Annotated in this window: 52 protein-coding genes (1 of these 52 running past the window's edge); 21 read left to right on the forward strand and 31 right to left on the reverse strand. The window is 71.5% G+C overall.

Features of this window, described 5'->3' with window-relative positions:
• Nucleotides 1-91: 91 nt before the first annotated feature.
• Nucleotides 92-874: a GNAT family N-acetyltransferase gene (locus tag ACFU97_RS33465; RefSeq protein WP_384264215.1), complete on the reverse strand. Its 783-nt coding sequence runs from the start codon at nt 872-874 to the stop codon at nt 92-94.
• Between the two features lie 576 nt (nt 875-1,450).
• Nucleotides 1,451-2,119 carry a chaplin gene (locus ACFU97_RS33470; RefSeq protein ID WP_384264216.1) on the reverse strand — a complete coding sequence of 223 codons (669 nt, stop codon included), beginning with the start codon at nt 2,117-2,119 and terminating at the stop codon, nt 1,451-1,453.
• Nucleotides 2,120-2,417: 298 nt separating this feature from the next.
• On the opposite strand from ACFU97_RS33470, the gene ACFU97_RS33475 reads away from it, so the two are divergent.
• Nucleotides 2,418-3,995, forward strand: a complete 1,578-nt coding sequence (locus ACFU97_RS33475) for an alpha/beta hydrolase (RefSeq protein ID WP_384264217.1) — start codon at nt 2,418-2,420, stop codon at nt 3,993-3,995.
• Between the two features lie 56 nt (nt 3,996-4,051).
• On the opposite strand, the gene ACFU97_RS33480 is transcribed toward ACFU97_RS33475, so the two are convergent.
• Nucleotides 4,052-4,477 carry a MarR family winged helix-turn-helix transcriptional regulator gene (locus tag ACFU97_RS33480; RefSeq protein ID WP_384264218.1) on the reverse strand — a complete coding sequence of 142 codons (426 nt, stop codon included), beginning with the start codon at nt 4,475-4,477 and terminating at the stop codon, nt 4,052-4,054.
• Between the two features lie 89 nt (nt 4,478-4,566).
• Between ACFU97_RS33480 and ACFU97_RS33485 the strand changes: the two genes are divergently transcribed.
• Nucleotides 4,567-4,989, forward strand: coding sequence for a PaaI family thioesterase (locus tag ACFU97_RS33485; RefSeq protein WP_384264357.1), 423 nt, complete (start codon nt 4,567-4,569; stop codon nt 4,987-4,989).
• Nucleotides 4,990-5,016: 27 nt separating this feature from the next.
• Here ACFU97_RS33485 and ACFU97_RS33490 read toward each other — a convergent pair whose 3' ends face one another.
• Entirely contained in the window at nt 5,017-5,403 is a 387-nt protein-coding gene (locus ACFU97_RS33490; protein ID WP_384264219.1) for a hypothetical protein, read from the reverse strand.
• Nucleotides 5,404-5,498: 95 nt separating this feature from the next.
• Here ACFU97_RS33490 and ACFU97_RS33495 point away from each other — a divergent pair, with 95 nt between their 5' ends.
• Nucleotides 5,499-6,596 (forward strand): chemotaxis protein, encoded by a 1,098-nt coding sequence (locus tag ACFU97_RS33495; protein ID WP_384264220.1) that lies wholly within the window; start codon nt 5,499-5,501, stop codon nt 6,594-6,596.
• Between the two features lies 1 nt (nt 6,597).
• Here the strand turns inward: ACFU97_RS33495 and ACFU97_RS33500 are convergent, their stop codons facing one another.
• Complete coding sequence (locus ACFU97_RS33500) at nt 6,598-7,011, reverse strand: SsgA family sporulation/cell division regulator (protein WP_384264221.1); 414 nt, start codon at nt 7,009-7,011, stop codon at nt 6,598-6,600.
• A 445-nt stretch (nt 7,012-7,456) separates the two neighbouring features.
• Between ACFU97_RS33500 and ACFU97_RS33505 the strand changes: the two genes are divergently transcribed.
• Nucleotides 7,457-8,872: a PP2C family protein-serine/threonine phosphatase gene (locus ACFU97_RS33505; protein WP_384264222.1), complete on the forward strand. Its 1,416-nt coding sequence runs from the start codon at nt 7,457-7,459 to the stop codon at nt 8,870-8,872.
• Between the two features lie 62 nt (nt 8,873-8,934).
• Here ACFU97_RS33505 and ACFU97_RS33510 read toward each other — a convergent pair whose 3' ends face one another.
• Nucleotides 8,935-10,428: a hypothetical protein gene (locus ACFU97_RS33510; RefSeq protein ID WP_384264224.1), complete on the reverse strand. Its 1,494-nt coding sequence runs from the start codon at nt 10,426-10,428 to the stop codon at nt 8,935-8,937.
• A 233-nt stretch (nt 10,429-10,661) separates the two neighbouring features.
• On the opposite strand from ACFU97_RS33510, the gene ACFU97_RS33515 reads away from it, so the two are divergent.
• A complete protein-coding gene (locus ACFU97_RS33515; RefSeq protein ID WP_384264226.1) occupies nt 10,662-11,804 on the forward strand; it encodes an aminoglycoside phosphotransferase family protein in 1,143 nt (380 codons plus the stop codon).
• A gap of 288 nt (nt 11,805-12,092) precedes the next feature.
• Nucleotides 12,093-14,060, forward strand: coding sequence for an N-acetylmuramoyl-L-alanine amidase (locus ACFU97_RS33520; protein WP_384264228.1), 1,968 nt, complete (start codon nt 12,093-12,095; stop codon nt 14,058-14,060).
• A 20-nt stretch (nt 14,061-14,080) separates the two neighbouring features.
• On the opposite strand, the gene ACFU97_RS33525 is transcribed toward ACFU97_RS33520, so the two are convergent.
• Entirely contained in the window at nt 14,081-15,091 is a 1,011-nt protein-coding gene (locus ACFU97_RS33525; protein ID WP_384264229.1) for an XdhC family protein, read from the reverse strand.
• 174 nt (nt 15,092-15,265) lie between these two features.
• Nucleotides 15,266-15,925, reverse strand: a complete 660-nt coding sequence (locus ACFU97_RS33530; RefSeq protein WP_384264231.1) for a UbiX family flavin prenyltransferase — start codon at nt 15,923-15,925, stop codon at nt 15,266-15,268.
• Between the two features lie 42 nt (nt 15,926-15,967).
• On the opposite strand from ACFU97_RS33530, the gene ACFU97_RS33535 reads away from it, so the two are divergent.
• Nucleotides 15,968-16,714, forward strand: a complete 747-nt coding sequence (locus tag ACFU97_RS33535) for a GntR family transcriptional regulator (RefSeq protein ID WP_384264232.1) — start codon at nt 15,968-15,970, stop codon at nt 16,712-16,714.
• Here the strand turns inward: ACFU97_RS33535 and ACFU97_RS33540 are convergent.
• From ACFU97_RS33540 to ACFU97_RS33585, 10 genes are all read right to left on the reverse strand, one after another.
• Nucleotides 16,644-17,720: an amidohydrolase family protein gene (locus ACFU97_RS33540; protein WP_384264234.1), complete on the reverse strand. Its 1,077-nt coding sequence runs from the start codon at nt 17,718-17,720 to the stop codon at nt 16,644-16,646. The genes ACFU97_RS33535 and ACFU97_RS33540 overlap by 71 nt on opposite strands.
• A complete protein-coding gene (locus tag ACFU97_RS33545) occupies nt 17,717-18,562 on the reverse strand; it encodes an alpha/beta fold hydrolase (protein ID WP_384264236.1) in 846 nt (281 codons plus the stop codon). Before ACFU97_RS33545 ends, ACFU97_RS33540 begins: the two co-directional genes overlap by 4 nt.
• Nucleotides 18,559-19,458 (reverse strand): FAD binding domain-containing protein, encoded by a 900-nt coding sequence (locus tag ACFU97_RS33550; protein ID WP_384264238.1) that lies wholly within the window; start codon nt 19,456-19,458, stop codon nt 18,559-18,561. The genes ACFU97_RS33545 and ACFU97_RS33550 overlap by 4 nt, the downstream gene beginning before the upstream one ends.
• Complete coding sequence (locus ACFU97_RS33555) at nt 19,455-21,824, reverse strand: xanthine dehydrogenase family protein molybdopterin-binding subunit (RefSeq protein WP_384264239.1); 2,370 nt, start codon at nt 21,822-21,824, stop codon at nt 19,455-19,457. The genes ACFU97_RS33550 and ACFU97_RS33555 overlap by 4 nt, the downstream gene beginning before the upstream one ends.
• Nucleotides 21,824-22,378, reverse strand: a complete 555-nt coding sequence (locus ACFU97_RS33560) for a (2Fe-2S)-binding protein (RefSeq protein WP_384264241.1) — start codon at nt 22,376-22,378, stop codon at nt 21,824-21,826. Before ACFU97_RS33560 ends, ACFU97_RS33555 begins: the two co-directional genes overlap by 1 nt.
• Nucleotides 22,375-23,136 (reverse strand): GntR family transcriptional regulator, encoded by a 762-nt coding sequence (locus ACFU97_RS33565; RefSeq protein WP_384264243.1) that lies wholly within the window; start codon nt 23,134-23,136, stop codon nt 22,375-22,377. The genes ACFU97_RS33560 and ACFU97_RS33565 overlap by 4 nt, the downstream gene beginning before the upstream one ends.
• A complete protein-coding gene (locus ACFU97_RS33570) occupies nt 23,130-24,587 on the reverse strand; it encodes a UbiD family decarboxylase (protein ID WP_384264244.1) in 1,458 nt (485 codons plus the stop codon). Before ACFU97_RS33570 ends, ACFU97_RS33565 begins: the two co-directional genes overlap by 7 nt.
• Nucleotides 24,588-24,650: 63 nt before the next feature.
• The gene (locus tag ACFU97_RS33575) at nt 24,651-25,661 is read right to left on the reverse strand and encodes an ABC transporter substrate-binding protein (protein WP_384264245.1); all 1,011 of its coding nucleotides are present in this window, start codon (nt 25,659-25,661) and stop codon (nt 24,651-24,653) included.
• A gap of 15 nt (nt 25,662-25,676) precedes the next feature.
• A complete protein-coding gene (locus ACFU97_RS33580; RefSeq protein ID WP_384264247.1) occupies nt 25,677-26,510 on the reverse strand; it encodes an ABC transporter permease in 834 nt (277 codons plus the stop codon).
• Nucleotides 26,482-27,321 carry an ABC transporter ATP-binding protein gene (locus ACFU97_RS33585; protein ID WP_384264248.1) on the reverse strand — a complete coding sequence of 280 codons (840 nt, stop codon included), beginning with the start codon at nt 27,319-27,321 and terminating at the stop codon, nt 26,482-26,484. Before ACFU97_RS33585 ends, ACFU97_RS33580 begins: the two co-directional genes overlap by 29 nt.
• A gap of 440 nt (nt 27,322-27,761) precedes the next feature.
• Here ACFU97_RS33585 and ACFU97_RS33590 point away from each other — a divergent pair, with 440 nt between their 5' ends.
• Nucleotides 27,762-29,030: an NAD(P)/FAD-dependent oxidoreductase gene (locus tag ACFU97_RS33590; protein WP_384264250.1), complete on the forward strand. Its 1,269-nt coding sequence runs from the start codon at nt 27,762-27,764 to the stop codon at nt 29,028-29,030.
• Nucleotides 29,031-29,043: 13 nt separating this feature from the next.
• Here ACFU97_RS33590 and ACFU97_RS33595 read toward each other — a convergent pair whose 3' ends face one another.
• Both ACFU97_RS33595 and ACFU97_RS33600 read right to left on the reverse strand, forming a co-directional pair.
• Nucleotides 29,044-29,940, reverse strand: coding sequence for an SDR family oxidoreductase (locus ACFU97_RS33595; protein WP_384264252.1), 897 nt, complete (start codon nt 29,938-29,940; stop codon nt 29,044-29,046).
• Between the two features lie 33 nt (nt 29,941-29,973).
• Nucleotides 29,974-30,984: an alcohol dehydrogenase catalytic domain-containing protein gene (locus tag ACFU97_RS33600; protein ID WP_384264254.1), complete on the reverse strand. Its 1,011-nt coding sequence runs from the start codon at nt 30,982-30,984 to the stop codon at nt 29,974-29,976.
• 225 nt (nt 30,985-31,209) lie between these two features.
• On the opposite strand from ACFU97_RS33600, the gene ACFU97_RS33605 reads away from it, so the two are divergent.
• Complete coding sequence (locus ACFU97_RS33605; RefSeq protein ID WP_384264256.1) at nt 31,210-32,106, forward strand: LysR family transcriptional regulator; 897 nt, start codon at nt 31,210-31,212, stop codon at nt 32,104-32,106.
• 27 nt (nt 32,107-32,133) lie between these two features.
• Here the strand turns inward: ACFU97_RS33605 and ACFU97_RS33610 are convergent, their stop codons facing one another.
• Genes ACFU97_RS33610 through ACFU97_RS33625 form a run of 4 tightly spaced genes read right to left on the reverse strand, consistent with a single transcriptional unit; the run spans nt 32,134 to nt 35,954 of the window.
• Nucleotides 32,134-33,126: an ABC transporter substrate-binding protein gene (locus tag ACFU97_RS33610; RefSeq protein ID WP_384264258.1), complete on the reverse strand. Its 993-nt coding sequence runs from the start codon at nt 33,124-33,126 to the stop codon at nt 32,134-32,136.
• Nucleotides 33,127-33,134: 8 nt separating this feature from the next.
• Nucleotides 33,135-34,157, reverse strand: a complete 1,023-nt coding sequence (locus ACFU97_RS33615) for an amidohydrolase family protein (protein WP_384264260.1) — start codon at nt 34,155-34,157, stop codon at nt 33,135-33,137.
• The gene (locus tag ACFU97_RS33620) at nt 34,147-34,842 is read right to left on the reverse strand and encodes a 4-carboxy-4-hydroxy-2-oxoadipate aldolase/oxaloacetate decarboxylase (protein ID WP_384264262.1); all 696 of its coding nucleotides are present in this window, start codon (nt 34,840-34,842) and stop codon (nt 34,147-34,149) included. Before ACFU97_RS33620 ends, ACFU97_RS33615 begins: the two co-directional genes overlap by 11 nt.
• Entirely contained in the window at nt 34,839-35,954 is a 1,116-nt protein-coding gene (locus tag ACFU97_RS33625) for a zinc-binding dehydrogenase (protein WP_384264264.1), read from the reverse strand. Before ACFU97_RS33625 ends, ACFU97_RS33620 begins: the two co-directional genes overlap by 4 nt.
• Before the next feature lie 73 nt (nt 35,955-36,027).
• On the opposite strand from ACFU97_RS33625, the gene ACFU97_RS33630 reads away from it, so the two are divergent.
• Together ACFU97_RS33630 and ACFU97_RS33635 are read left to right on the forward strand one after the other, a co-directional pair.
• The gene (locus ACFU97_RS33630; RefSeq protein WP_384264265.1) at nt 36,028-36,975 is read left to right on the forward strand and encodes an ABC transporter substrate-binding protein; all 948 of its coding nucleotides are present in this window, start codon (nt 36,028-36,030) and stop codon (nt 36,973-36,975) included.
• A gap of 34 nt (nt 36,976-37,009) precedes the next feature.
• Nucleotides 37,010-37,462, forward strand: coding sequence for an RpiB/LacA/LacB family sugar-phosphate isomerase (locus ACFU97_RS33635; RefSeq protein ID WP_384264266.1), 453 nt, complete (start codon nt 37,010-37,012; stop codon nt 37,460-37,462).
• 99 nt (nt 37,463-37,561) lie between these two features.
• Here the strand turns inward: ACFU97_RS33635 and ACFU97_RS33640 are convergent, their stop codons facing one another.
• From ACFU97_RS33640 to ACFU97_RS33660, 5 genes are all read right to left on the reverse strand, one after another.
• Nucleotides 37,562-38,410 carry an alpha/beta fold hydrolase gene (locus ACFU97_RS33640; RefSeq protein ID WP_384264267.1) on the reverse strand — a complete coding sequence of 283 codons (849 nt, stop codon included), beginning with the start codon at nt 38,408-38,410 and terminating at the stop codon, nt 37,562-37,564.
• Between the two features lie 28 nt (nt 38,411-38,438).
• Nucleotides 38,439-39,272 (reverse strand): 3-methyl-2-oxobutanoate hydroxymethyltransferase, encoded by an 834-nt coding sequence (locus tag ACFU97_RS33645; protein WP_384264268.1) that lies wholly within the window; start codon nt 39,270-39,272, stop codon nt 38,439-38,441.
• Between the two features lie 12 nt (nt 39,273-39,284).
• Complete coding sequence (locus ACFU97_RS33650) at nt 39,285-39,800, reverse strand: 3-methyl-2-oxobutanoate hydroxymethyltransferase (protein ID WP_384264269.1); 516 nt, start codon at nt 39,798-39,800, stop codon at nt 39,285-39,287.
• Between the two features lies 1 nt (nt 39,801).
• Entirely contained in the window at nt 39,802-41,088 is a 1,287-nt protein-coding gene (locus ACFU97_RS33655) for a Rieske 2Fe-2S domain-containing protein (protein ID WP_384264270.1), read from the reverse strand.
• Between the two features lie 69 nt (nt 41,089-41,157).
• Nucleotides 41,158-41,481, reverse strand: a complete 324-nt coding sequence (locus ACFU97_RS33660) for a 2Fe-2S iron-sulfur cluster-binding protein (RefSeq protein WP_384264271.1) — start codon at nt 41,479-41,481, stop codon at nt 41,158-41,160.
• Between the two features lie 144 nt (nt 41,482-41,625).
• On the opposite strand from ACFU97_RS33660, the gene ACFU97_RS33665 reads away from it, so the two are divergent.
• From ACFU97_RS33665 to ACFU97_RS33710, 10 genes are all read left to right on the forward strand, one after another.
• Entirely contained in the window at nt 41,626-42,387 is a 762-nt protein-coding gene (locus ACFU97_RS33665; RefSeq protein ID WP_384264272.1) for a 2,3-diphosphoglycerate-dependent phosphoglycerate mutase, read from the forward strand.
• A gap of 93 nt (nt 42,388-42,480) precedes the next feature.
• Nucleotides 42,481-43,614, forward strand: a complete 1,134-nt coding sequence (locus tag ACFU97_RS33670; protein ID WP_384264274.1) for an ethanolamine ammonia lyase-activating protein — start codon at nt 42,481-42,483, stop codon at nt 43,612-43,614.
• A gap of 65 nt (nt 43,615-43,679) precedes the next feature.
• Nucleotides 43,680-45,218 carry an ethanolamine ammonia-lyase reactivating factor EutA gene (locus ACFU97_RS33675; RefSeq protein WP_384264275.1) on the forward strand — a complete coding sequence of 513 codons (1,539 nt, stop codon included), beginning with the start codon at nt 43,680-43,682 and terminating at the stop codon, nt 45,216-45,218.
• A gap of 277 nt (nt 45,219-45,495) precedes the next feature.
• Nucleotides 45,496-46,602, forward strand: coding sequence for an ABC transporter substrate-binding protein (locus ACFU97_RS33680; RefSeq protein ID WP_384264276.1), 1,107 nt, complete (start codon nt 45,496-45,498; stop codon nt 46,600-46,602).
• A 40-nt stretch (nt 46,603-46,642) separates the two neighbouring features.
• Nucleotides 46,643-47,752, forward strand: a complete 1,110-nt coding sequence (locus tag ACFU97_RS33685) for an ABC transporter substrate-binding protein (RefSeq protein WP_384264277.1) — start codon at nt 46,643-46,645, stop codon at nt 47,750-47,752.
• A 6-nt stretch (nt 47,753-47,758) separates the two neighbouring features.
• A complete protein-coding gene (locus ACFU97_RS33690) occupies nt 47,759-49,552 on the forward strand; it encodes an ABC transporter permease (protein WP_384264279.1) in 1,794 nt (597 codons plus the stop codon).
• Nucleotides 49,553-49,570: 18 nt separating this feature from the next.
• A complete protein-coding gene (locus tag ACFU97_RS33695) occupies nt 49,571-50,707 on the forward strand; it encodes an ABC transporter ATP-binding protein (protein ID WP_384264280.1) in 1,137 nt (378 codons plus the stop codon).
• A gap of 3 nt (nt 50,708-50,710) precedes the next feature.
• Nucleotides 50,711-51,940, forward strand: a complete 1,230-nt coding sequence (locus ACFU97_RS33700) for an MFS transporter (RefSeq protein ID WP_384264281.1) — start codon at nt 50,711-50,713, stop codon at nt 51,938-51,940.
• A gap of 46 nt (nt 51,941-51,986) precedes the next feature.
• Complete coding sequence (locus tag ACFU97_RS33705) at nt 51,987-53,054, forward strand: cupin domain-containing protein (protein WP_384264282.1); 1,068 nt, start codon at nt 51,987-51,989, stop codon at nt 53,052-53,054.
• Nucleotides 53,055-53,070: 16 nt separating this feature from the next.
• On the forward strand, nt 53,071-53,958 hold the full coding sequence (locus tag ACFU97_RS33710) for an AAA family ATPase (RefSeq protein WP_384264284.1): 888 nt from the start codon (nt 53,071-53,073) through the stop codon (nt 53,956-53,958).
• Nucleotides 53,959-54,023: 65 nt separating this feature from the next.
• Here the strand turns inward: ACFU97_RS33710 and ACFU97_RS33715 are convergent, their stop codons facing one another.
• Both ACFU97_RS33715 and ACFU97_RS33720 read right to left on the reverse strand, forming a co-directional pair.
• Nucleotides 54,024-55,034, reverse strand: coding sequence for a cupin domain-containing protein (locus ACFU97_RS33715; RefSeq protein ID WP_384264285.1), 1,011 nt, complete (start codon nt 55,032-55,034; stop codon nt 54,024-54,026).
• 140 nt (nt 55,035-55,174) lie between these two features.
• A protein-coding gene (locus ACFU97_RS33720) for a FadR/GntR family transcriptional regulator (RefSeq protein ID WP_384264286.1) crosses the window boundary here: on the reverse strand, nt 55,175-55,826 show its 3' portion. 137 nt of this gene lie beyond the right edge of the window; 652 of the gene's 789 nt are visible here — the last part of the coding sequence; its start codon lies off the right edge, out of view; it ends in the stop codon at nt 55,175-55,177.

Below are 55,826 nucleotides of genomic sequence, written 5' to 3' on the forward strand. Positions count from 1 at the left end.
GCAGCAGTGCGGGGTGCTCATGAATGCCACGTCATGAGTCTACGAGCATCGGCGAAGCCCCTCACGCCCCAACGGAGTTGGGAGACACGACCTAGACCCCGTAGACGTACGGCGTCGTCGTGCTCAGGGCCTCGAAGCCCAGGCGTTCCAGGATCGGGCGGCTCTGGTCGGAGGCGTCGACCTGGAGATAGCGATAGCCGAGGTCGAGGGCGGCGCGGGCGCGGTGGGCGACCAGTGCGCGGTAGATGCCGCGGCCGCGCCAGGGCTCGACGGTGCCGCCGCCCCAGAGGCCGGCGAAGCGGGTGCCGGGCACCAGCTCCATGCGGGCCGCGCTCACGGGCAGGTCACCGGCGAGGGCGACCGTGGTGAGGAGGGTGTCCGGCGCCTGGGGGAGCCGCGCGAGCAGCTGCTCGCGCAGCCGGGAGCTGTCGGTGCCGAACGCCTTCTCGTGCGCCTCCGCCACGAGGTCGACGCCCGCCGAGTCGGTGACCGGTGCGAAGCGGATGCCCTCGGGCGGCTCGGCGTCGAGGTCGAGGTCCGCGACCTCGGCGACCATGAGCGTCTCCTCGGGCTCGGACACGAAGCCGGCGGCTCGCAGCCGCTGCCCCAGATCCACCGGGCGGTCGTGCCCGTACAGCTTCCACTCGAACTCACGGCCGGAGCCGGCTGCGGAGAAGTATGCGATCTGCTCGGCTATCGCCGCGTCCGCGCCGGTCTCGTCCAGGCGGGACCAGACGACGCCGTTCCAGCCGTGCGCGGTGGACACCTGACGGACCACGTTCCCGCTCCGCTCGACGCGCGCGCCGGGGCCGTCGGGCTGCGCGCCTTCGCGCATGTCCCGGTCGAAGAGGGCGAGCACCGCGGCATGATCCATACCCTCACTCCAGCATCCGGCGGATGACCGAGGCAAAAGGTTTTACATCCCGGCGCGAGCGGCTCCGCCGAGCGCAGGCGCGGGACGCACGGCTCGGCGGTCACTGACGCGGGACGCCGCCGCACGCCACCACTGCCGGGCGCCCCTCCGCAGGACGCCGCTCCGTCCGACGCCCCACCACCAGGCGCACCACCGCCGGACGGGCCTCCACCGCACGCGCTCCTGCCCGGCGCGCTTCCAAGGGACGCGCTGCCACCGACCGCACCCATCCCAGTCGCGCCGTCACCGACCCCACCGATCCCAGGCGCGCCGTCACCACGCTCACCACCACGGCATACATCTACCGGCGGACACAACCGCGCTGGACGCGTGGGCTCCACACGCACCACCGTCGGGCGCATCTCCGCGGGACGCGCCTCCGCCCAGCGCGACACCACCGGGCCACACCACCACCGGACGCGCCGCCGGCAGACGCACAGCGTCACCGAGGCACCCACCATCGCGACAACAGAAGGTCCCGCCAGATGCCCCGGCAGGACCTTCCGTTCGGTTCGGTGCGCGGCGCGCGATGCGTGGTCAGCGCGTGGTGCGGCGCCTCGCGCCCCGGTGGAGGGCCACCCCGCCGAGGATCAGGGCGGCGCTCGCCGCGGCGGCGGGGAGCGTCCGGTCGCTGCCGGTGTGCGCGAGCGAGGCCTCGGCCTGTGGCGGAGCCGCGTGCTGGGCGGTCACCGGGCGCGGGTGCGCCCTGACCGGGGTGGTCGGCTCCGGCGTCGGCTCGGTGCAGTGGTGGCCCGAGGTGTTGCTGGAGCGGTTGCCCGTGGCCGCGTTGCCCACTCCGACCACGTTCGCGGTGTTCCCGCTGACGTTCACCGGGACATGCAGCGGCAGCTGGACGGTGTTGCCGGAGACCACGCCCGGCGAATCCTTTCCCCCGCCCTGGGCCGTACTGCCGCCCGCCGCGGAATCGTCCGCCGCGTGCTTGCCGCCCGTGCTGCTGTTGGTACAGCTGTTGCCCACGGCCGGGTTGAGGAGCCCCACCACGTTCACGGTGTTCCCGCACACGTTCACCGGGACGTGCACCGGCACCTGCACGGTGTTGCCGGAGATCACGCCGGGCGAGTCGGCGGCGGCACCGTCCGCGGACGCCCCGTCGGCCGCGAACGCGGAGCCCACCGGAACCGCCAGGGCCATCGCGCCGGAGGCGGCGGCGACGGCGATCACACCGTTTCGGGTAACCCTTCTCATTGGTTCCCTGCCTTCCAGACATGGTCGCGGGCACGTACCCCGCGCCGGAGAAGCGGGCAAGGCCCGCACGGGATAAAACGCGGGTGAACCATCCGGGTTATGGCTTATCGGTCTTTCACCCCATCGAGCGGCACGGTTATCGAACTAGCAGCAAAACTGCCGTACGTACACGGACGGGTGCGCAGGGTAAGGCACCGCGTGCACTCCCGCTGGCCCGGAGGCGGCCCCCGCGAGGCCCGCTTATCGTGATCGAGGGCGCTGCTCTCCCGGTCCCCGGCGGGCGTCCCTGGAGGCACTCATGCTGGCCAAGTTGTCCACGCGGCCCGCTGTCGTCCGGCGCTGCGCCGCCACCGGAGCCACGGCTCTGGCCCTGGTGGGCGCGGGCCTGCCCGCGGTGGCCTCGGACGGCACCGGCCCCGACCTGACGCGCTTCTACCGGCAGAAGGTCGCCTGGTCGACGTGCAAGGGCGAGGACATGCCCAAGGACCTTCAGTGCGGCAAGGTCACCGTCCCCCTCGACTACGGCCGGCCCTCCTCCGGCACGCTCGACCTGGCCCTGGCCCGCTACCGGTCGACGGGAGACAGGCGCGGCTCGGTGGTGCTGAACTTCGGCGGTCCCGGCGCACCGGGCGTCAGCGAACTCGCCGCCGGCGGCGACGACTTCATGGGCCTCACCAACAACTACGACGTGGTGTCCTTCGACCCGCGCGGCGTCGGCAGGTCCTCACCGGTCAGCTGCGGGGACGGCACGTCGGACGCGTCGTCCGCGACCGACGAGACCACGGCGACCACCGATCCTCGGGCCCTGCTCACTCAGTTGAAGGCGGCGGCCGACGCGTGCGCCAAGCACTCGGGGCCGGTGCTCCCCCATATCGGCACGGTGAACTCGGCCCGCGACATGGACGTGATCCGCGCGGCGCTGGGCGACAAGAAGCTCAACTACCTGGGCTTCTCCTACGGGACCCGGCTCGGCGCCGTCTACGCGGCCCAATTCCCCAAGAAGGTCGGCCGGTTCGTCCTCGACGGGGTGGACACGCTGACCGAGTCGATGGCCGAGCAGGGGGTCGCGGGCGCGCAGGGGCAGCAGACGGCGCTGGACGACTTCGTCGACTGGTGCACCGAGGACATAGCCTGCCCGTTCGGGCAGGACGCACGGGACGCCCGCGAGCAGGTCGTCCACCTCATCCACTCGCTCGACCGGGACCCGGTACCGACGGACTTCGGCCAGGGCTTCACCGGCCAGGATCTCGTCGGCGCCATCAGCCAGGCGCTCTACAGCAAGCAGTTGTGGCCCTCGCTGGAGCGGGCCATCGCCGAACTCGTCGAGGACGGCGACACCCGCGGGGTCATGGGCTTCGCGACCGGCGGTGCGGGCCTGCCCGTCCGGCACAGGAACGGCGGCCTCGTGGACGAGAACGACGTGCCGCTCGACAATCTTCCGGCGGCGCTGATGGCGATCAATTGCGCGGACGATCCCGATCGTCCCAGCGCCGACCGGATCGTCGGCGAACTCGGCAAGCTGCGCGCCGAGTACGAGCAGGCCTCACCGGTCTTCGGCCGCTACCGCCTCACCCAGCTCCTGATGTGCTACGGCCGTCCCAAGGGCACCGACTACATCCGCAAGGACGTACGGGACGTGCACACCCCGAAGATGCTGCTGGTCGGCACGCGCGGCGACCCGGCGACGCCGTACCGCTGGACCGTGGAGACCGCGCAGCGGCTCGGCTCGTCCGCCGTGGTGCTCGACAACAAGGGTGAGGGGCACACCGGTTACGCCTCCTCCAAGTGCGTGCACGGCAAGGTCGACACCTTCCTGCTCTACGGCACCCTGCCGCCGACCGGCAGTTCGTGCGGTCCGCAGGAGCAGGACCAGTGACAGCCCGCGGCGGCCGGGCGTCAGGGCGCCCCGGGGGGCGGTGACGGCGGGGCGTCTCACGGCTCCCAGTGGGCGAGTCGGTGCAGCGCCCCCGCCGTCCGTACGAACCCGTCGTCCCCGAGCAGCTCCCGCATCTGGGCGTTGAAGCGGTCCACCTCAGGCTGTGCGGCACGCAGGGCGGCGCCGCCCGCCTCGGTCAACTCCAGGACGACGGCCCGGTGTTCACGGGGATGTGCCTGCTTCAGCAGCAGGCCGGCCGTGGTGAGACGGCCGGCCAGGGCGGTCACGGCCGACTCCCGCAGACCGAGCGTGCGGGCCAGCTCCTGCTGGGTGATCCCGGGCCGGTCCCGCACGGCGAAGAGCGCGCCGAGCTGGGCGGTGGTCACCCCGGCGGCGGCCAGGCAGCGCCGGTCGACCGTGGTGCGCAGCCGGTGCGCCGCCCGCTGGAGCAGGAAGAAGAGACGCTGATCAGGCTCGGACATGGGCCGATGTTGACAGACGGCACCGGCGCGCGCCACCCTCACTTCACTGGTGAAGTGAACTGGCCGCCGAGGGGAACGTGAGCGGGACGATGGATCTGGAGCTGGCACGGAAAATCCTCGCGGAGCAGCCCTTCAGCAGGCTGCTGGGCGCCCGGGTGACGGCGTTCGGCGACGGCGAGGCCACCCTCGAGCTGGACATCCGCGAGGAGCTGCTCCAGCAGTACGGCTTCGTCCACGGTGGGGTGCTCTCGTACGCGGCCGACAACACGCTCACGCTGGCGGCGGGGACGGTCGTCGGGGCGGGCTTGATCACGTCCGGTTTCACCATCGACTACCTGCGCCCGGCAACGGGCGCGGTCCTGCGCGCGCACGGCCAGGTGGTGCGGGCGGGCCGCACCCGGGTCGTCACGCGCTGCGACGTGACCACCGTCGGCGCGGACGGTACGCAGACGCTGTGCGCCGTGGCGCAGGGCAACATCGCGGTGATCGAACCCGTGGGCGGGAAGGGTTAGTTCGGCAGGTGACGGCGGCCGCGCAGGTCAGGGCAGCCGCGTTGTTGCCGCTTGCCCACTGCCGGCGCGCGGAGGCGTGGACGTCGCCGCCGTCTCCACGGTCCACAGCCCGAAAGGGCCGAGGACCTTGCTCCCCGGATGATGCGCCGGAAGAAACAGCCACAGCCCGACCGAGGAGATGGCCATGGAGAGCACGGTGGCGCCGTCGCCGAGGGCGGAGACGATCGTGCCGATCGTCGACGTGATGAGGACCCAGTACGCCACATGACCGACGCACACACCGACCCAGTGGCCGAACCCAGGGCAGCGGCCGAGATATTCGCCGCACCCGCTTCGGCGCAGGCGTTCACCTGCGTCGTCCGACGTGCTGCGAGGTTCGGGGATCGCGGCGGCCGGCGGTGCGGTGAGCACCATCCGAAGTCGCGAGCGACGCCGGCAGCGAATTGCCCTTCTTGCCCGGAGCGCCCGCCCCTGATGCCCGAACGGCGAAACGGTCCTATCGTGCTGATATGGAGCACGACCTGAGTCCCGCAACCCTGTCCGAGCTCCGGCGCCCGCGCGCCTATCCGGCCGTGTCCGTGCTGACGCCGACACACCGCCGCGAGCCCGAGAACACCCAGGATCCGGTCCGGCTGCGCAATGTGGTGGCCGAGGCCAAGAAACAGCTGGAGGCCGATCCCGCCGTGAGCCGGGAGCGGCGTCTGGACGTCGTCCGCCAACTCGACCAGGCCCTGACGGAAGTGGACCTGGCGCACGCCGAGGACGGTCTGGTGATCTTCGCCGCCCCGGGTGAGCACCAGGTGTGGTCGCTGGCCCGCACCGTCCCGGAGCGTGTGGTCCTCTCCGACACCTTCCTCACCCGCAACCTCGTCTCCGCGCACGCCGCGGAACGGCCGTTCTGGGTGCTGTCCGTCTCCGCCGACCGGGTCACGCTGTGGAGCGGCGGGCCGGATCGCGTCACGGAGGACCACAGCGGCGGCTTCCCGCGCACCCGGCACCTCGAGAACTTCGACGCGGAGCGCAAGGAGCGGATCGGCAACGTGCCGAGCACCTTCCGCGACGAGGACACCCGCCACTTCCTGCGCGACGCCGACGCCGCGATGGGCCTGATCCTGCGCGAGGCGCCCCGGCCGCTCTACGTCACCGGTGAGCCGGCCGCCCTGTCGCTGCTGGACGAGATCGGCAGCATCACCAAGGAGGCGGTGCACGTGCCGCACGGCGGTCTCGCGCACGGCACGCCCGACGCCGTGTGGCAGGCGCTGCGCCCGATGCTCGCCGAGGAGGCCCGCCGCAGTACCGACGCCGTGGCCCGTGAGCTCGAGTCGGCCCGTGGCCACAAGGCGTTCGCGGCCGGTGTCGACGAGGTCTGGCAGAGCGCGCGGGAAGGCCGCGTACGGCTGCTGGCGGTCGAGGAGAACTACCGGCTGACGGTGCGCGACGCCCTCGGCGACCATCTGATGCCGGCCGCGAGCGGCGATCTCGACGCCCGCGAGGACATCGTGGACGAGATCGTCGAGCAGTGCCTGGAGACGGGCGCCGACGTCCGCTTCGTGCCGGACGGGACGCTCGGGGACGCCGCCGGCATCGCGGGCGTCCTGCGGTACTGACTCACACGTTGCCGAACAGCGCGCTCAGCCCCTCCTCGACGGACGCGCCGACATCCTCCTGCCCGGCCGGCACCACCGCGTACGTGCGCAGGAGGAACCGGCGCAGGGCAGGGGTGTCGAAGCGGAGCAGGGCCAGGCCGTAGGGCGAGTGGAGTTCCATCACCGTGCGCTCCGCGCCGCACGGCCACAGGTGGACGTCGCCGGCGCCCGCCGGGCCGCGCAGCCCCTCGTCCAGCAGGGTGCGGCCGAAGGTCCAGGTGACCTCCGTGCCGTCCAGGGAGACCTCGGGCGGGAAGTCGAGGTGCATGGCGAGCGGGTCCGTGGAGACGTAGCGCAGGGTGACGGGGACGGGAAACTCCTGCTCGTCGGCGGTGATCAGACGACCGCGGGCGGGCTGCTCGAGGGTGATGTCCATGATCAATCTCCACTGCGGTCGTCAGGTCGGCGGGTTTGCCGTGTTCTTGTACGAGCCCGCAGATGCCGTCTGCATTACATGGAAGCGCTTCCACGTTTGTGTGATCTGCATCACTTGACAGTCGCCGCCGGGCCGGTGCTGTGCAGGCGCGCCGCGGGTCGGCGGGACGCTGTAGAACAAGCGGTCGACGAACGCGCGAACGAGCCTGCGCCGAAGCCTCTCGACGGCCCGTCAAACCCCGTACAGGGCCTACGACTTGACCCCTGTCACGGGGTACGGCACGCGTACCGTCCGGCCGGTCCGGGAAGACGCTGGCATATGCCAGGTGCACCACCGTATCGGGTGTTGCCAAATCCCTTACAGCGCGTCGCGGGCTGTGCAAGAGTCGTAACCGGTCCCCAGATCCGTCCGTCCCGGTCGCACCCTCCCCGCCTCGGAGTGCTTCATGCCGTCCCACCTCTCCGCGGATCGCTCAGCCGCCCAGCCGCCAGGACGCGGCTCGGTCGACGCCCTGATATCGCAGGCGCGGCGGCTCAAGGGGGACGTGGACGCCGTACGGCGGGACGCGGGCAGCGACGTTTCGGACCCCCAGGAGCGCTGGCAGCGCGCGCTGTACGACCTGGCGCTGCACCAACTCACCGACCTGGACGCCCACTTGGGGCAGCTGCGGGACGGCCCCGGGCCGCTGCCGCCGGCCGAGCAGGCGAAGGTGACGCCACCGGTCACCCGCACCGGCTCCTTACTCAGCCGCGTCGGCAGCGCCGAGTGGAACCTGCTGACGGACGAGGCGAGTTGGTCCGCCGAGCTGTACCAGATCCTGGGCCGTGATCCCGCCGCTCCCCCGCTCAGCCTCGACGAACTGCCGTCCGTGGTGGTGGACGAGGATCGCGCGATGCTGACGGCGATGGTCACGGACTGCCTCGTCGACGCGCGCCACATCGACGGCGAGTTCCGCATCGTGCGCCCGGACGGCGAGGTGCGCGCCGTGCACATGATGGGCGAGCCCGTGCTCTACACCGACGGCAGCACCTCCTCGATGTGGGCCGTGCTGCGCGACGTCAGTGAACTGCGCCGCAGCCAGAAGGCGGTGAGCGAGACCCGTGACTCGCTCCAGCGCCACCAGCACCGCGCGCAGACCGAGCAGCGTCTCGCGGTCGAGCTGCAGGAGGCCGTGCTGCCGCCGTGGCGCGGCTTGCTGCGGCTCCCGCACCAGGGACCCGAGACACTCGATCTGGCGGCGCACTACCTGCCGTCCTCGACCAGCGCCCTGATCGGCGGCGACTGGTACGACGCACTCGAACTGCCCGACGGGCAGACCCTGTTGAGCGTCGGCGACCTGACCGGACACGGCGTCGCCGTAGCCTCGGGCATGGCGACCCTGCTGGGCGCGGTGCGGGGCATGGCGATGGCGGGCACGGAGCCCGGGCAGCTGATGTCCTGGCTGAACCAGCTGCTCGACGCCACCGTGCAGCCGGCCCTCGGCAGCGCCGTCTGCTGCCGCTACCACTCCGGAACGCGCACCCTGACCTGGGCGCAGGCCGGACACCCCGCCCCGCTGCTGTTCCGCAACGGGACGGGGCGCAGACTGCACACACCGGGCGGCGTCCTGCTCGGCGCCACCTCCGGCGCCTCGTACGAGCAGGCCGAGGAGACCCTCGAGCCGGGCGATCTGCTTCTGCTGCACACCGACGGGCTGGTGCCCGGGCACAACGTCGCACAGACCGTGAACCATCTCCTCGACCTGGCTCCCCGCTTCGGCAGGGTCAGGACCGCGCAGGAATGCGTACGGGCGGTCGTCAAGGAGTTCGGTGAGACCGAACGCGAGGACGACGCGTGCGTACTGGTCGCCAGGGTGGTGTGAACCGCCGCGGACGGCACGCCGGCCGGGCGGCGTGAATCGACGACTGCAGCCGCACGGGCCCCCTATGCCCGTGCGCTGTTGCCGCTCTTCGCCGCCGACCTGGGCAGCGCCAGCTTGATCTCCTCCCGCAGCTCGTGGATCTTCGGGTAGCTGGAGAACTCCGCGGTGAGCCGGTACATCTGGCGCAGCCGGTCCCACGTGCGGTGGGAGGAGTTGGTGCCCATCGACATCAGAGCCAGGCGCGCGTACCGGTCCGCCTGCTCGGGGTCGTCGGCGATGAAGCAGGCGGAGGCCATGGACAGGAAGTCGAAGATCTTCGACCGCTGCCGTCCGTCGACCCGCAGGGCCAGGGCCTTCTCCGCGTAGTGCTGGGCGTGCGCGGCCGCTCCCGGCTCGTGCTCGGCCAGCGTGCGGTAGGCCAGGGCCTGCATGCCGTACAGGTCCTCCTCCTTGAACATCTGCATCCAGCTCGGCGGCGGCACATCACCCTTGTCGGAGACGAAGAGGTCCTCCGCCCGGCCGAGGGTGCGGCGCATGGCCTGGCCCTTGCCCATCGAGGCCTGGGCCCAGGCCTCGATGGTGTAGAGCATCGCCCTGGTGCGCGGCAGCACCTCTTCGCCGGAGCCCGACTGGGCGAGCTTCATCAGGTCGAGTGCGTCGTCGGGCCGGCCGAGGTGCACCATCTGGCGAGCCGCTCTGGAGAGCGCCTCCCCGGCACGCGGCCGGTCGCCGCCCTCCCGGGCCGCGTGGGCGGCGATGACGAAGTACTTCTGGGCCGTGGGCTCAAGGCCGACGTCGTGCGACATCCAGCCCGCGAGGACGGCGAGGTTGGCCGCGACGCCCCACAGGCGCCGCTGGAGATGGTCGGGGTGACGGTAGGCGAGCATGCCGCCCACCTCGTTGAGCTGGCCCACGACCGCCTTGCGCTGGAGCCCGCCGCCGCGGGCCGCGTCCCAGGCACGGAACACCTCGACGGAGCGCTCCAGTTCCTCGATCTCCTGCGACCCGATGGGGGCGGCCTCGAAGCGGTCGAACCCAGCGGGGTCGGCGTGCAGGGGATTGTCGTAGTCGGGAGCGTCGGCGGAGAGGGTCGGATCGGTGTGCAGCCAGTCGTGCATGGCGCTGCTGAGTGCGGATCCTGCGGTGAGTGCGACACCCGCACCCACCAAGCCGCGTCGGTTGAGCATGAGGTCCATTCCCGTGAATTCGGTGAGGACCGCCGCGGTCCGCTCGGGCGCCCACGGCACACCGTCGGGATGTTCTGCGCTCCCGGCGTCCTGCCGTTTCCCCACACGCCCGTGCCGGACCAGACCGAGGTCCTCGATGGTCACGACACGGCCGAGACGCTCGGTGAACAGCGCCGCCAGCACCCTCGGCACCGGATCGCGCGGGATCTCTCCCGTGTCGATCCAACGCCGCACCCGAGAGGTGTCGGTCGACAGCTGGGGGTGGCCCATGGCCGCCGCCTGCCGGTTGACCAGCCTCGCGAGTTCACCCTTGGACCAGCCGGCCAGGCCGAACAGGTCCGCAAGGCGGGTGTTGGGTTGTCCGCTCACGTCAAGCCCCCAGGTTCTCGGCTGAGTTGACAGTAGCCCGGTGCAAGTTGCCGGGCGACTATTCGCCAGGGTTCGCCAGGGTCCGCCAGATGGTGTGCCACTGGTCCACGGGTGTCAGGTAGGAACGCGCCACCCCGACCCGGTTGCCGAGGGGCATTCCCCAGGGTGCACCCACGGGGCCGGGCCGGGTAGCGCACTGTCGTCGCAGGCACACGAAGGGATCTGTTTCGCCCATGTACGCAGCATCGTCCTCCGTGTCCGCACCGCCCCGGTCGCTGCGCCCCCGCCCGGCCGGCGGCGGCCCCTACCTCGACCCCGGAGCCCGTCCCGCGGCCCCCGCGCTCGGCGCCGGCCGGCCGCGGCGCGCGCCGGGGACCGGCACCCAACCGCTCAGCGGGAGACTCGACTTGTCCGGCCCTCAGGGCGCCCAGCTGCGCACGGCCATCGCGTCGGTGCACCGGATCTGCCCGGAGTTCGCCCCGGTCCAGGTGCTGCGCCGCAGTGGCCGGTCCGTGCTCCTGGTCGGTACGACGGGGCGCAGCACGGCCGTCGCCAAGTGTTTACTGGACCAATCCCCCGCGTGGGCCGAGCGGATCCGCCACGAAATAGCGGCGTACCGCTCGTTCGTCCGGCACCGCCCGCCCGTGCGCGTGCCGAGGCTGATCGCGGCGGACCCGGACAACTGCACGCTGGTCATCGAGCGCATGCCGGGACGGGTGGCGGCCCTGCAGCGGCACCCGTCCGAGGCCCCGCCCCGGGCGGACATCAGGGTGGCCCTCGGCGCGATCTGCCGGCTCAACGCCTGGCGGCCGCCGGCCGGCACCTTCGACGCCCCGCTCGACTACGCGGCCCGTATCTCCCGCTACCACGAACTGGGCCTGCTCACCGATCGCGACATGGGTGACCTGCAGAAGCTGGTGCACGGCATCGCGCACTCGGCGGGCCGCCAGGGCATGGGCCAGTTCTGCCACGGCGACGCCCTCCTGTCGAACATCCTGCTCTCACCGGCCGGTCCAGTGCTGGTGGACTGGGAGCACGCGGGCTGGTACCTGCCGGGCTACGACCTGGCCACTCTGTGGTCGGTGCTCGGGGACGCGCCGGTGGCCCGTCGCCAGATCAGCCAGATCGCCCAGTCGGCGGGCCCCGCCTCGCGCGACGCGTTCCTGGTGAACCTGATGCTGGTCCTCACGCGTGAGATCCGTACCTACGAGACCGCCGTACAGCGTTCGATGCACGACACGACCCCGGCGGCACCGGGCACGGCCCACCCGGGTGCTGCGCCGTCCGGCGAGGAACAGCGGCTGCTGCTCAGGCGGCTGCACGACGACTGCCAGCTGGCCCGCCGGGCCGTGCGCGCGGCGGTCGGCACTCGCTGACGGGGACGAAGGTCCGCGGTGCGCCCGGAGGGAGCGCGCCGCGGACCTTTCGTATGCGCCGACCTGCGCGGCCTCTTGCGGAAAGAACTTTCGCGAGGGGCCATTGGCGTATACCACTGACGCCCCGCAGGCCCACAAGTCTCCGCCGCGAAACTCCTCCATCCTCGTGTTGACATGGGAAATCTCCTGCCTCTGGGCATGATTGACGGATCGTCGGCCAGCCGGTACCACTGACCCACCGCCCGGCCCTGCACGCCCCGCCACGCTCGTTCGTCCCAGGAGGCTGCATTGCGAGGAACCGCCACCGACCCCACATCCGCATCCGGCCACAGACACGCCCGCAAGGCCGCCGGCGCCCTCGCGACGGCGGCTCTGCTGCTGCCGCTGCTCGGCGCCGCACCGTCCGATGCCCAGTCCTCCGCCGCGGACCGCCTCCAGTCGGCGTTCGCCTCGGCGTCCGCCAAGTACCACGTGCCGCAGAGCGTGCTGCTGGGCGTCTCGTATCTGCAGTCCCGCTGGGACACGCACGCGGGCGCGCCCAGCGTGAGCGGCGGCTACGGCCCGATGCATCTCACCGACGCCCGCACCGCGCTCGCCGCCACCTCGCACCACAACGAGGGCACGGAGGACGCCCGCGGCGACTCGGCCCGCGCCGCCCTGCACCCGGACACCAAGGTCCCCGCGAACTCCCAGCTCCCGGCCCGGCTCAAGACACTGCCGAAGGCGGCGGGCCTGACCGGGCTGAGCGAGGAGCAGCTGCGCACGGACCCGTCGGCGAACGTGGCGGGCGGCGCCGCCCTGCTGGCAGCCGCGCAGAAAGGTCTCGGCGAGGCGCTGAGCGCGAACCCGGCGGACTGGTACGGCGCGGTGGCCCGCTTCTCGGGCGCCGACGACACGGCCACGGCCGCGGCGTACGCCGACGACGTCTACGACGTGATCCGCACCGGCGAGGAGCGCGTCACGGACTCGGGCCAGCAGGTGGCCCTGGCCGCCCGGCCGGGGCTCTCCCCCGACACCGCCCAGCTGAAGGAGACCGGCCTGCGCACGGTCTCGGACGCGGGCACCGAGTGCCCGAAGTCGGTGTCCTGCGAGTGGATCCCGGCGCCGTACGCGGAGTTCGGGGACAACGACTACGGCAACCACGACCTGGGCGACCGTCCCGCGTCGCAGAGCATCAAGTACATCGTCATCCATGACACCGAGGGCACCTGGGACGGTGTGCTCAACCTGGTCCAGGACCCGACCTATGTGTCGTGGAACTACACCCTGCGCTCCACGGACGGGTTCATCGCCCAGCATGTGAAGGCCAAGGACGTGGCCTGGCACGCCGGCAACTGGTACGTCAACGCCAAGTCCATCGGCCTGGAGCACGAGGGCTTCCTCGTCTCGCCGGACGCCTGGTACACGGAGGCGATGTACCGCTCCTCGGCACGGCTGGTCAGGTACCTCGCCGCGAAGTACCGCATCCCGCTGGACCGGCAGCACATCCTCGGCCACGAGAACGTGCCGGGGCCGACGACCTCGACCATCCCCGGCATGCACACCGACCCCGGCCCGTACTGGGACTGGCGGCACTACTTCGACCTGCTGGGCCACCCCTTCAAGCGCACGGCCGGCCGGAACGGCGGGCTGGTGACGATCCTGCCCGACTACGCGTCCAACCAGCCCGTGTACACCGGCTGCGTCACCAAGGGCCAGCCCTGCGCGGCGCACGGCAGCAGCGAGGTGCGGCTGTACTCGGACCACGACGAGAGCTCGCCGCTGATCAAGGACGTCGGGCTGCACGGCACCGGCGCCTCGACGATCGACGTCAACGACGTGGCCTCGCGGGTCTCCACCGGCCAGCAGTACGCGGTCGCCGATCACTACCGTGACTGGACGGCGATCTGGTACCTCGGCCAGAAGGCGTGGTTCAAGAACCCGAAGAAGGACCGGACCGCGGTCGACGCGTCCGGCTTCGTGGTGACGCCCAAGGAGGGCGTGGACAGCGTCCCCGTGTACGGGCGCGCCTATCCGGAGGCGTCGGCCTACCCGGCCGGGGTGCCCGTGCAGTCGGTGTCCCCGCTGCCGTACACCCTGCCCAAGGGCCAGAAGTACGTGGTCGGTGACGTGGTGCCGGGTGAGTACTACTACGCGGTCACCTTCACCACCGACTCGCACAAGGTGGTGCGGGGCAAGGACCTCTACTACGAGATCCAGTACGGCCACCGTGTGGAGTGGGTGCGTGCGGCGGACGTGCAGCTGATGCGCTCGTAGCACCGGCGAGGTGCCGGTGCTCAGGGAATGAGGCCCGGCGCGGCGGCCCGGTGGATGTCCCCGGTCAGGGCAGCGAGCCGCCGCCCCGTGCCTCCCCAGCGCAGCGAGATGACCTCCGCGGCGATCGACACGGCCGTCTCCTCCGGGGTGCGGGCGCCCAGGTCCAGGCCGATCGGGGAGGCCAGCCGGGCCAGTTCGGCCTGCGTGGCGCCCGCGGCTCGCAGCCGGCCCGTCCGTTCCCGGTGGGTGCGGCGGCTGCCCAGCACGCCGATGTATCCGGCCCTGGTGCGTACGGCGGCGAGCAGCAGCGGCACGTCGAACTTCGGGTCGTGCGTCAGGACGCACACGACGGTCCGTTCGTCGATGTCCGTCTGCCGGGCGAGGTACTCGTGCGGCCAGGCACGCACCACCTCGTCGGCGTCCGGGAAGCGGTCGGGGGTGACGAAGGCGGGCCGGGCGTCGCACACCGTCACCCGGTAGCCGAGGAAGGTCCCCATCCTCGCGGTGGCCGCCGCGTAGTCGATGGCGCCGAAGACCAGCATGCGCGCGGGCGGCCGGAACGCCTGGACGAACAGCGTGACCTCGTCCCGGCGCCGCTGCCCTCGCGCCCCGATGTGCCGTACGGCCGTGGTGCCCTGGGCGAGCAGCCCGCGGGCCTCGTCCGCCGCCGCCCGGTCCAGCTCGGGGTCGCCCAGCGTGCCCCGCGTGCCGCCGGCGGTCGCGGTCAGCTGGGCGCCGAGGGCCGCGGCGCCGCCGACGACCGTGGCGAGGGCGACCGGCTCGCCGCGGTCCACGGCGTCCAGCATCCGGGCCAGTTCCTCGCCTCGCGAGTCGTAGGCCCTGATCAGCACCTGCAGCGAGCCACCGCAGGTCAGACCCACGGCGAACGCGTCGTCGTCCGAGATGCCGTACGTGTGCAGCTGAGCGCGGCCCGTCGCCAGCACCTCGGTGGCGGCCTCGTACACGGCCGACTCGACGCAGCCGCCGGAGACACTGCCGATCACCCGGCCCTCGGGCGTGACCGCCAGCACCGCACCGGGCTGCCGGGGGGGGTGGGCCCACACCCCCCCAACAGCTTCCCAGGGCAAAAAAGTTTTCTCTGCCTCCCATTTCGTTCGACTCCCTCGAGGCCTCCCCCCCCGACGACGGTCGCGAGGGCGAACGGCGTTCCGCTGGCCGCGAGTTCGGTCAGCTGCGGCAGGATCTCACGCACCGAGCGCCTCCGTCCGGGACCGGGCGGCGCCGAGCTCGCCGGTCCACCGGGTGTACAGGGTGTGCGGGACGCCGATCGCGTCGAGGGCCCTGCCCGCCACGAAGTCGACCAGTTGCTGGACGTCGCGGGCGCCCGCGTAGAAGGCGGGGGACGCGGGCAGCACCGTCGCTCCCTCGTCGGCGAGGTCGGCCATCTGCCGGAGCGTGACGCGGCGCAGCGGTGTCTCGCGCAGCACGAGGACCAGCGGCCGGCGTTCCTTGAGGGTGACGTCGGCGGCCCGCTGGATCAGGTCCTTGCTCAGGCCGGCGGCGATACCGGCGACGGAGGCCGTGGTCGCGGGCACGACCAGCATTCCTCTGGCCGGGTAGCTGCCGCTGGACGGTCCCGCGGCGAAGTCGTTCTCCTTCCACACCACCATGTCGCCCTCGTCGCGTCCGATGAACGCCTTGACGTCGCTGCGCCACTGCGCCTCGCGGAAGGTCAGCCCCGTCTCGTCGAGCAGCGTGAGCCGGGCCGCCCTGCTGACCACGAGGTCGACGGCCTCGCCCGCGTCGAGCAGGGCCCGGATGACGGCCGCCGCGTACGGTGTGCCGCTGGCACCGGTGATGCCGACGACCCACGGGGTCCTGGATGTGGTTGGCTGGTGATCCATGGGAGGGCCTTTCACGATGCAGCAGCGAGGTGGTGCGCCGAAGTGGCGGTGAACGGATCGGCCGCGTCGGCGGCACGCGCCCACGGGGAGCTGACGGCGGGCGAGCGGGAGATCCTCCGGGTGCTCGGCCGGACGCAGGACCTGGAGAGCGTCGGGGACGAGATCCTCGTCCAGGTCGGGGCGGCGATCATCGAGGGCCGGCTCAGGCCGGGTGACGACCTGAACTCTGTGGAGCTGGCACGCCGGTTCCACAGCAGCCGGACGCCGGTGCGCGAGGCCCTCGTCATCCTGGAGCGGGAGGGCCTCGTCGAGATCGTCGCCCGCAAGCGGCCGCGGGTGCGACGGCTGGGCATCGAGGAGGTCCGTGACATCTACGAGCTCCGCGGTGAGCTGTACGGCCTGGTGAGCCGGCGCATCGTGGAGCACTGCACGGACGAACAACTCGGTGAACTCGCCGCCGTGCAGACGCGGTTGGAGGACGCGGCGGCCGACGGTGACCTGGACCGGTACTTCTGGCACAACGTCGGGTTCCGCAACACCGAGGCCCGGCTCGCCGCGAACGAGATCGTGCGGGGCGTCCTTGACTCCGTCGGGATCAGGACCCTGCAGCTGCGGCATCTCAGCCTGTCGCTGCCGGGCCGGCTGGACACGTCGGTCGCCGACCACCGGCGGCTGATGCGGGCGTACACCGACCGGGAGGCCGAGCTGGCGGCGGCCCTCACCCGGTCCATCGTGCGCCGGGGGCTGCAGGCGGTGGAGCAGTCGGGGTGGACGGGATTCGCGGACTGAGGCCGCCGGTGGCGAGGAGGCGGGCCGCCCCGAGCACGGTCGCGCGCTCCTCGCCACCGGGCCTGGCCGCGTCGAGTGCCTCGACGGGCCGGTCCGTACGCATCGGGAACGGGTAGTCGCTGCCGAGCACGACGTGCCCGCCGGCGAAGTCCAGCAGGTGGCGCAGCGCGTCGTCGTCGTGCAGCACGGTGTCGTAGAAGAGCTGTCCGAGCAGGTCGCGCGGGCTGCGGCTGCCGCGGGCGCGGAACTGCGGCGGTGCCGCCGTGAAGCCTTGCTGCAGCCTGCCGATCTGGTAGGGGACGAAGCCGCCGCCGTGCACCAGCAACACCCTTAGCCCCGGCCTGCGTTCGAGTACGCCGCCGAGCAGCAGCGCGGCCGCCGCGAAGGTGGTCTCGGACGGGTTGCCGACCAGGATGTGCAGGAACAGACGGCGGCTGCGCTCGGGCACGTCGAGTTCGGCGGGGTGCACGATCACGGGGACGCCGAGTTCTTCGGCGGTGTCCCAGAAGGGGTCCAACGACAGGTCGTCCAGGCCGAGTTCGCCCACCCGGGCGCCGATCTGCACGGCCACATGGCCCAGTTCGGTGACCGCGCGCCGCAGTTCGGCCGCGGCGTACTGCCCGTGCTGCAGCGGTACTGCGGCGGCGGTCAGGAACCGGTTGTGGGTGGCGCGCAGTTCGGCCGCGGAGTCGTTCTGCACGCGGGCCAGCCAGAGGCCGTCGTCGGGGTCGAGCTCGTATCCCGCGAGGTCCATCCACGGGGCGACCAGCTGGAGGTCGACGCCCGCCGCGTCCATCCAGGCCAGCCGGGCCGGCACGTCGCTCAGTTGCGGCAGCAGGGGCAGTCCGCTGGGGCGGCCCGCGACCTCGACCCGGGTGACCGGCTTGCCGGCCGTCTCCCGGGTGACGAGGCGCACATGGTGGTCGGCGCCCTCGTCGCGGATCCGTTCGACGGCGTACGTGCCGACGTGGTGGGCGTGGGTGTCGACGACGACCGTTGCGCTCATGCGTGTTCTCCGACCGTGTCGTCGGCCGCCACCCGGTCGAGCAGCGTCGTGAGCGCCTCGACCACGACGCCGGGGTTCTCCAGTGGTGTCAGGTGCCGGGTGCCCGGCACCACGGTGGCCGGCCCGTCCCCGACGAGCCGGGCCAGGGTGCGGGCCATCTCGGGCGGGGTGGCCCGGTCGTCCTCGCCGACCAGGACGGCCGCCGGGTGCGGGACGGTGGGCGCGCTGTCGCGCAGGTCGGCCCGGCCCAGCATGGCGCAGGTGGCCTCGTAGCAGTCGAGGTCGTTCGCGGTGAACACCCGCGTCAGCCGGTCCATCAGCTCGGGCTCGGCCTTGCGGAAGTCGTCGCCGAACCAGCGGGTCAGCTGGAAGGGGATCAGCGACGCGAGGCCCTTCGTCTGGGCGGCGGCGGCACGGGCGGCCCAGTCCTCCGGCGCCGTGGGCCCGTACCAGGCGGTGGTGTCGACGAACAGCGCGCCGCGGGTGCGTTCGGGGTGCCGGGCCGCGAAGGCCTGGGCCACGCAGCCGCCCATGGAGCAGCCGGCGACGACAGCGTCCGCCCAGCCCAGGTGGTCCAGGAGGTCGGCGAGGTCGTCCGCGAACTGCTCGACGGTGTAGGGCCCGGTGGGGCGGCCCGAGCGGCCGTGGCCGCGGCAGTCGTAGGTCACCGTCTCTGCACGGCCCGCGAGGGCCGCCGTCACCCCGGACCACAGCGAGCGGTCGAGGGCCAGGCTGTGCACGAAGGCGATCCGCGGGGTGCCGTCCGGCCCCGGACGACGGGTGTACGACAGCGCGACACCGTCCCGTGCGCGGGTCTCCCCGTCGATCGCGGTGGCGGTCATCGGTCTCCTCCGGCAGAGGTCTCGGCGCGACGGATCGCGGTGGTCAGGGCACGCCGGGAGAACTCCGCGATCATGCGGGTCTTGTAGGCGGCGGAGCCCTTGACGTCGTCGTAGGGCGCGGTGGTGGCGGCCGCGCGGTCGGCGGCCCGCTCGACGAGGTGCCGGTCGGCGCGGGCGCCGGTCAGTCCGGCGAGGTCGACGGCGACGGGGCCGCCGGCCACCGACCCGACGGCGAGCGAGAGATCGCGTACGGTCCCGTCCTCGGCCAGGGTGACGACCGCGGCGACGTTGACGCAGGCGTACTCCCAGACGCCGCGCACGAGGAACTTCTCGTAGGCGGACCCGGTGCGTGGCTCGGGCAGTGGGAGACGTACGTGCTCGATCAGTTCGCCGGGGCGCAGCCGGGCCAGCTCCGTGATCGTGAGGGTCCTGCTGCCGGTGAGGCTGCGTACGACGACGGTCGCGCCGGCGGCGGTGAGTGCGACGGGCGGGTCGTGGCTGTCGTCGAGTGCGGCGAGGTTGCCGCCGAGGGTGACCATCCGGCGGATGCGGCCGGTGGCGACGGAGCCCGCCGCCTCGGTCACCACGGGCCAGGCCCGGGCGAGCCGTCGGTCGGCCGCACAGTCGTCGAGCCGGGTGCCGGCCCCGACGGTGAGGTGATCGGCGTACACGGTGATGTCGGTGAACCCGGGCAGGTCGGCCACCGCCACGAACGTGGTGGGCGCCGGGGCGCGCCGGGCCCGGCGGGCGAGCGTGTGACCGACGCCGCCGCCGAGGGCCGCCGTGTCGCCGGCGGCGAGCATCCGCAGCGCCTCGTCGGCCGTGCGGGGGGTCAGCAGGGTCGCGGGGGCCGTGAACGTGTCGGCGGGCACCGGCCCGGAGTCGAGGGTGGTCATCGTGCGTCGCCTTCCTCGTCGGCGGGAGTGTCGGACGGGCCGGGCACCACGGGTGCCGACTCGCCGTGCTGCATGCCCCAGAAGATCTTCTCGGCGGTGACGGGCAGTTCGTGGACGCGGACGCCGACCGCGTCGGCGACGGCGCTCGCGATGATCGAGGGCACCGGGTCCAGGGCGATCTCGCCGACGCCCTTGGCGCCGAAGGGTCCTGTCGGCTCGTAGGAGTCGGCGAACTCGACGTGCAGCTTGGGCATGACGTTCGCCGTCGGCAGCTTGTAGTCGGAGAAGTTGGCGTGCGTGGGGGCGCCGTCGCGCCAGTCGAACCGCTCGGTCAGGGCCATGCCGAGGCCCTGCGCGACCGCGCCCTCGACCTGGCCCTCGGCCAGCGGCGGGTTGAGGACGGTGCCGCAGTCGACGACCGCGGCGAGCTCCAGGACGGTGACCGCGCCGGTCGCCGGGTCGACCTCGACCTCGGCGGCCTCGGCGACGAAGTTGTAGGCGCCCGACTCGTTGCCGTATCGGCTCTGGTCGGGGAACTCCGAGGGATTGTCGAAGGAGCCGATGCCCACGATCGGCATGCCGTTCGGGCGGTACAGCTCGGCCCGCACGACCACCCCGACCGGGGCGCTCACCGGGCCCTCGCCGTCGGGGCCGGCCGGGCCGTGGACGATGCCGTCCTCGACCCACAGCTGTTCGGCGGGCCGCTCCAGGCGGCGCGCGGCGGCTTCGAGCAGCCCCTGGCAGGCCTGCTCGGCCGCCCGCTTGACGGCATTGCCCGCGACGTAGGTGACGCGGCTGGCCAGTGCGCCGAGAGCGTGGGTGGCCAGGTCGGTGTCCGGGCGGGTCACGGAGATGTCCGCGACCGGCAGGCCGAGTTCGGCGGCGGCGATCTGGGCGAGGGTGGTGCGGGCTCCGGTGCCGATCTCGCCCTCGCCGACGATGACGGTGGCGCGTCCGTCCTCCGTCAGCCGGACGATGGCGGAGCTGCCGTCGTAGTCGCCGAAGCTGCGGCGGCCGGAGACGTGCACGCTGACGCCCATCGCGAGGCCCCGGTTCGGCGTGCGGGCGGCACGCTTCGCCTCCCAGTCGATGGCCTTGGCGGCCTTGCTGATGCACTGCTTGAGTTCGCAGCTGGTGATCCTGTGGTTGTGCGGGGAGACGCTGCCGGACTCGACGGCGTTGAGCAGGAAGAGGTCCGGGACCTCGATGCCGAGCTTCCCGGCCGCCAGGTCCCAGGCCTGTCCGACGGCCCAGTCCGCCGAGGGGTTGCCGAAGCCGCGGAAGGCGCCGGTCGGTTCGAGGTTGGTGTACACGAGCCGTGAACGGGCGCGTACGGCACGGTAGTTGAACAGAGCGTCGTGCCGGACGGTCGCGGCTCCGAGCACGGCCTGGGCCTTGCCGGTGTAGGCGCCGTTGTCGGCGATCACCTGGATGTCCTTCGCGGTGACCAGTCCGTCCGCGGTGAAGCCGAGCCGGACGGTGTAGCGCATCGGGATGCGCGGGCGGCTGGCGAGGAACTCCTCCTCGCGGGTGTTGACCAGTTGCACCGGCCGCCCGGCCTTGCGGGCGAGGATCGCGCAGATGACGGACGTGTTGTCGTCGCCGGACTTGCCGCCGAAACCGCCGCCGATCTCGGTCTGGACGACCCGGACGGCGCGCAGCGGGAGGCCGAGCGCGGTGGCGTAGCGCTGGCGGGCGAGGAACGGTGTCTGGGTGTTGACCCACAGGCTCACCCGGTCCTGCGACCACTCGGCCGTGCAGCCGATGGTCTCGATGGAGCCGTGCCACTGGCGGGCGGTCTGCCAGGTGCCCTCCACGACGATGTCGCTGCGCCCGAACCAGTCCTCCACGCCGCCCCGGTCGAAGCCGAACTCGTGGGCGATGTTGCCGGGCGCGTCGTCGTGGACGAGGGGTGCGCCGTCGGCGAGGGCCTCGTCCAGACCGAGGACGGCCGGGAGGACCTCGTACTCGACCCGGATCAGTTCGGCCGCCCGGCGCGCGGTCTCGGGGTCGCGCGCGGCGACCGCGGCGACCTCGTCGCCGACGTAGCGGACCCGGTCGGCGGCGAGCGGGTACAGGTCGGGCCGGAAGGCGCCCCACTTGACGCCGGCGGTGTCCGCTCCGGTGATGACGGCGTGCACTCCGGGCAGCCGCTCGGCGCGCGAGGTGTCGACGGACACGATGCGGGCCGAGGCGTGCGGGGAGCGGACGACGGCGCCGTGCAGCATGCGCGGCAGCCAGTTGTCCCCGGCGAACACCGCGCGGCCGGTGACCTTCTCCACGGCGTCGATGCGTTCGACGGGGGTGCCGATGACGGCGGGGAGGATCTCCCGGCCGAGGTCGAGGGGCAGTTCGGCGGTGGACATCAGTGCACCTCCTCCGAGGCCGCGGCCTGGTGCAGGGCGACGGCCTCGCGCGCGGAGTCGAGGATCTTCACATAGCCGGTGCAGCGGCAGTAGTTGCCGTCGACGGTCTCCCTGAGGCGTTCCTCGCCCGGGTCGGGGTCCTCGTCGAGCAGGGCACGCAGGGCCATCACGTGCCCGGGTGTGCAGAAGCCGCACTGCAGGCCGGAGCACTTCACGAAGGCCTGCTGCACGGGGTCGAGTCCGTCGGCTCCGCCGAGGTCCTCGACGGTGCGCACGTCGCGGCCCTCGATCAGGCCGACCATCTGCAGGCAGGACGGCACGGCACGGCCGTCGACGATGACGGTGCAGGCCCCGCAGTACCCGATCGCGCAGCCGGACTTGGTGCCGGTCAGCCCCATTTCGAGCCGAAGGACGTCGAGCAGGGGCGTGGTCGGGTCCTGCACGTGGACCTCGACGTCCTCGTGGTTGAGCCGGAAGCGGACGGGTACGGCCATGTCGTTCTCTGCCTCGGATTCGCTCGCCGTGATGTCGGGTGGGTCGAACAGGTCGGTCATGGTTCTTCTCCGGTCCATCCCGAGCGCTCGATCGCCGTGTATCCGGCCCGCACCAGGGACTGGGTGAGGGCGGAGGCGAGTTCGGCGTCCCGGTCCTCGTACGCCTGGAGCAGGCGCGCGTGGTCGCGCACGGACGGTTCGAGCCGGCCGGGCTGGGACAGGCTGAGGTGGCGCAGCTGCAGGGCGCGCAGCCCCAGCGAGTCGAGCACGCGCCGCAGCGTGGCGTCGCGGGCGATGTCCGCCTCGGTGGTGCGGAACTGGACGTTGATCCAGAAGTAGCGGTCCACGTCGCCGTCGGCCGCGGCTGCCTCCAGCGCGCGCTGGTGGCCGCGCAGGGTCTCCAGGTCGGCCTCGGTCGCCGTCCGTACGACGGCGCGGCTGACCAGGGCGTACAGCTCGGCCCGCAGGTTGTACAGCTCCCTGACCTCGCTCAGCAGCAGCCGGGCGACGCGTGGCCTGCGCCGGGCGGTGATCTCGACGAAGCCCTCCCGCTCCAGCACCAGCAGCGCTTCGCGCACCGGGGTCCTGCTGCTGTTGAACGAGCGGGCCAGATCGACCGAGTTGAGGTCGTCGCCGGGCGAGAGACGTCCTTCGATGATCTCCGCGGCGACGGCCAGTGCGATCTCGTCGGCGATGCTGGGCACGGAGGTGCCGCGGCCCAGCGTCCGGACGAGTTCGAGCTGGCGGGCCGCCTCGCCGACGGGCCTGCGCCCGTTGCGGCCGGAGACCGTGGGGGGTGCCGCTTCCGCCGTCACCATGTGCCGCCCAGTACGTCGGGCCAGCGCCGGGTCACCCGGTCCAGCAGTTCCCGGCTCGCCTCGGCGACCTTCGGGAACTGCTCGAGCCGGGTCCAGGGCCGGCAGGCGTCGATGACGGCGCGGGTGTTGAAGGGCGGGGCTCCCTGTTCGCGCAGCGGGTCGACCCGGCTGCCCCAGGTGCGGCGCATCGTCTCGATGTCCTCGGCGGGGTCGGTGCGCGTGCACATCGCCCACATCACGTCGTTGAGGCTGCGCGGATCGACGTCGGCGTCGACGACGACCACGAACTTGTTCATGTAGGCGGCCGCCGGCAGCTGGGCCGCGAGATATCCGGCCTGGCGTGCGTGGCCCGCGTACTGCTGGTGGACGGCGACCGCCAGCAACTGCCGCCCGCCGCCGGCCTCGTGGGCCCACACCCCTTCGACGCCCGGCAGGCCGGCGCGCACCAGCGCGTCCTGGATCATCGCGGACTTCATCACGCTGCGCATGTAGGAGTAGTCGTGCGGGGGCTTGCCGGGAGGGGCGCCGAGCTGGATGGGGTCGTCGCGGTGGTAGACCCGCTCCACGTCGAGGGTGAGCACCTCTTCGGTGCCTCCGCTGTAGTAGCCGGTCCACTCGCCGAAGGGGCCCTCGGGTTCGCGCCGCCCGGGGCGCAGCCAGCCCTCGACGGCGAGCTCGGCGGTGGCCGGGATCGGCAGTCCGGTGACCTCGCCGCGGATCACGTCGACGGGGCGGCCGAGGACCGCGCCCGCGTACTCCAACTCGGAGGTTCCGGTGGGCACTTCGGTGCCGGCGACGACCAGGAGCAGTGGGTCGTGCCCGAGGGAGGCGGTGACCGGGGCGCGGCCCTCACGGGCGAACCAGGCCCGGACGTGTGCGGCGCCGTGCTTGCCGGCCTCGATGTTGATGCTGGCCGCGCGGCCGTCGTTCTGCACCTGCATCCGGTAGGCGCCCGCGTTGAGGGCGCCGGTCTCGGGGTCGGTGGTGAAGACGGCGCAGCCGGTGCCGATGTAGCGGCCGCCGTCCCCCTCGTGCCACTTGGGTACGGGGAAGTCCAGGAGGTTGATCTCCCCGTCGCGCAGGACGTTCTCGCGGACCGGTCCGGTGGGCACCTCGCGTACGGGGTAGCGGGAGGCGTTCGCCGCCCACTCCCCCGGCTTGGTGCGCAGCGCCTCGACCAGCACGCGGTCGTCCAGGTCGGTGCCGAGCCTGAGGGTCATGCCCAGGCGGCGCGCGTTGCCCATGGAGGCGGTGAGGACGCGCTGGCCCGGACGGTGACCGACGATGTCGTCGAAGAGCAGCGCGGGCGGCGAGGGCCGTTTGTAGTTGACCTCGGAGGCGGCGCCGATCTCCAGGTCCCAGTGGGCGCCCGCGATCGTTCTCACCTCACCGAGCTTGTCGGCGAGTTCCAGCCAGTCTCGCAGGTCGTGGATGTCATCGAGTGACGTCACGTCCCTCGCCTCCCTGTCGTTTCTCGGGGCGCCGGCCCGCCGGGCGGGCGGCGCACGGGGGCCTCATCGGTACAGCGAGGCGATGAAGCCGGACTTCTGCAGCTCGTCGACGTAGGAGTTGTCGATGAAGATCCCGGTGTCCTTCGGCATCGTTCCGACGCCCTTGGCCACGGTGGCGGCGAACGCGTCGTGGACCAGGGCGGGATCGACCCGGGGCGTCCTGGCCCACAGGCGGTCGAAGAAGTCGTACGAGTACTCGGCGAGCGCTTTGTTGTCGACGCCGCTGTGCTTCATGATGCTCGCCACGGCCGCGGCCCTGTCGTTGTGGAGCTTGGCCAGGCACTCGGTCTCGGACTTCACGAACGCGGCCACGGCCTTGCGGTTGACCTTCAGGTAGTCGGACTTGACCGTGTAGGCGTTGGCCGCGGCGGGCAGACCGGTGAAGTCCATGATCTTCTTGAAGCCCTTCTGGCGGGTCTTCGTGCCCGTGGGCGGCTGGGTGACGATCGCGTCGACCGCGCCGTTCTCCAGTGCGGAGACCTCGGCCGGGGTGCTCTTGAGGAAGACCTTGTGGACGTCGCCCTGCTTCCAGCCGTTGTGCCGGACGAGCGAGTCGACCGCCGCGTCACCCAGCGAGCCGGGTGAACTCAGGCCGATCTTCAGTCCCTTGACGCCGTCGCCGGGCCGGACCGACTTCTTGCCCCACATCTCCAGGTAGTAGCGGTTGATGGGCAGGGCGATGTACCGCAGGTCGACGCCCTTGAGGTTCATGGCGCCTGCGGCCGTCGAGGTGGTGGCTCCGACGCCCACCTGCACGCTGTTGCTGACCAGGGCGGCGACCAGCTGCGAGGAGCTGTTGAGCAGGGTGAGCTTGACGTCGAGGCCGTTCTTGCGGAAGACGCCCTTGTCCTGGCAGATGTAGAGGTCGGAGTAGGCGGCGCCGATCGCCGTGTAGCCGATCGTCATCTTCATGCTGGACTTCTGCACGGAGGCCGTCGGCGTCACGGCGCAGCCCGACACGGCCAGGAACAGCGCGGCTCCGAGGGCGGCGGTCAGCGGTGTGGCGATACGCATGGGCGGTTCGTCTCCTCAGTCCGTGCCCGACCAGAAGGTGAAGCGGCGCTCCAGGTAGCCGACACCGCGGGTGAGCACGATGGCCACCACGGCGATCACCGCGATCGAGGCCATGGCGTCGTCCATCTCGAAGTTCGAGGTCTGCAGCTGGACTTGGTAGCCGAGGCCCGCGGAGCCCATGAACAGCTCGGCGACGATGGCACCGATCAGCGCGCGGCCGACCGCCTGCCGTATGCCGGCGAGGATGTACGGCAGGGTCGCGGGGAAGGCGACCGAGCGCAGGGTCGTCAGCCGCGAGGCGCAGAACACCCGGGCGACCTGCATATGGCTGGACTCCAGGTTGCGGGCGCCCGCGATGACGTTGATCAGCAGCGGGAAGAGGGCGCTCCACACGACGATGACGATGCGGGCGTTCGTGTCGATGCCGAACCAGAAGATGAGCATCGGCAGGAAGACGACGTAGGGAACCGAGTACATGATGCTGATCAGGGGGTCGGTCAGGCCGTGGAGCACGTTGTTACGGCCGATCAGCAGACCTGCGGGGATGCCCACGACGATCGAGATGAGCATGCCCCAGGCGACGATCTCCAGGGTGGAGCCCAGCGGGTCCCAGACGCTGCCGGTGCGGATCGAGTCGACGAGCGCGGTGAAGGCGCCCGAGGGCGAGCTGCTGAAGTTCTCGTCGACGATGCCGGTCGCGGCGCAGATCTGCCACGCGGCGAGGACCACGGCCAGACCGACGACGCCGAGGATCAGGTTCTGGTAGCGGCTGCCCAGCGTGCGCCGTCCGCTGCGGGCCGGCACGTCCCGCGTGCGGACGCTATCCGACGACAGTTGCGTTGCTGTCATGGTCCATCGCCCTTCGACCGGATTGGGTCTGGCTCATCACCAGCCCGAGGATGTAGTCGTGGATCTCCTGGAATTCGGGTGTCCGCTTGATGTCCGAGCGCCGCGGGCGCGGCAGGTCGACGTCGACGACCTCGACGAGGTGGGCGGGGCCGCTGGAGAGGACGACGACGCGGTCGGCGAGGAAGACCGCCTCGGGGACGTCGTGGGTCACGAAGATCGCGGTCTTGCCCGTGCCGGCGCCGTCCGCCTGCCAGATGCGGGTCAGCTCGTCCTGCATCAGCTCGCGCGTCTGCGCGTCGAGGGCGGAGAACGGCTCGTCGAGCAGCAGCAGATCGGGGTCGGTGGCGAGCGCACGGGCGAGGTTGACCCGCTGGCTCATGCCGCCGGACAGCTCGCGCGGGTACTTGTCCTCCTTGCCGGTGAGCCCGACCAGTTCGATCAGCTCGGCGACGCGCTTCCTGCCCCGGTCGTCGAGGCGCTTTTGCGCCTTGAGGCCGAACTCGATGTTGGCGGCGACGTCACGCCACGGAAAGAGCGAGGCGTGCTGGAAGACCAGCGAGCGGTCGGGCGCGGGGCCCTGGATCTGCTCGCCGTTCAGCTCCAGCCGACCCGAGGTGACCGGGGTGAGCCCCGCCAGTGCCGTCAGGAACGTGGTCTTGCCGCAGCCGCTGGGCCCCACGATGGCCACGAACTCGTTCTCGGCCACCTCGAAGCTCAGCCCGTCACAGGCGAGCGAGAACGCGCCGGACCGTCGCGACCAGTGACCGAGCCTCAGATCCTCGACGACCAGTTTTCGTCGTGGAAGGTTCACGGATACCTCCTCCGGGACGGGGTCGACGACCGTCGCCGTAGCGAAGTGTCGACACTCGGATTCAAGCAGCAGCACCACTCCATGTCCAGGGGGTTACCGGCACACGTCCGCACCGTTCCGTCGGCGAGTGACGCGACCGGATCGGCGCGACCTCTCTTCCCCGCAGCGGTCCGCCATCACTCGCGAGGACCTTGAGCTGCAATGAAGCGACGGCTCGGGCCAGATCAACCCCGGGGCGCACAGGCGGCGGCGACGTGCGTGCGCCCACCCGCTCGGCCACCGGGTCGCATACCGACCACCCGGCGCACCGATCTCCGCGCAGGACGCTTGGTGTCGACACTTGGTCCCGAGCGCGCCCGCCTGACCCATGGCCGGTTAGCGCCTCTTGAAGGGTTGGTATAATGGTATGACATTAATGCCCGGTTGAGAGGGGTCACGCAATGACAGGCGGAACGCTCATCGTCGGCGCCAGCCAGGCCGGCCTCCAACTGGCCGTCTCCCTAAGGCAGTTGGGAGACGAGGGGCCGATCACGCTGGTGGGCGAGGAGCACCATGCCCCCTATCAGCGGCCGCCGTTGTCCAAGGAGTTTCTGAGCGGTGCGGCGGACGCCGACTCGCTGGCCTTCCGCGCCCCCTCCTACTACGCGGACGCCGGGATCGGACTCGTCAGCGGTGAACGCGTCACCGCGACGTCGCTCTCGGCCTCGGGCCGGCCCGGCTCCGGTGTCGCGACCACGGCGAGCGGACGCTCGCTGCCCTTCGACCGGCTCGCCCTCACCGTGGGCGCCGGGCCCCGCAGGCTCGGCGTCCCCGGCGCCGACCTCACCGGTGTCTGCTATCTGCGCGACCGCGACGACGCGTCCGAGCTGCGGGCCCGGCTGGGCTCCGCCTCCCGTGTCGTGGTCGTGGGCGGCGGCTTCATCGGGCTGGAGGCGGCCGCCGTGGCGCGCGCCCTCGGCAAGGACGTCACCGTGGTCGAGGCGGCCGAGCGGCTGATCGCGCGCGCGGTGGCGCCCGTGGTCTCCGGGTTCTATCTGCACGCCCACCGGCGGCGCGGCACCCGGGTCCTGCTGTCGACCGGTGTCACGGGCTTCGACGGCGTGGGCGGACGCGTGAGCGCGGTACGGCTGAGCGACGGCACCGCTCTGCCCGCCGACCTCGTCCTGGTCGGGGTCGGCGTCGTGCCCCGTACCGAACTCGCCGAGCAGCTGGGGCTCGAGTGCGACGGGGGCATCGTCGTCGACTCCTGTGCCCGGACGAGCAATCCACATATCGCCGCGGCCGGTGACTGCACGGTCCAGCCGCACCCCGTCACCGGCCTGGGGCGGGTACGGCTGGAGTCCGTGCAGAACGCCGTGGCGCAGGCCACGTCCGCCGCCGCCACGCTGCTCGGCAGGCCCGAGCCGGCGCGGGCGGTGCCCTGGTTCTGGTCGTTCCAGGGCGACCTGAAGCTGCAGATCGCGGGGCTGTCGACGGGGTACGACGAGTACGTCGTGCGGGGTGAGCCGTCCGACGAGCGGTTCTCGGTCCTGTACTACCGCGGCGGCGAACTGCTGGCGGTGGACGCCGTCAACAGTCCTGCCGACTACATGGCCGTGCGCAGGGCGCTCGGGCAGGGGGCGACCGTCCCGCCGGACGGGGCGGGCGACCCGGGCACCCCGCTCAAGACCCTGGTGGTCGCCCGTCCGGACGCGGTCGCCGCTCCCTGAGCGGGGGTGCCGGTCAGTCGGTCGTGCGGGTGGTGAGCAGGTCGGTGAAGCCGATCCGCTCGTAGAAGTCGGCACGGATCCGGTCGGCGACGTCGCTGACCGCCTCGGAGCCGTCGTCGGCCGGGTCGATGGTGGTCCGGAAGGGCCTGCTGCCCTTGGGGGTGTCGACGATGGTGACGATGGCCCGGGCCACTTCCCGCACGTCGGCGTCCGGCGGCGCCAGCGCCGCGAGACGCTTGCCCACGTCGTCCATGAGACCGGCGTAGAAGGTCTCGTACGCCTCCGCGGTGGCGGTGTCCTCGGGGTGCATGGCGTGGGCGAAGTGGTTGGTGCCGGAGGTGAAGGAGCCGGGGACGACGATCGCGCTGTCGATGCCGAACCGGGACAGCTCCGCGGCGTAGCTCTTCGCGAGGTGGTCCATGGCGCCCTTGGCGGCGAAGTACGGCCCGAGGTACGGAGGCGTGCCGCCGTAGGTGCTGGAGGAGCCGACCCACACCAGCAGTCCGTCGCGGCGCTTGCGCATCTGCGGCAGTACGGCGCGGTTGACCCGCTGGGTCGAGACCACGTTGGTGTCGTAGACCTGGGCGATCTGCTCCGGGGTGAAGGACTCGGCGGGGCCGAGCACCATGTGGCCGACGTTGTGGACCACGACGTCGGGATCGCCCGCCTCGGAGGTGATGGCGGCGACGGCGGCGTCGACGGAGTCCTGAGCGGAGACGTCGAGCTCGACCGGGCGCAGGCGGACCCCGTGCTCGTCGGCGTAAGCCCGGACGTCGGCGACGGCCGGGGCGTTGCGTCCGGTGGTCCGGCGTATGCCGGCGTAGACCGTGTGCCCGGCGTCGGCGAGGGCGCGTGCGGTCAGCGCGCCGAAGCCGCTGGAGGCACCGGTGACCAGGATGACGTACGGCATCTCGTGCTCCTTGGGACGGTGGGACGGGTGCGGTCAGGCGAAGGCGATGACGCTGCGGCCGTGCGCGGTGCCTGCGCCCATCGCGTCGAGGGTGGCCGGGGCCTCGTCGAGGGTGATCGGCGTGACGTCGGGCAGGATGCCGTGCGCGGCGGAGAAGCCGAGGGTGTCGCGCAGGTCGTGCGGCGAGCCGGACGGGCTGGCCGCCACGTGCAGCCGGTTGAGGACCATGGGCTGGGTGGGCAGGACCAGCGGCTGCGACCCGTAGCCGCACAGCAGCAGCGTGCCGTCGGGGGCCAGGCCGCCGAGGGTGGCCGCGGCCGCGTCGGTCGACGGCGCCGCGTTCAGGATCAGGTCCGCGCCGCCGTCCCAGGCCTTCAGGGCCTCGGCCGGGTCGGTCTCGGACGTGGCGACGTACCGCTCGGCACCGAGTGTCTTCGCCTGCTCCTCGCCGCGTGGCGAGCGTCCGACCACGGCGACGCGGGCGCCCATGGCGACGGCGTACCGGATGGCGAGCGTACCGATGCCACCGGCGCCGATGACGGCGATCCGGGAGCCGGGCCGGGCGCCGCCCTGCCGCAGCCCGTTGAAGGCGGTGATCCCCGCGCACATCAGCGGGGCGGCGGCGACGGGGTCGAGGCCGGCCGGCAGCGGCGTGACGTAGCCCGCCTTCAGCAGCGCGTACTCGGCGTAGCCGCCGTCGGCCACGACACCGGTGATCCGCTTGCGCGGACACAGGATCTGGTCGCCGCGCACGCAGTAGTCGCAGTGGCCGCAGGAGTCGTAGAGGAACTGGGCTCCCACGGCGGTGCCGACCTCGGGGAAGGTCACGCCCTCGCCCACGGCCGTCACCACCCCGGTGATCTCGTGGCCGGGCACGACGGGGAAGCGGGCGAAGGGGTAGTGGCCGCGGAGCAGGTTCAGGTCCGAGTAGCAGACGCCGCACGCCGTCACCTTGACGAGGACCTCGCCGGTACCGGGCTGGGGGACGTCGAGGTCGGTGAGCGTGAGCGGGGCGTCCACCCCGGTGGCTACGGCAGCACGCATAGGGGCTCCAAGGGTGCGGGGCCGGGCAGCGCGCGGCACCTTTCGCCGTACCGGGAGCCCTGAGGACTGGCGGCTCCTAGACTGCTGGGAAGGGCGTGTCGCTGCGGGGCCTGGGCATTCTGCGGTAGGTGTCCGAGTCTCCGCCGTGGTTGCGCACGGGTCCAATGCCTCTCCTGAGGCCTTCGATGAGCACACGGCATCGACGCAGAAAGACGGGCGGATGAGATGCGAGGCGGGCCGGCGGATCTGGATTTGCGCAGGCTCCGCTCTTTCGTGGCGGTGGCCGAACGGCTGCACTTCGGGCAGGCGGCGCTCGCACTGCACGTCACCCAGCCCGCGCTCTCGCGCCAGATCCAGCAGCTGGAGCACGATCTCGGCACCGCTCTGCTCATCCGCAGCAGCCGGGACGTGGTGCTGACGCCCGCGGGCCGGCAGTTGCTGCACGACGCCATGGACCTGCTGGCGGCCGCGGAGGCGGCCCAGGACCGGGTCCGCCGGATCGGGTCCGGCGTGCGCTCCCTGACGGTCGGCTTCATGCTCGGCACGGACGCCGCCACGCCGCTGCACGGGTTCTCGGCACGCCACCCGGACGTGATCGTCGAACTGGTCCGCATGCGCTGGTGGACGCAGACGCGGGCGATCCTCGACGGCGACGTCGACATCGGTTTCGTGCGGCTGCCCCTCGCCTCGGAGCGGCTGAGTGTGCTGCCCCTGTACCGGGAACAGCTCAGCGTGGTCCTGCCGGCCGGTCATCCACTGGCGGTCGAGGACGCGATGGACCTCGCCGCGGTCCTGGACGAACCGTTGCTGCAGTACGCCGACGCGGAGCCGGGCTGGTCGGCCGTCTGGAACGGCGACCCGCGCCCGGACGGCACCAGGGCCCTGCCCGGCCCGTTCTTCCACGACATGGAGGAACTCATGATGTACGTCAGCGCGGGGCGCGGTGTGGCACTGGTGCCGAGTCCGGTCGCGGCCGTCTTCCCCCGGGCGGACATCGCCCATGTCCCGGTCACCGACGTCCCGGGCGGCCAGGTGGCCCTCGCCTGGGACGACGACCGGCGCACCCCCCTTGTCGCGGACTTCGTCGAAGCCGCGAGGAACACGCTGCCGCCCACCGGCTGAGCGGGCGGCACGTGCTCGCACGCCCCGTCAGACGACCGCCGACTCGAGCGACTCGGGCGCGAACAGCTCCTCGGGCTCCCACTGCCGCGCCGACAGGCCCTGCTCGTGGTGGTAGCGCAGGAACGTCGACAGGGTCTCGCGGTTGCCCTCGACGCCGTAGGACCAGTAGTCCCGGCCCATCAGCTCCCGCGCCTCCTCCAGCTGGGGGGTCAGCCAGGGCAGCATGAAGCGCAGGGCCGAGGTGTCGTAGAGGCTCTCGTACGCGGCCTCCTTCGCCGCCAGCAGCGCCTTGTACAGGGACTGCGCGACCCAGCGGTGGCGGTCGTAGACGTCCCGGCGGATCACCACGACGTGCATGACCGGGAAGATGTTCGTCGCCGCGTAGTACTCCTTCTCGGCGGCGACGACGTCGGGGAACACCCGGCGCACCCGCGGGTCGCCTGCGACGAACGGGCTCGGCACGCGGGGCGTGCACAGCGCGTCGATCTCGCCCTCCGCGAGCATGTGCGCCAGGGTGCGGTCCTCGGGGATGCGGCTGATGCGCAGCGAGTCCGGCAGGTCGACGCCCGCCTTCTCGATGCGGCCCGGGGTCTCCTGGCCGCCGGTGAGGTAGCTGACCGAGTCGAAGGGCACGTCGTGCCGGTCGCCGAGGATGCCGCGCATCCACACGCAGGCGGTCAGCTGGTACTCGGGGGTGCCGATCCGCTTGCCGCGCAGGTCCTCGGGGCTGTTGATGCCGGAGTCGGCGTGGCAGTACAGCGCGCCGTGGCGGAACATGCGCGAGGTGAAGACCGGCAGGGCCACGAAGGGCGAGGGGTCGGTGCGCAGGGACACCACGTACGAGGACAGGGACATCTCCGCCACCTCGAACTCCTGGTGGCGCATCATCCGGAAGAAGGTCTCCTCGACGGGCAGCCGCAGATACGTCAGCTCGATGCCGTCGGGACGGACCGTGCCCTCTTCGAGGGCGCGCGTGCGGTCGTAGTCGCCGCAGGCGAAGGTGAGGGGGAGCCGTGCCATGGGTGGGGTTACCTGCCTTCCGCCGTGAGTCGGGCATCCAGGCGCGGGTACACGCGCCGGGCGTTGGCCTCGAAGACCTGGTGCCGTTGCTCGCCGGTGAGACCGGCCCGGTCGAGGTAGTGCTTGGTGTCGTCCCAGGCGATCCCGGTGTCCGGGTCGACCCCGCGCACCGCACCCAGCATCTCCGAGGCGAACAGGATGTTGCCGGTGCCGACGACTTCTCGCAGGAGATCGATACCCGGCTGGTGGTACACGCAGGTGTCGAAGAAGACGTTGTCCATGAGGTGTTCGGCCGGGTCGGGACGGCCCATCCGGACCGCCAGTCCGCGGTAGCGGCCCCAGTGGTACGGCACCGCCCCGCCGCCGTGCGGGATCACGAACCGCAGGGTGGGGAAGCGCGCGAACAGGTCGCCCTCGACGAACTGCATGAACGCGGAGGTGTCCGCGTTGAGGTAATGCGCGCCCAGCGTATGGAAGTTGGGGTTGCAGGAGGTCGAGACATGGATCATGGCGGGGACGTCGAGCTCCACCATGGTCTCGTAGAGCGGGAACCAGTACGGGTCCGTCAGCGGCGGCGAGTTCCAGTGGCCGCCGGACGGGTCCGGGTTGAGGTTGCAGCCGACGAAACCCAGACCCTCCACGCAGCGGCGCAGTTCGGCCACCGCGTCGCCGGGTGAACCGCCCGGGGTCTGGGGCAACTGGCAGACTCCCGCGAAGTGCCGGGGGAAGAGGCCGACGGCCCGGTGCACGAGGTCGTTGCTCGCGCGGGCCCAGTCACGGGCGGTGGCCGCGTCCGGGACATGGTGTTCCATGCCGGAGGCCTTCGGCGAGAAGAGCATCAGGTCGGCGCCGCGCTCCCGCAGCACCTTCAGCTGGTGGTGCTCGACGCTCTCCCGGATCGCGTCGTCGCTGATGTCCGGCGGCCGCGGGACCGGCAGCGAGGGGTCGGCGAGCCGGGCCAACTGGGCCTCCCGGAACGCCTGGTGCTGGGCTGGGGCCGTCGTGTAGTGGCCGTGGATGTCAATGATCACCGGCCGGCTCCTGGTCGACGTAGGTCAGGCCCTTCGCGGCCAGCCGCTCGCGCATGCCGTTGATGTCGAGGCTCAGCTCGCCGCCGGCGTAGCGCTTGCGGACGGCGGCCTCGCGCTCCTCGCGGGCCTGGGAGGCCGCGAGCACGGTGGCCGCCTCGAGCCGGGGTACGACCACCACGCCGTCGTCGTCGGCGACGATCACGTCACCGGGGGCGATCCGCTGTCCGCCGCAGACGATCGGGGTGTTCACCTCGCCGAGGGTCTCCTTGACGGTGCCGAATGCGCTGATGTGCCGGGCCCACACCGGGAAGCCCATCTGCCGCAGTTCGGCGATGTCGCGGCAGCCGGCGTCGATGACCAGGCCACGCACTCCGCGCGCGGCGACGGCCGTGGCGATCAGGTCGCCGAAGTAGCCCGCCTCGGAAGGGGAGGTGGGGGCCACGACGAGGACGTCGCCGTCGCGGCACTGCTCCACCGCGACGTGAAGCATCCAGTTGTCGGCGGGCGGCACGCTGACGGTGACCGCGGTGCCGGCGATGTGCGCGCCGGACCAGACGGGCCGCAGCGCGGGGTCGAGCAGACCGGTGCGGGACTGGGCCTCGTGGACGGTGGCGACGCCGAATCCGGCGAGGGCGTCGACGGTCGCGCGGTCGGCGCGGCGGGGGTTGCGGACGACGATGCTCATGCCGCCGCCCAGGGCAGCAGGGAGACGTGCACGGCGTCCTCGCCGGTCTCGCCTCCGACGGTGCGGATGGCACGGTCGGCCTCGGCGAGCGGGAAGCTGTGGGTGCTCAGCTTCTCCAGCGGGAAGCGGCCCGACGCGAGCTGTTCCAGGGCGAGTTCGCAGGCGCGGTGGCTGTGGCCGCGGGCGCTCCTGAGCGCGATGGACTTCTCCGTCAGCTTCTTCAGGGGGAAGTCGGGGAAGGCGGCCAGTTCGCCCTGGACGACCATGGTGCCCTCGCGCCGCTTGAGGGCGTCGATGCCGAGCAGGACGGGCGCGGTGCCGGCGCCCGCGGTGCAGTCCAGGACGACGTCGACGCCCCGGCCGCCGGTGATCTCCAGGATGCGGGTGAGCGCGTCCTCCTGGGTCACGTCGACGACGTGGTCGGCGCCCAGCTCCCGGGCCAGGGACAGGCGGGCGGCGTCCTTGGTGGTGCCGGTGACGATGATGAGGGAGGCGCCCGCCTGCTTGCAGGCGACGACCTGGGACAGGCCCTGCTGGCCGGGGCCCTGGATCAGGACGGTGGAGGCGTAGCCGACGCCCGCGGTGACCAGGGCCCACTCGATGCCGTTCGACAACGGGGTGACCAGGCCGGCGAGTTCGGCCGAGACGCCGTCCGGCACGCGGTGCGTCACCGAGTTCCAGGGCAGGTAGAGGTACTGCGCGAAGCCGCCCCACAGGTGGTACGGGTTGTCCGCCGAGGTGTAGCCGTAGCGGCGGGCGTCGGGGTTGGTGCGCCAGTCGGTGGCCTCGCAGTGGCGGTACTCGCCCTGGTGGCACCACTCGCAGCGGAAGCAGCCGACGTAGTGCTCGACGAAGACGCGGTCGCCCTCGGCGAGGCCCTTGCGCTCGGTGAAGGTGCGGCCGGCCTTCGCGATGACGCCGACGTTCTCGTGGCCCATGATCACCGGGTCGGTGAAGGGCGGCTTGCCGTACATCTTCACGTCGGTGCCGCAGATCCCGGCGACCTCCACCTTCAGCAGGGCTCCGTCGTCGGGTATGTCCGGCATCGGGAACTCCCGCAGTTCGGTCCGGCCGGGTGCGGTTCGCACGGCCGCCAGCACCTGTTCCGCCATGACGTCGTCTCCTCACGTTCGGGGTCGGCGACAGTCTATGGACGAATGGACTAACCATGCTACCTTTCGACGCATGGTGATACCTCAGCTCAGGACGGTGACCCGCACCCAGGGCGGCAACGAGGCGCTCAAGACCGGTGCGGTGACACCCCGCGGCTTCAGGTTCGAGTTCGAGGAAGTGCCCGTTCTGGTGAAGGCGTTCCGGCGCATGGTGCGCGGGAACGAGTTCGACGTCAGCGAGATGGCGCTCACGACGTATCTGGTGGCGAGGGCGCACGGTGCGCGCTTCACGGCCGTGCCCACGTTCCTGGTGCGGGGCTTCCACCACGGCGCGATCTTCCACGACCCGGCGTCCGACGTGCGCGAGCCCAAGGACCTGGAGGGCCGGAGGGTCGGCGTCAGCCGGGGCTACACGGTCACCACGGGCGTGTGGGCGCGTGCGGTCCTCGGCGAGGAGTACGGCGTCGACCTCGGCAAGGTGACGTGGGTGCTGTCCGGCGACGAGCACGTGGCGGAGTTCCGGCCGCCGTCGAACGTCGTCCCGCTGGAGCCCGGGCGCACCCTGGAGGAGTCGCTGATCGAGGGCGACCTGGCCGCGGTGATCGGGCCGAGGCCCGACTCACCGGCGCTTGCTCCGCTCCTCCCGGATGCCGAGGAGGCCGGGTTCACGGCGCTGCGCGAGCGCGGGCTGTACCCGATCAACCACCTTGTGGTGATCAAGGACGAACTCCTGGCCGAGCGGCCGGAGTTGGGTGCCGACGTCTTCGACGCCTTCGCGCGCGCCAAGGAGCTGTACGTGGACCGGTTGCGGCGGCAGGACGCCCGGGACGACTCCCCCGCCGACCGCATGTACCGGCGCGTCATGGAGATCACGGGCGCGGATCCGCTGCCTTACGGGATCGAGCCCAACCGGGCCGTGCTGGAACGGCTGATGCGGCACGCGGTCGATCAGCGGATCCTCGAACGGCCCCTGCCGCTGGACGAGTTGTTCGCGGAGACGGCGCGCACACTGACCGGCTGACCACCCTGACCCGCTCCCCGCCGAAGGGACACAGATGCGTATCGCCATCGCCGCCGACCACAACGGCTTCGCCCTCAAGACCCGGCTCCTCTCCCGGCTCACGGCCGCCGGGCACACCGTCGACGACCGGGGCAGCCACGAGGAGGGAACGGTCGACTATCCGCCGCTGTGCGCGGACGTCTGCCGGCAGGTGACCGGCGGCACCGCTGACCGCGGCATCGTCCTCGGCGGCAGCGGGCTCGGCGAGACCATCGCCTGCAACAAGCTGCGCGGCATCCGGGCCGGTCTCTGCCACGACCTGTGGAGCACCCGCATCTCGCGCGGCAACAACGACTCCAACGTGCTCGTCCTCGCCGCAAAGGTGCTCTCGCCCGAGGTTGCGGAGGAGATCGTGGAGGTGTGGCTGAACACGCCGTTCAACGGGGGTGTGCACGCTCGGCGGCTGGCGCAGATCGCGGAGCTGGAGGAGCTCGCGTCCCGGAGCTGAACAGAACGGGGAGCCGGCGGCAGAGGCTACCTGCTGACCAAAAACGGCACCTGCTGACCAGGAGGGCGCGGCCGCCACGCGGTCGCGCCCTCCTCATGTCTACGCCCGTGCCAAGAACTCCAGCACCCGATCCGGCGCCGTCTCCTCCGTCTGGTCGGCCACCGGCACGTCCCAGTACTCGGTGTCCGGCAGGCACTCCTGCAGGTACCGCGCGGCCGACGGCGCGTGCGAGGTGTCCTGGCCCGGCACGATCAGCGCCGGTACGTCCAGCCGCAGCAGATCCTCGGGCTCGGGGCCCGGCACCGTGTCGCGGTCGAACAGCAGCCGCGCCATGCCGGACACCGTCGCACGGTAGCGGGCGGGGTCGGTGCGGGCGTACGCCGCGGCGAACTCCGCGTCGCGGCGGATCACTTGGGCCCACGGGCCGACCCGGGGATCCTTGGTGAAGGCCTCCTCCGTACTCCGGGCCAGGCTCACCACCCCCTGCGGGCCGTACTCGTCGACGTGGGCGAGATGCCGTCCGAAGCGTTCGTGCTGCTTCATGCGGTACTTGACGCCGCCGGCGGGCGAGTACAGGACCATGCTCAGCACGCGCTCGGGGTGGGCCACCGCGACCGACGCCACCGTCGAGCAGCCGACGCAGCCGCCCATCAAGTGGGCCCGGGCGATGCCGAGATGGTCGAGCAGGCCGACGCCCTGGCGGACGTAGGAGTCCCAGGAGATCCGCTCCAGCCGGCCGCCGGAGCGGCCGGACTCGCGCCGGTCGAAGGTGATGCAGGTGAACTTCGCGGTCAGCCGGTCCAGCAGGCGCAGGCGCCGGTAGACGCCCACGGTGCGCCAGCTCTCCAGGCTCGAGTCGAAGCCGCCGGGCGAGAACATCAGCAAGGGCGGTCCGGAACCCGCGACTTCGTAGCGGGTGGGGATGGCGTCGATGACGGCCGTGGGCACGGTGCGTGCTCCCTTCGTGAGGCCGGGTTCAGGTCGCCGGCGGGACGGGGACACCGCCGGCGACCTGGCGTGCGGCCCGTACGTCCGCCGCGTACGCGCTGATCGCGTCGAGCGTGATCCAGGCGACGTTGGCGTAGGTCTCGGGCGGGTTGTCCAGCGCCGAGGCGGCGTAGCCGATGGCCGCGTGGGCCATGCGCATCCGGCCGTCCAGCCAGGGGCCGCCGCCGAAGCCGCCGACCACCGGGACCGAGACGGCCGCGGCGACCGCCGCGCCCACCACCGGGCCGGAGTTGGTGAAGTTCAGCAGGACCGCGCCGGCCTCCTCCAGCCGCTTGGCCTCGGCGACCATCGCGTCCTGCATCGCCACCGGCACCTGGTCGGCGGAGGAGGGGATCGCGTTGTACTCGACGCCGTAGCGCAGGGCCGTCTGCGGGGTGATGCCGAACTGAGCGAACACCGGGATCCCGGCGCGTGTGATCGCCTCGACCGCCTCGGGGAAGTCGGCGGCACCGTCGAGCTTGACCAGGTCGACCCCGGTCTCCTTGACGAAGCGGATCGCGGCCCGGACGGCGCCGGCGGTGCCCTCCTGGAGCGGGCCGAACGGGAAGTCGACGCTCACCAGGGCGCGTTCGACGCCGCGCCGCACCGCCCGGGCGACGACGACCATCTCGTCCATCGTCACCTCGAAGGGGTTGGAGTGGCCCCACAGGTTCACGCCGACGGTGTCGCCGACGGAGACCAGTTCCACTCCCGCGCGGTCCGCGATGCGGGCGATCTGGTAGTCCCAGGCGACGACGCCGACGATCTTGCGGCCCTCGTCCTTCATCCGCTGCAGGGATCGCAGCGTGACCTTGTCGGCCATGTGCCGGGCCTCCTAAACCCTGAGTGCGGTGAGCAGTTCGAAGGCGTCGCCCTCGTCGGCGGACAGCAGCAGGACGCGGGCGTACGACCGCAGCGCGGCGACCGCGTCGTCCGCCTCGAAGCCGTCGCCGAGGACCACGCCCGCGGTGGTGATGCCGCGCCGCCCGCAGATCCGGCCGATCGCGGCCGCCGCCGCCCGGCCGCCGTCCTCGGTGGCGAGGACGACGACCACGTCGGTGCCGGTGAGGACCTCCTCCAACGGGGCTGCGGTGCCGTCGAGTTCACGCAGTTGCGCGTCGCTGTCGCCGGTGTAGAAGCGGGCGTGGGCCCAGGGCCGTCCGGCCAGCCGGCGGGCGACGGCCGCGGCGCGCTCGTCCAACGCGACGACGCGGGCGGAGCGGGCCGGCCGGATCGGTACGTCGATCCGGTACCGGGACTCGCTCGCCGAGGCCGCGCGGGCGCTCTCGCTCAGCTGCAGGACGGGGGCCGTGGGCGAGGCCGGGTTCGTCTGCGCCACGGGGGTCGTCATGTCACACCGAGGCCTGGGGGACGCCGGGCGTCACCTTGACCGCGTCGCGGCAGGAGTCCAGGAAGGACTCGGCCTGCGGCAGGACGACCGCCGCCGAACGCACCTTGTGGTGCTCGGGGTTCACACCGGGCGGGGTCACGCCCTCGTCGCGCAGGGCGACGGCGGCCTTGCGCAGCTTCTGGCGGGCCTTGATGATCCCGCTGTCGGCGGGCACCAGGCGCTCCTTGCTGCGGTCGACGATCGGACCCATGCTCTCCTGGAGCGAGGCGTCCTGCATGGCGATGCCGGCCACGCCGGAGTAGGTCTCGCCGCGCCTCTGCGCCTCCCGGTCGATCAGGTAGTCGTTGTCCATGTTGGCCATCGGCCGGTAGGTGCCCGGGATGTTCTTGCTGTGCACGCCGTGGCCGTCGATCATCGCCTGCCGCTCGGTGTCGGTGAGCGGGCGCACGGGGTGGTAGTCGAAGGAGTACGTCCAGCAGTTCTCGTCGTCGATCGGCACCCAGAAGTGACCGTGCACGGGGTGGTCGCCACGCGGCGGGACCATGGTGAACGCCGGCATCACATAGGGCGTGATCCGCCAGTAGTACTTGCCCTCCTCGGCGTTGCGCCGGGCACCCACGAAGAGCCCGCCGTCGCTGTCGGCGACCTCGAAGAAGGGCTTGGTGTCGTTCATGTTGTACTCGTTGCCCTTGGCGCCCCGGAACAGCGGGTCGGTCTTCAGGCCGCCGGAGTGCAGGAAGGTGACGTGGCTGGAGTCGATGCCGCCCTCGAAGGCCTGCAGCCAGTTGCACTGCTGCCAGCGCTTGGAGGTGTAGGTCTGCTCCGGCGGGACGTGCACCCACTCGAACTCGGGCAGCGGGGGCTGGGTGGCCCGGTCGCCCATGTAGGTCCACAGCACGTCGCCGATGCGCACCAGCGGGTAGGAGGTCAGCTGCACGTTCTGGCAGAAGCTGCTGTTGTCCGACTCGGAAGGCACCTCGACGCACTGGCCGGTGACGTCGTACTTCCAGCCGTGGTACGGGCAGCGCAGGCCGGAGCCCTCGTTGCGGCCGAACCAGAGGGAGGCGCCGCGGTGGGCGCAGAACTCGTCGACCAGGCCGAAGCGTCCCTCGCTGTCGCGGAAGGCGACCATGCGCTCCGACAGGAGTTTGACGCGCACCGGCGGGCAGTCGTTCGTGGGGAGTTCCTCGGCCAGCAGGGCGGGGATCCAGTACTGCCGGAACAGCTCGCCCATCGGCGTTCCCGGGCCGGTCTGGGTGAGCAGTTCGTTGATGTCTTTCCTGAGCACAGCCGTTTCCCTTTCAGGTGCTGACCCGTGGCCGGGTCGTGGACGTCGGTGCCGGGCGGGGCGGCGCGGTCAGGGCTGCTCCGGGGGGATGTCGACGGTGAGGCCGCCGAGTTCCTGGGTGACGCGGATCTGGCACGACAGCCGGCTGGTGTCGCGGCGCTCGGCGACGGCGAGGTCGAGGAGGTCCTCCTCCATGTCGCCCGGCGGGCCGACGAGTTGCGCGAACTCCTCGCGCACCCAGACGTGGCAGGTGGCGCAGGACTGGTTGCCGCCGCACTCGGCGACGATCCCCGGCACACCGTTCTTCACCGCGGCCGTCATGACCGAGTCCCCGACCGTGGCATCGACGGTGTACTCGGGACCGTCACTGCCGACGAAGATCACCTTGGGCAAGGTCCCTGTTTCCTCTCGCGATCGGTGGATCCACTGCGGACGGGCAGGCCGTCGGGGCCACTTTCCCGGTCCGGTGGTCTGTCCATTAGACCAGATACGGAGAACGCGAAACAAGAGACGGGACGCGGGGTCACAATCGGCGGCATGCGAACGCTGATCCTTCTGCGCCACGGCGAGAGCGCGTGGAACTCCAAGAACCTGTTCACCGGCTGGATCGACGTGGACCTGACCTCGCACGGCGAGGACCAGGCCCGTGACAGCGGGCGGTCGCTGCGCGCGGCCGGGCTGCTGCCGCAGTCGGTGCACACGTCCGTCCTGACCCGCGCGGCACGCACCGCGGCCCTGGCCGTCGAGGCCGCCGGCACCGACGCCCCGATCGCCCGGCACTGGCGGCTCAACGAGCGCCACTACGGCGCCCTCCAGGGCCGCGAGAAGAGCGAGATCCTCAGGGAGTTCGGCGCAAAGCGTTTCCGGCAGTGGCGCCGCTCCTACGACCTGGCGCCACCTCCCGCCCCGGTGGACGGGACCGGGGACGCGGCGCACGACGCGCGCTACGCGGACCTGCCCCGCGAGCTGCTGCCGCGCACCGAGTCGCTGGCGGACGTCACCGCCCGCCTGCTGCCGTACTGGCACGACGCCGTCGTCCCCGATCTGCGGGCGGGCCGGACCGTGCTGGTCGTCGCGCACAGCAACTCGCTGCGGGCCCTGGTCGCCCACCTCGACCGGCTCGGCCGCGAGGAGCTGCTCGACCTCAACATCCCCACGGGCATGCCACTTCGCTACGACCTGGACGAGGACCTGGTGCCGCTGGTGCGCGGCGGACGCTACCTGGATCCGCGCGCGGCCGCCGAGGCCGCGGCGGACGTCGCCGATCAAGGGCGCAGACGACTCGGCACGACTCGTTGACGGCCCCAAGGGGTGGCCTTATGGTTCTACCAATCCACCACCTGTGAATGTCAGCACATGTCGTGCTGAACGAGCCGACCAGGAAGGGCCCGCATGGCCAAGGACGCGATCGTCAACGACACCCTGGCGGCGAAGTTCGCCACCGAGAAGGACTCCCCCTACACGCGCTGGGTGGCCGACGAGGGCCTGGACATCATCGCCGCCCACTACATACCCGACCTGCGCACCGTCGAGCTGAAGCCGTGGGAGCGGCGCGGTGGCCGGGGCGTGTTCATCAACCACGAGGCCACCCGCACCTCCAACGACTGCTACGTCTGCGAGATCCCGGCGGGCGGCAAACTCGCCCCGCAGCGGCAGCTGTTCGAGGAGATGATCCTCGTCCTGGAGGGACAGGGCTCGACCAAGGTCTGGAACGACTCCGGTGCCGAGGTCAGCTTCGAGTGGCAGGCCGGATCGATCTTCGCCATCCCGCTCAACGCCCACCACCAGCACTTCAACGGCTCCGGCCGCAAGGCGGCCCGCTTCGTCTCCTCGACGAACATGCCGCCGGTCATCAACCTCTACGGCGATCCCGACTTCGTCTTCGGCACCCCGCGGGACTTCCCGGACCGCTTCGACGGCGAGCCCGACTACTTCTCCCCCAAGGGCGAGCAGAAGGGCCTGCTGCTCGACACGAACTTCGTCGCCGACGCGGTCAACCTGCCGCTGGTCGAGGCGAAGGAGCGCGGCGCCGGCGGCGGGCACATCCGGTTCGCGATGGCCAAGGGCTCGATGAACAGCCACATTTCGCAGTTCCCGACCGCCACGTACAAGAAGGGCCACCGGCACGGCCCGGGCGCCCATGTCATCATTCTCTCCGGCGAGGGCTACAGCCTGATGTGGCCGGAGGGCGAGGAGCCCCGCCGCTACGAGTGGGGCCCTGGCACGCTGATCGTGCCGCCCAACATGTGGTTCCACCAGCACTTCAACACCGGTACCGAGCCCGGCCGTTACCTCGCCTTCAAGCACGAGGTCGTCTCCGTGCGCAACGCCCAGGGCGTGCCGAAGGCGTGGATCAGCAGGCGCATCGGCGGCGACCAGATCGACTACGCGGACGAGTCGACGTACGTGCGCGAGACCTTCCGCGAGGCGCTCGCCAAGCACGGCATGGAGCCGCGGATGGACGCGGTCTACGAGGCGGAACTGGCCACCCTGCCGCCGCTGCCGGAGCAGGCCGCCACCGTCTGACCCACGCGACGTCCATCGAGGAGCGGACTGTGCCGCACACCGAAAGACACGACCATGACGACGGGGTGCGTACGGTTCACTCGGCGTACCTCCCCGACCACGACCATCTGCACGACGACGAGGACTACGGGGCGCTGGAGGACAACCCGATCTGGCAGCAGGACAACGTCACGCTGCACAGCGTCGGCATGGACATCGGCTCCTCCGGCACCCAGGTCGTCTTCTCGCGGCTGCATCTGCGGCGTAACAGCGAGGACCTGACGAGCCGTTACCTCGTGGTGCGGCGCGAGACCCTGCACCGGTCACCGGTGGAGCTCACGCCCTACGCCGACGACGAGCACATCGACGCGCCGGTGCTCGGCGCGATCATCGACGCGGCCTACCGCGAGGCGGCCGTCGAACCGGCCGACGTGGACACCGGAGTCGTCATCCTCACCGGCGAGGCGCTGCGCCGCCGCAACGCCGAGGCCATCGCGGGCATCCTGGCCGAACGCGGCGGCGAGCTGGTCAACGCGAGCGCCGGCCACCACATGGAGGCGATGCTCGCCGCCTACGGGTCGGGCGCGGCGCAGGCGTCGTACGACAGCGGCCGGCGCATCCTGAACGTCGACATCGGCGGCGGGACCACCAAGCTCGCCGTCCTCGACGAGGGCCGGGTCGCCGCGACCGCGGCCGTGCACGTCGGCGGGCGCCTCCAGGTCGTCGACGGCTCGGGCCGCATCGTCCGGCTGGACCCGGCCGGGGGCGGGCACGCCGCCCGCGCCGGCTTCACCTGGAAGACCGGGGACACGGTCACCGGCGAGGAGCTGACGGCGGTGGCGGAGTCGATGGCGGACGCGCTGGTCGCCGCCGTCACCGAGGACGAGCCACCGGCCGTGGTCCGCGGCCTCTTCCTCACCGACCCGCTGCCGGACCTCGGCCCCATCGACGGCGTGATGTTCTCGGGCGGGGTGGCGGAGTACGTCTACGGGCGGGAGGACACCGACTTCGGCGATCTGGGCCGCCGGCTGGGGCGGGCGCTGCGCCGGCGGGTGGACTCGGGCGCGCTGCCGTACCCCCTGCTGCCCGCGGGCGAGTGCATCCGGGCCACCGCGCTCGGGGCCTCGGAGTACAGCGTCCAGCTGAGCGGCAACACGGGCTGCGTCTCGGACCCGGACGCGCTGCTGCCGCGCCGCAATCTGCAGGTCGTGCGGCCGGTGCACGAGCTCGGGGAGGTGGTGGACGCGGCGGAGGTCGAGGCCGCGATCCGCCGGCACCTGGCCGCCCTCGACGTCACGCAGACCGGCGCGGACATCGCCCTGGCGCTGTCCTGGACCGGGCTGCCGAGCCACGAGCGCCTGCTGCCCTTCGCCCGGGGCATCAGGGACGCCGTCGCCGAGCGGACGGCCGCGGGACGGCCGCTGTACGTCGTGCTGGACGGGGACGTCGCGCTGACCCTCGGCCGGCTGCTGCGCGAGGAGCTGGACGTCACCGGGGACGTACTCGTCATCGACGGCCTGAGCCTGCGCGACTTCGACTACGTCGACATCGGGAGGCTGCGTCTGCCGTCCGGCACGGTCCCGGTCACCATCAAGTCGCTCGTCTTCGGCCAGGACCCCCGCTGAGCCGCCGGGTGCCTGTCCACGGGCACCCGGCACCGTCCTGTAAATCCGCCGGACCCCGGCTCGTAACAATAAAGCAAAGCTCTGGTCCGGTGGTTAGACCATAAGACCGATCCTGCTGTTTCATGCAGGGAACCCCGACACGGTCGGACGTGATCCGCAAAGCGTTCACCGGCCGCCCGACGACTTCCCCGCCCCACCGTCGGCCGGCCCCGGTCCCCCACACTCTGTGCTCTTCCGTCCGCACCACGAGCAGTTCGCCTCGTCCAAGGAGTGTGCGATGCGTCAAGGTGCTCTCCCCGCCGGCCTGCTGGCCGCGGGTCTGGTCCTCACCGGTTGCGGTGGCTCCCCCACCACCACGAACGCGGCCGGCTCCGCTCCCGAGAAGAACCCCTACGCCCCCTACGAGTCGCTCACCGGAACCCGGCGCACGGACAAGCTGCTGGCCGACGCGAAGAGCGAGGGCGGCACGCTCGACCTCTACACCTCCAACACCGACATCCAGGACCTCGTCGACGCGTTCCAGAAGGCCTACCCCGGCATCAAGGTGCACGCCTTCCGGGCCAACTCGGAGACGGTGCTCCAGCGGGCGGTCCAGGAGAACGACGCCGACAAGCCGCAGAACGACGTCATGGACACCAACGACCTCGAACTGCGCGCCCTGGACGCCCAGCACCTGCTGCACGCCTACGAAGGACCCGCCGAGGCGAACCTGAAGGACGCGGCGAAGAACCTCGGCGGCTGGACCGCCGAGCGCTTCAACGCCTTCGTCGTCGGCTGGAACACCGACCAGGTCAAGAAGGGCGAGGAGCCCACCGACTTCGCGGACTTCGCCGACCCCAAGTGGAAGGGCAGGCTCTCCGTCGAGGTCGGCGACTGGGACTGGTACGCGTCGATGCACACGTACCTGACCGAGGAGAAGGGCATGTCCGAGGCCGAGGCGGACGCCCTGTTCAAGAAGATCGCCACCAACGTGAAGGTGGTCAAGGGCCACACCGTGCAGGGCGAACTGCTCAGCGCCGGGCAGTTCGCGGTGGCCCTCTCGGTCTACAGCCACACCGTCGACAAGGCGGCGAAGAAGGGCGCGCCGGTCGCCTGGCGCCCAGCCGTGGAGCCGGTGATCCTGCGCCCCAACGGCGTGGCCCTGATGGCCCGCGCCCGGCACCCCGCGGCCGCGCTGCTGTGGACCGACTGGGTCCTCGGCGCCGGCCAGAAGGTCATCGCCGAGTCACTGCGCATCCCCGCGGCCAAGCAGGTGCCCGGCTACAAGGACCCGATCCCGGCCGGCACCAAGACCTACAGCCTCTCGAAGACCGCCGAGACCGACACCAAGAAATGGAACACCGCCTACGACGCGCTGCTGCGCGGCGTCCCCGCGGCGGGCTGACCCGCACTCCCCCGATCGCATCTCTCCAGGAGAGCACCGCATGAGCACCCGTAACACCACCCTCGCCGTGGCCGTGCTGCTGGTCGCGGCCGTCACCACCGGATGCGGCGGTGCCGTCACCACCGCCTCCAACGCCAAGGCCAGCGGCGTCTACACGCAGATAGCCGGCCTCCCCAAGGACCAACAGCGCGCCAAGGCCGAGGAGCTGGCCAAGAAGGAGGGCAGCACGCTCTCCCTCTACACGTCGATGACCGCGGACATCGCGACGCCGGTCGCCGATGCCTTCCAGAAGAAGTATGGCATCCACGTCAGCGTCTTCCGCGGCAACTCCGAGACGGTGCTCCAGCGGGCCATGCAGGAGGCCCAGGCCGGCAAGGCCGGCGCCGACGTGGTGGAGACCAACTTCCTGGAGATGACGGCGCTCTCCGACAACAACATCCTGTCCGACTTCAACGGCTCCGCGCTGGACAAGGTCGAGCCCACCGGCAAGTTCAAGCACTGGACCGCGAGCCGCTTCAACGTCTTCCAGCCCGCCTGGAACACCGACCTCATCAAGCCCGGCCAGGAGCCGCACAGTTGGGAGGACCTGGCGCTGCCCAAGTACAAGGGCAAGATCACCCTCGAGGTCAGCGACAGCGACTGGTACGAGAACGTCACCAAGTACTGGCTGGACCACGGCAAGTCGCAGGCCGAGGTCGACAAGCTGTGGAAGGACATCGTCGCCAACTCCAAGGTGGCCAAGGGCCACACGACGATGATGCAGTTCCTCACCGCGGGCCAGACGCCCATGGAGGCGATGAACTACACGTACATCACGGACCGCGCCGCAGAGAAGGGCGCCCCCGTGACGCATCTGCCGAAGAGCGGCACGTCCTCGATCCCCGCCTTCGGCCGGCCCAACGGCGTCGGCATGATCAAGGACGCCCATCACCCGGCCGCCGCCTGGCTGTTCTACGACTGGCTGCTCACCGACGGCCAGAAGGAGCTGGTCAAGCTCGGCCTCACCCCGTCGACGAAGGTCCCCGGCGACAAGAGCCTCAACGGCATCAAGCTCGTACCGTTCGACGTCAAGGGCCTGAGCAAGGACGACGGCAGCTGGGACAAGAAGTACGACGCGCTGCTGCGCGGTGCCGCGTCCGTGGGGAAGTGACGGCCGATGACCCTCGCGACCACCACCTCACGTGACGACGGCCCCGGCCCCGCGCCGGCGCCGGAGCCACCCGAAGTCCCCCGTCCCGGCAGGCTCGTCCGGCTGCTGAAGCGCCCGCTGTCCCTGCAGGGGCTGCTGGTCGGCGGCGCCGTGATCATCGTCGGCTATCTCGCGGTCGTGCCGCTGGGCTACCTCATCCACGACACGTTCCTGAGCGCCGACGGCTCCGGCGTCTCCTTCGGCGCCTTCTCCCGGGCCTACGGCGGCAACTCGCAGTCCGGCGAGATGATGCTCAACTCGCTGTGGTTCGCGGTCGGCTCGGCCGCGCTGGCCCTCGTCCTCGGCACCGCGCTGGCGTACATCCAGGTGCGCACGGACACGCCGTTCAAGGCGCTGTTCTTCGCCGCGTCCCTGGTGCCGCTGATCGTCCCCGGCATCCTGTACGCCACCTCGTGGATCTTCCTCGGCGACCCGTCGAGCGGACTGCTCAACGCCCTGGTGTTCAAGCCCCTGTTCGGCTCCTCGCCGGTCAACATCTACAGCGTGTGGGGCATGATCTGGGTGCAGGGACTGCATCTCGCGCCGGTCGCGTTCCTGCTCATGGTCGCCGCCTTCCGCGCGATGGACCCCTCGCTGGAGGAGTCCGCCGCCATGTCGGGGGCGAGCCGGCTGACCGTGCTGCGCCGGGTCACGGTCCCGCTGCTGCGGCCGGCGATGATCTCCGCCGCACTGCTGATGTTCGTGCAGTCGCTGGAGAGCTTCGAGGTCCCGGGCCTGCTCGGGCTGCAGAACGGCATCTACGTCTTCACCAGCCGCATCTACTTCGTCCTGCGGGCCTACCCGGTCGACTACGGGGCCGCCGGGGCGTACGCCATCGGCCTGCTCGTCATCGCCGCGGCCGGTGTGCTGGTCTCGGCGTGGCTGCAGCGCTCCTCGCGCAACTTCCAGACGGTGACCGGCAAGGCCTTCCGGCCCCGCCCGGTCGAACTCGGCCGCGCCCGGCCCTTCGTGGGCGCGGGAGTGATCCTCTACTTCCTGCTCACCGTCGTCCTGCCGGTCGCCGTCCTCGTCTACGCCTCGCTGCTGAAGTACTACGCGGCGCCGACGAGCAAGACCATCGGCCAGATGACGCTGGCCAACTACCGCACGGTCCTCAACATGCCGCTGGCGTTCACGGCGCTGAAGAACTCGCTCATCGTCGGCCTCGGCGCGGCGACCGCGGTGATGATCCTGACGTCGATCGTGTCCTGGGTGGTACTGCGCACCAAGGCGCCCGGCCGCCGGGTCCTGGACCTGCTCGCCTTCACGCCCATCGTCATCCCCGGCCTGGTCCTGGGCCTCGCGCTGTCGTTCGTCTACCTGCGGATGCCGCTGCCGATCTACGGCACGCTGCTGATCCTGCTGGTGTCGTACTGCACGCGCTACCTGCCCTACGGCATGCGCTACTCGTCGTCCGCGATGGCGCAGATGTCCCCGGAGCTGGAGGAGTCGGCCGCGGTGTCGGGCGCCTCCTGGTTCCAGACCTTCCGGCGGGTGGTGCTGCCGCTGATGAGCGGCGGCATCCTGGCCGGCTGGGTCTACATCCTCGTCGTGTCCTTCCGCGAGCTGTCCAGCACGATCCTGCTCTACAGCCCCGGCAAGGAGGTGCTGTCGGTGCTGATCTGGGAGCAGTTCGAGAACGGCCAGTTCACCACGCTGGCCGCCCTGGGCGTCCTGATGGTCGTCCTGCTCGTCGTGCTGGTCTCCGTCGCCTACCGGCTGGGCGCCCGCTTCGGGCTGCAGAACGACTCCGCGAACTAACCGAAGGAACCCTCAGCGATGTTGACGGTCGAATCCCTCAAGAAGAGCTACGACGACACGTCGGGACGCAGGTCGAAACGCGGTTCCGGGGCGGGCACACGGGTGTACGCCGTGGGCGGGGTCGACTTCGAGGTCCACGACGGCGAGCTGTTCACGCTGCTCGGCCCCTCCGGCTGCGGCAAGACCACGACCCTGCGCTCCGTCGCGGGCCTGGAGCGCCCCACCGAGGGGCGGGTGACGCTCGGCGGCAGGGTCCTGTACGACCACCGGCAGGGCATCAACATGCGGGCCAACCGGCGCGGGCTCGGCATGGTCTTCCAGTCGTACGCCATCTGGCCGCACATGTCGGTGTTCAAGAACGTCTCCTTCCCGCTGGACGTGCTGCCCCGCGCCAAGCGCCCGGACCGCAAGGAGATCGAGGCCCGGGTCGGGCAGGTCCTCGACGTGATCGAGCTCGGCGCCTACGCCTCCCGGCCCGCCACCAAGCTCTCCGGCGGCCAGCAGCAGCGGCTCGCCCTGGCCCGCGCCCTGGTCACCCGGCCCGAGCTGATGCTGCTGGACGAGCCGCTGTCCAACCTGGACGCCAAGCTGCGCGAGACGATGCGCTTCGAACTCAAGCGCCTGCAGCGCGAGTTGAACCTCACGGCGATCTACGTCACGCACGACCAGTCCGAGGCGCTGGTGATGTCCAACCGGATCGCGGTGATGAACCAGGGCCGGATCGAGCAGATCGGCAAGCCCCGCGAGATCTACACCAGGCCGGCCACCCGCTTCGTCGCCGAGTTCATCGGCACCTCCAACTTCATGGAGGCCAAGGTCGTCTCGGTCAAGGGCGACGAGGTGCAGGCCGACACCGCGCACGGCCGGATGGTGGCGCGCGGGGTGGAGCGGGTGCCCGGCATCGGCGACACGGTGCTGATCTCGATCCGGCCCGAGTGCGTCGACCTGTCGCGCGAGCGGCGCGGCGACGTGCCCAACGAGTGGTCGGGCACCATCCGCAACCGTGCCTTCATGGGCGACGTCGTCGACCACATCGTCGGCGTGGGCGACCTGGAGATCCGCAACCGCTCCAACCCCAACCTGTCGATCCCGCCCGGGACCGAGGTCCACTTCAGCGTGGCCCCGGACAAGGTGACGCTGGTCCCGGTCGACTGAGCGATGCCGATACCCCAGGTACTGCGCCATCGCGACTTCACGCTCTACTGGGGCGGCGTCGTGCTGTCCCAGATCGGGACCCGGGGCGCCGTCGCGGCCAACCTCTACCAGGTCTACCAACTCACCGGCTCCACGGCCCAGGTGGGCCTGGTGGGCCTGGCCCAGGCGGTCGCCCTGCTGGTGCTGTCACCGGCCGGCGGGTTCTACGCCGACCGCCTGGACCGGCGCCGTCTGCTCCAGGCCACGCAGGGCCTCGCCCTGCTGGTGTCGGCGGGCCTGGCCGCGATCACGCTCGCCCGCGCGGCCACGGTGTGGACGGTCGTCGTCTCCTCGCTCCTCGCGACGGCGGCGGCGACCTTCGACCAGCCCGCCCGGCAGGCCCTGATCCCGGCGATGGTCCCGCGCGAACGCCTCGTCGACGCGTTCGCCCTCCTCAACCCCTCTCGTGAACTGGCCGTCCTGGTCGGCCCCGCGTTCGCCGGCGTCCTGATCGCGGCCGGCGGGCCGGGCGCGGTCTACGTCTTCGACGCCGTCACCTACGCCGCCCTCGTCGTCGTCCTGGCCGTCCTGCGCGTACCGCCGCTGGCCGCCGACGCCGAACGGCGGTCCCTGCTGGAGAGCCTGCGGGAGGGCGTGCGCTACGTCGCCCGGCGGCCCGTGGTCTGGCAGTTGATGGGCCTGGACATGACGGCCACCGTGTTCGGCGCCTACCGCGTGCTGCTGCCGGCCTTCGCCGCGGACGTCCTGCACGTGGGCGCCACCGGCTACGGCCTGCTGTCGGCGGCGCCCTCGGCCGGGGCCCTGATCGGCTCGGTCTGGGTCTTCCGGCTGATCCGCACGGCACGCGCCGGGCGGATCGTGCTGTGGGGAACGGCCGCGTACGGCCTGGCCGTTGTGGGCCTGGCGCAGGCGCGTGTGTTCGCCGCGGCGATCGTCATGGCCCTGCTCCTGGGCGCCGCGGACGCGGTCGCGACCACCGTCCGCCACGCCGCCGTGCAGGTCGAGACGCCGGACGGACTGCGCGGCCGGGTCTCGGCGATCTACCAGATGTGCTCGCGGGGCGGTCCCGCGATCGGCGACTCGGTGATGGGCCTGTTCGCGGGCGCCGTCGGCCCGATCGTGGCACTGACCATGGGCGGCCTGGTGCCTGCGGCCGTCTCCGGGGCGAGCGCGGTACGCAGCCGCACCGTCCGGCAGTACAGCGTGCCCCGGCCGGAGCCCGCCACCTCCTGAACGACCACCGAACTCCCCCGCTCCACTCAGCCTGTTGGGAGACCTGTTGAGTACGCACACCACCACCGAAGTCACCCACTACCACGTCCAGAAACGCCGCCGGGCCGCCTTCATCGAGGAGTGGCGCAAGACCCACCGCACGATCGCCGCCCTCGAGGACGTCGTGATGCACCCGACCGAGCGGGGCAGCCGCGTGGGCGTGTACGTCGGCGCCGACGGCGACCGGCCGACCCGCACCATGGACGCCCTGGCACACGAGATCGGCCCGGGCACGACGACCACGCTGCACCGGCACTCCTGGGACGCGATGGTGTTCGTCGTGGCCGGCTGGGGCTGGACCGAGATCGACGGCCAGCGCGTCGACTGGGGGCCCGGCGACTCGCTGCACCTGCCCGCCTGGTCCTGGCACCGCAGCGGCAACGACGGTGACACGACGACGCGTTACCTCACCTTCTCCAGCGGGCCGCTGCTGGAGACGATGGGCATGGCCGTGATCGAGGACGCCGGGCACACCCCCGTCGCCGAGCTGCCGCCGCGTCCCGCCTTCTCCCCCGGCCGGGACGGCGCCGACCCGTACGCCAACCGGCTGCGCCGGCTCGCGCGGGACCAGGAGGCCCGCCGCTCGGGCCGGCTGCACACCAGCTGGGACGAGCTCGAACTGCGCAACACCCCGCGCGGCACCAGGACCACCTTCCTGCTCGACCGCGCCATCGGCTATCAGGCGTCCGGCATCACCATGGCGATGTTCGAGATCGGCCCGGGCCGCGCGCAGTCGATGCACCGGCATCCGGGCGAGGCCTGGTTGTACGTGGTCGAGGGCTCCGGCGAGAGCTACCTGGGCACCGAGCCGGAGGGCGGCGAGAAGCACCCGTGGAAGAAGGGCGACATCATCGTCGTCGACCACTTCCTGTGGCACCAGCACATCAACTCCCATCCGGAGCAGACGGCCAAGGTCGTCCGCATCCACATGTTCGACAGCCTGCTGGAGACGATGCGGGCGCTGTGCGATCCGCTGGTGCTGTTCGAGGAGCCGCCGGACCACATCCGCGACGCGCAGGCCGGGGACCCGACGACGATCCAGTGGCCGGCGCTGACGCGCCCCACGTGGCCGTGAGCGGGGGCCGGGAGCGGTGAGCGAGACACTGCCGCACGGCGTCGCCGGGATCCACGCGCTGCCCGCCGACCACCACGACGGGCCGTGGGACTCCGTGATCGTCGAAGACCGGCTGAAGGAACGGCTGTTGGCGACCGCCGTGCTCGTGCTGCGGCACGGGCGGCGGCTCGCCGGCTCGGCCGTGGCCCCGCACGGCCTGGTGGTGCTGGCGGGGCCGCCCGGCACCGGCAAGACCACGCTGGCCCAGGGGCTCGCGCAGGCGGCGGCCCGCACGCTGGCCCCGCACGGGGCGACCACGCTCGTCGAGGTCGACCCGCACGCCTTCCCCAGCGAGATGCTCGGCGAGAGCCAGCGCTCGGTCTCCCGGCTGTTCCGGGAGACCCTGCCCGAACTGGCCGCCCGCCGTCCGCACACGATCGTGCTGGTCGACGAGGTCGAGGCGCTCGCCGTACGGCGGCACTCGGCGTCGTTCGACACCAACCCGGTGGATGTGCACCGGGCGACGGACGCGGTGCTCAGCGGCCTCGACGCGCTGCGGGGCCGGCGTCCCGGCACGCTGCTCGTGGTGACGACGAACTTCGCCGAGGCCGTCGACGACGCGTTCCTCTCCCGGGCCGACCTCGTCGTCCGCACTCGGCTGCCCGACGAGTCGGTGGTCCCGCGGATCGTCGCCGACTCGCTGCGCGGTCTGGCGGCGCAGTGGCCCGAACTGGCCGTCCTCGCCGAGGACTCGGCCGTGCACCAGCGGGTGGGCAAGCTGCTGCACGGTCTGGACGGGCGCCGTATCCGCAAGACCGTGCACGGGGCGCTCGCCCTGCGCCTGGAGACGGCGCGCGAGCCGGCGCTGCTGGCTGCGGACGACCTCGTCGCCGCCGCCGAGGAGGCCGCCGCGGAACGCGGGTGAGCGAGCGGGAAACGCTTCGGCCCCACACCCTCCCCGAAGGGTGTGGGGCCGAAGTCGTCGGCCGGTCAGGCGTTCTGCGCGGCCTCGTACTCGGGCGCGTCCTCCATGAAGTGCACCGTGTCGTAGCCGAGGTGCTTGAAGACGCGGTTCTGCGCCGAGAGCACCCTCAGGGGCGTGCCGTCGTAGGCGAAGAGCTGGCAGACGTGGTTCTGCGGCACGTACAGGGTGTCGCCCTTGGTGATCTCGTGCCGGGTGGGCTCCTTGGCGATCCGCGCGTAGTACTTCTCGGCGATCTCCGCCTCGACCTCCCACTGCAGCGCGTAGCCGCCGCCGTCGAGGACGTAGAAGACCTCGTCGGCCATCTTCCAGTACTTGCCGGAGCGGCTGCCGGCCGGGATGTCGAGCTCGAAGGCGTCGATGGAGAAGATGCGCGCGTCGGTGCGCTCGGGCGAGGACATCACGCGGACGCGGCCGAGCGGGGTGTCCTCCCAGGTGGTGTCGCCGACTCCGATGACCTTCTTGCGGTCCAGGACGCCGGGCGTCCAGATCCGCGACCAGTCCTCGCGCGGCCCGAACTCCACCTCGCGCTCGACCGGTCCGCTGCGCCCCTGCTGCAGGAGGCCCATGAACATCCAGGTGCTCTTGGCCTTCACCACCAGGGCGGTCGCGGTCTCGTCGTAGGGGTTGAAGTGGCGGTGCACGGAGTCGGTGTGGACGAAGACGAGGTCGTCCTTGGTCCAGTCGTAGCGCTGGTCGTCGTGGATCTCGTAGCCGCGGCCCTGGAGGATGTAGAAGGCCGCCTCGTTCTGGTGGCCGTGCCCGTGGTTGCTGGACTGCGGGGGCAGTTCGACGAAGTGGACCTGGATCGTCTGGGTGAGGAACTCCTCGTCTCCCGGGCCGACCCGCCACCACGTCCGGGACTTCTCGCTGTCGCCCGAGTGCGCCACCTTCGCGTCGTCGACGACCACCGAGTCGTCGCGCACCCGCTTGACGGCCAGCTGTTGGCGGCGGAACTCCCCCAGGCCGTAGGTCTCCGAGGTCAGGCCGCGGACGAAGACGCGTCCCTTCTTACCCATGGTGCCTCCGATGGATCACTGAGAATGGATACGCGTGGATGACTGATGGTCTAACCATAATGCCTTCGGGCGGGACACAAAAGAGTCCCGGGCCCAACCCGACCCGGGACTCGATCAGTTGTGGATCACTCGGATCCGGCTCACTTGCCGGCGCCGCCGCCCTTCACCCGCGACGCGGTGCGCCGGATGTGCGTCCGCATGATCTCCGAGGCGGTCTCGGCGTCACGCGCGGCCACGGCGTCGACGAACTTGCGGTGCTCCTTGGAGCCGTGCAGCCCCATCTGCGGCTCGACGCTCTGCGCCTCGCGCAGGCTCATCAGCAGCGGGCCGTGGAAGGACTGGACGAGCATCTCGATCGCGGTGTTGTGCGTGCAGGCCGCGACCCGGGTGTGGAAGTCGGCGGACATCTCCATGTCGTAGACACCCTGCTTGACCGCCTCGGCGTGCTCGTCGCACAGCGCGCGCAGCCCGGCGATGTCCTCGTCGGTCGCGCGCTCGACGACGAGGGGCACGATGCCGAGCTCGAACACGAGCCGCGCCTCGGTCACCTCGGTCGCGGTCAGCGGCGACAGGGAGAGCAGATCGGCGAGCCCCTCGCCCACGCGCTGCGACGACGGCGCCGTCACGAACGCGCCGCCGCGCGCACCGACCCGGATCTCGACCAGTCCGCTGGCCTCCAGACTGCGCAGGGCCTCGCGCACGGTCACGCGGCTGACGCCGAACTGCACGCACAGTTCACGTTCACTGGGGAGCCGGTCGCCCGGTTGCAGGCGCTCCTCCTTCAGCAGCAGC

It is taken from the genome of Streptomyces sp. NPDC057616 (genome assembly GCF_042800575.1).
Classification (GTDB): domain Bacteria; phylum Actinomycetota; class Actinomycetes; order Streptomycetales; family Streptomycetaceae; genus Streptomyces.

Bases quoted from the DNA above. Each gene is read 5' to 3' on its own strand.
- ACFU97_RS33550 (WP_384264238.1), bottom strand. From the start codon at position 19,458: ATGACCACCCTCGACTCCGGGCCGGTGCCCGCCGACACGTTCACGGCC.
- ACFU97_RS33605 (WP_384264256.1), top strand. From the start codon at position 31,210: ATGCGAGGCGGGCCGGCGGATCTGGATTTGCGCAGGCTCCGCTCTTTC.
- ACFU97_RS33600 (WP_384264254.1), bottom strand. From the start codon at position 30,984: ATGCGTGCTGCCGTAGCCACCGGGGTGGACGCCCCGCTCACGCTCACC.
- ACFU97_RS33500 (WP_384264221.1), bottom strand. From the start codon at position 7,011: ATGGACATCACCCTCGAGCAGCCCGCCCGCGGTCGTCTGATCACCGCC.
- ACFU97_RS33490 (WP_384264219.1), bottom strand. From the start codon at position 5,403: ATGGTGCTCACCGCACCGCCGGCCGCCGCGATCCCCGAACCTCGCAGC.
- ACFU97_RS33665 (WP_384264272.1), top strand. From the start codon at position 41,626: ATGCGAACGCTGATCCTTCTGCGCCACGGCGAGAGCGCGTGGAACTCC.
- ACFU97_RS33530 (WP_384264231.1), bottom strand. From the start codon at position 15,925: ATGGATCACCAGCCAACCACATCCAGGACCCCGTGGGTCGTCGGCATC.
- ACFU97_RS33475 (WP_384264217.1), top strand. From the start codon at position 2,418: ATGCTGGCCAAGTTGTCCACGCGGCCCGCTGTCGTCCGGCGCTGCGCC.
- ACFU97_RS33680 (WP_384264276.1), top strand. From the start codon at position 45,496: ATGCGTCAAGGTGCTCTCCCCGCCGGCCTGCTGGCCGCGGGTCTGGTC.
- ACFU97_RS33515 (WP_384264226.1), top strand. From the start codon at position 10,662: ATGTACGCAGCATCGTCCTCCGTGTCCGCACCGCCCCGGTCGCTGCGC.
- ACFU97_RS33555 (WP_384264239.1), bottom strand. From the start codon at position 21,824: ATGTCCACCGCCGAACTGCCCCTCGACCTCGGCCGGGAGATCCTCCCC.
- ACFU97_RS33580 (WP_384264247.1), bottom strand. From the start codon at position 26,510: ATGACAGCAACGCAACTGTCGTCGGATAGCGTCCGCACGCGGGACGTG.
- ACFU97_RS33650 (WP_384264269.1), bottom strand. From the start codon at position 39,800: ATGACGACCCCCGTGGCGCAGACGAACCCGGCCTCGCCCACGGCCCCC.
- ACFU97_RS33480 (WP_384264218.1), bottom strand. From the start codon at position 4,477: ATGTCCGAGCCTGATCAGCGTCTCTTCTTCCTGCTCCAGCGGGCGGCG.
- ACFU97_RS33545 (WP_384264236.1), bottom strand. From the start codon at position 18,562: ATGACCGCCACCGCGATCGACGGGGAGACCCGCGCACGGGACGGTGTC.
- ACFU97_RS33540 (WP_384264234.1), bottom strand. From the start codon at position 17,720: ATGAGCGCAACGGTCGTCGTCGACACCCACGCCCACCACGTCGGCACG.
- ACFU97_RS33610 (WP_384264258.1), bottom strand. From the start codon at position 33,126: ATGGCACGGCTCCCCCTCACCTTCGCCTGCGGCGACTACGACCGCACG.
- ACFU97_RS33590 (WP_384264250.1), top strand. From the start codon at position 27,762: ATGACAGGCGGAACGCTCATCGTCGGCGCCAGCCAGGCCGGCCTCCAA.
- ACFU97_RS33465 (WP_384264215.1), bottom strand. From the start codon at position 874: ATGGATCATGCCGCGGTGCTCGCCCTCTTCGACCGGGACATGCGCGAA.
- ACFU97_RS33715 (WP_384264285.1), bottom strand. From the start codon at position 55,034: ATGGGTAAGAAGGGACGCGTCTTCGTCCGCGGCCTGACCTCGGAGACC.
- ACFU97_RS33595 (WP_384264252.1), bottom strand. From the start codon at position 29,940: ATGCCGTACGTCATCCTGGTCACCGGTGCCTCCAGCGGCTTCGGCGCG.
- ACFU97_RS33670 (WP_384264274.1), top strand. From the start codon at position 42,481: ATGGCCAAGGACGCGATCGTCAACGACACCCTGGCGGCGAAGTTCGCC.
- ACFU97_RS33560 (WP_384264241.1), bottom strand. From the start codon at position 22,378: ATGACCGACCTGTTCGACCCACCCGACATCACGGCGAGCGAATCCGAG.
- ACFU97_RS33495 (WP_384264220.1), top strand. From the start codon at position 5,499: ATGGAGCACGACCTGAGTCCCGCAACCCTGTCCGAGCTCCGGCGCCCG.
- ACFU97_RS33645 (WP_384264268.1), bottom strand. From the start codon at position 39,272: ATGGCCGACAAGGTCACGCTGCGATCCCTGCAGCGGATGAAGGACGAG.
- ACFU97_RS33575 (WP_384264245.1), bottom strand. From the start codon at position 25,661: ATGCGTATCGCCACACCGCTGACCGCCGCCCTCGGAGCCGCGCTGTTC.
- ACFU97_RS33695 (WP_384264280.1), top strand. From the start codon at position 49,571: ATGTTGACGGTCGAATCCCTCAAGAAGAGCTACGACGACACGTCGGGA.
- ACFU97_RS33630 (WP_384264265.1), top strand. From the start codon at position 36,028: ATGGTGATACCTCAGCTCAGGACGGTGACCCGCACCCAGGGCGGCAAC.
- ACFU97_RS33565 (WP_384264243.1), bottom strand. From the start codon at position 23,136: ATGGTGACGGCGGAAGCGGCACCCCCCACGGTCTCCGGCCGCAACGGG.
- ACFU97_RS33635 (WP_384264266.1), top strand. From the start codon at position 37,010: ATGCGTATCGCCATCGCCGCCGACCACAACGGCTTCGCCCTCAAGACC.
- ACFU97_RS33505 (WP_384264222.1), top strand. From the start codon at position 7,457: ATGCCGTCCCACCTCTCCGCGGATCGCTCAGCCGCCCAGCCGCCAGGA.
- ACFU97_RS33470 (WP_384264216.1), bottom strand. From the start codon at position 2,119: ATGAGAAGGGTTACCCGAAACGGTGTGATCGCCGTCGCCGCCGCCTCC.
- ACFU97_RS33690 (WP_384264279.1), top strand. From the start codon at position 47,759: ATGACCCTCGCGACCACCACCTCACGTGACGACGGCCCCGGCCCCGCG.
- ACFU97_RS33485 (WP_384264357.1), top strand. From the start codon at position 4,567: ATGGATCTGGAGCTGGCACGGAAAATCCTCGCGGAGCAGCCCTTCAGC.
- ACFU97_RS33625 (WP_384264264.1), bottom strand. From the start codon at position 35,954: ATGGCGGAACAGGTGCTGGCGGCCGTGCGAACCGCACCCGGCCGGACC.
- ACFU97_RS33620 (WP_384264262.1), bottom strand. From the start codon at position 34,842: ATGAGCATCGTCGTCCGCAACCCCCGCCGCGCCGACCGCGCGACCGTC.
- ACFU97_RS33685 (WP_384264277.1), top strand. From the start codon at position 46,643: ATGAGCACCCGTAACACCACCCTCGCCGTGGCCGTGCTGCTGGTCGCG.
- ACFU97_RS33700 (WP_384264281.1), top strand. From the start codon at position 50,711: ATGCCGATACCCCAGGTACTGCGCCATCGCGACTTCACGCTCTACTGG.